Source organism: Bacillus sp. JJ1533 (genome assembly GCF_036965045.1).
In the GTDB taxonomy this organism is placed as follows: domain Bacteria; phylum Bacillota; class Bacilli; order Bacillales; family Bacillaceae_L; genus Ferdinandcohnia.
Genome location: NZ_JBALOV010000026.1, coordinates 116,961 through 174,631, shown reverse-complemented (window position 1 = coordinate 174,631; position 57,671 = coordinate 116,961). Strand labels below are relative to the sequence as shown.

54 protein-coding genes (1 of these 54 only partly in view) are annotated in these 57,671 nt (G+C 37.4%); 20 read left to right on the top strand and 34 right to left on the bottom strand.

Annotation, left to right across the window (positions count from 1 at the left end; all coding sequences use genetic code 11):
• Positions 1-1,292, top strand: the 3' portion of a protein-coding gene (locus V7138_RS14130; protein WP_335398389.1) for a helix-turn-helix domain-containing protein. It extends 1,012 nt beyond the left edge of the window; only the last 1,292 of its 2,304 coding nucleotides appear in the window; its start codon lies beyond the left edge, outside the window; the stop codon is at positions 1,290-1,292.
• Positions 1,293-1,326: 34 nt separating this feature from the next.
• Positions 1,327-2,226, top strand: a complete 900-nt coding sequence (locus tag V7138_RS14125) for a pectinesterase family protein (protein ID WP_335398387.1) — start codon at positions 1,327-1,329, stop codon at positions 2,224-2,226.
• Between the two features lie 30 nt (positions 2,227-2,256).
• Here V7138_RS14125 and V7138_RS14120 read toward each other — a convergent pair whose 3' ends face one another.
• The 12 genes from V7138_RS14120 to V7138_RS14065 form a co-directional block, all read right to left on the bottom strand.
• Positions 2,257-3,810 (bottom strand): glycoside hydrolase family 43 protein, encoded by a 1,554-nt coding sequence (locus V7138_RS14120; protein WP_335398386.1) that lies wholly within the window; start codon positions 3,808-3,810, stop codon positions 2,257-2,259.
• A 15-nt stretch (positions 3,811-3,825) separates the two neighbouring features.
• Positions 3,826-4,845: an alpha/beta hydrolase family protein gene (locus V7138_RS14115; RefSeq protein WP_335398384.1), complete on the bottom strand. Its 1,020-nt coding sequence runs from the start codon at positions 4,843-4,845 to the stop codon at positions 3,826-3,828.
• Between the two features lie 38 nt (positions 4,846-4,883).
• Positions 4,884-6,401: a glycoside hydrolase family 28 protein gene (locus V7138_RS14110; protein ID WP_335398382.1), complete on the bottom strand. Its 1,518-nt coding sequence runs from the start codon at positions 6,399-6,401 to the stop codon at positions 4,884-4,886.
• 27 nt (positions 6,402-6,428) lie between these two features.
• On the bottom strand, positions 6,429-7,541 hold the full coding sequence (locus V7138_RS14105) for a hypothetical protein (RefSeq protein ID WP_335398380.1): 1,113 nt from the start codon (positions 7,539-7,541) through the stop codon (positions 6,429-6,431).
• 23 nt (positions 7,542-7,564) lie between these two features.
• Positions 7,565-8,440: a carbohydrate ABC transporter permease gene (locus tag V7138_RS14100; RefSeq protein WP_335398378.1), complete on the bottom strand. Its 876-nt coding sequence runs from the start codon at positions 8,438-8,440 to the stop codon at positions 7,565-7,567.
• Between the two features lie 23 nt (positions 8,441-8,463).
• A complete protein-coding gene (locus V7138_RS14095) occupies positions 8,464-9,468 on the bottom strand; it encodes an ABC transporter permease (RefSeq protein WP_335398376.1) in 1,005 nt (334 codons plus the stop codon).
• Between the two features lie 193 nt (positions 9,469-9,661).
• Entirely contained in the window at positions 9,662-10,906 is a 1,245-nt protein-coding gene (locus V7138_RS14090; protein WP_335398375.1) for an MFS transporter, read from the bottom strand.
• 110 nt (positions 10,907-11,016) lie between these two features.
• Positions 11,017-12,501 carry an extracellular solute-binding protein gene (locus V7138_RS14085; protein ID WP_335398513.1) on the bottom strand — a complete coding sequence of 495 codons (1,485 nt, stop codon included), beginning with the start codon at positions 12,499-12,501 and terminating at the stop codon, positions 11,017-11,019.
• Between the two features lie 280 nt (positions 12,502-12,781).
• On the bottom strand, positions 12,782-14,245 hold the full coding sequence (locus V7138_RS14080; RefSeq protein ID WP_335398512.1) for an extracellular solute-binding protein: 1,464 nt from the start codon (positions 14,243-14,245) through the stop codon (positions 12,782-12,784).
• 290 nt (positions 14,246-14,535) lie between these two features.
• A complete protein-coding gene (locus V7138_RS14075; protein ID WP_335398373.1) occupies positions 14,536-15,693 on the bottom strand; it encodes an acyl-CoA dehydrogenase family protein in 1,158 nt (385 codons plus the stop codon).
• Between the two features lie 151 nt (positions 15,694-15,844).
• Positions 15,845-16,180 (bottom strand): YckD family protein, encoded by a 336-nt coding sequence (locus V7138_RS14070; protein ID WP_335398371.1) that lies wholly within the window; start codon positions 16,178-16,180, stop codon positions 15,845-15,847.
• Positions 16,181-16,290: 110 nt separating this feature from the next.
• Positions 16,291-16,983 (bottom strand): TerC family protein, encoded by a 693-nt coding sequence (locus V7138_RS14065; RefSeq protein ID WP_335398369.1) that lies wholly within the window; start codon positions 16,981-16,983, stop codon positions 16,291-16,293.
• 177 nt (positions 16,984-17,160) lie between these two features.
• Here V7138_RS14065 and V7138_RS14060 point away from each other — a divergent pair, with 177 nt between their 5' ends.
• Both V7138_RS14060 and V7138_RS14055 read left to right on the top strand, forming a co-directional pair.
• Complete coding sequence (locus V7138_RS14060) at positions 17,161-19,293, top strand: GDYXXLXY domain-containing protein (protein WP_335398367.1); 2,133 nt, start codon at positions 17,161-17,163, stop codon at positions 19,291-19,293.
• A 95-nt stretch (positions 19,294-19,388) separates the two neighbouring features.
• Positions 19,389-20,588, top strand: a complete 1,200-nt coding sequence (locus V7138_RS14055; RefSeq protein ID WP_335398366.1) for a M20 family metallopeptidase — start codon at positions 19,389-19,391, stop codon at positions 20,586-20,588.
• Between the two features lie 44 nt (positions 20,589-20,632).
• Here the strand turns inward: V7138_RS14055 and V7138_RS14050 are convergent, their stop codons facing one another.
• The 3 genes from V7138_RS14050 to V7138_RS14040 form a co-directional block, all read right to left on the bottom strand.
• On the bottom strand, positions 20,633-21,343 hold the full coding sequence (locus tag V7138_RS14050; RefSeq protein ID WP_335398364.1) for an EcsC family protein: 711 nt from the start codon (positions 21,341-21,343) through the stop codon (positions 20,633-20,635).
• A gap of 62 nt (positions 21,344-21,405) precedes the next feature.
• Positions 21,406-22,635: an ABC transporter permease gene (locus V7138_RS14045; protein ID WP_335398362.1), complete on the bottom strand. Its 1,230-nt coding sequence runs from the start codon at positions 22,633-22,635 to the stop codon at positions 21,406-21,408.
• Complete coding sequence (locus V7138_RS14040; RefSeq protein WP_335398360.1) at positions 22,628-23,368, bottom strand: ABC transporter ATP-binding protein; 741 nt, start codon at positions 23,366-23,368, stop codon at positions 22,628-22,630. The genes V7138_RS14045 and V7138_RS14040 overlap by 8 nt, the downstream gene beginning before the upstream one ends.
• Positions 23,369-23,979: 611 nt before the next feature.
• On the opposite strand from V7138_RS14040, the gene V7138_RS14035 reads away from it, so the two are divergent.
• From V7138_RS14035 to V7138_RS14020, 4 genes are all read left to right on the top strand, one after another.
• Positions 23,980-24,405 (top strand): HIT family protein, encoded by a 426-nt coding sequence (locus tag V7138_RS14035; protein ID WP_335398359.1) that lies wholly within the window; start codon positions 23,980-23,982, stop codon positions 24,403-24,405.
• Positions 24,406-24,564: 159 nt separating this feature from the next.
• Positions 24,565-25,647 (top strand): 3-phosphoserine/phosphohydroxythreonine transaminase, encoded by a 1,083-nt coding sequence (gene serC / locus V7138_RS14030; RefSeq protein WP_335398357.1) that lies wholly within the window; start codon positions 24,565-24,567, stop codon positions 25,645-25,647.
• A 360-nt stretch (positions 25,648-26,007) separates the two neighbouring features.
• Complete coding sequence (locus tag V7138_RS14025) at positions 26,008-26,526, top strand: tryptophan transporter (protein WP_335398355.1); 519 nt, start codon at positions 26,008-26,010, stop codon at positions 26,524-26,526.
• Positions 26,527-26,766: 240 nt separating this feature from the next.
• Positions 26,767-26,964: a sporulation YhaL family protein gene (locus tag V7138_RS14020; RefSeq protein ID WP_335398353.1), complete on the top strand. Its 198-nt coding sequence runs from the start codon at positions 26,767-26,769 to the stop codon at positions 26,962-26,964.
• 64 nt (positions 26,965-27,028) lie between these two features.
• Here the strand turns inward: V7138_RS14020 and V7138_RS14015 are convergent, their stop codons facing one another.
• The gene (locus V7138_RS14015; protein ID WP_335398351.1) at positions 27,029-27,904 is read right to left on the bottom strand and encodes a peptidylprolyl isomerase; all 876 of its coding nucleotides are present in this window, start codon (positions 27,902-27,904) and stop codon (positions 27,029-27,031) included.
• 306 nt (positions 27,905-28,210) lie between these two features.
• On the opposite strand from V7138_RS14015, the gene V7138_RS14010 reads away from it, so the two are divergent.
• Positions 28,211-28,294, top strand: a complete 84-nt coding sequence (locus V7138_RS14010; RefSeq protein WP_335398510.1) for a YjcZ family sporulation protein — start codon at positions 28,211-28,213, stop codon at positions 28,292-28,294.
• Positions 28,295-28,391: 97 nt separating this feature from the next.
• Here the strand turns inward: V7138_RS14010 and V7138_RS14005 are convergent, their stop codons facing one another.
• Both V7138_RS14005 and V7138_RS14000 read right to left on the bottom strand, forming a co-directional pair.
• On the bottom strand, positions 28,392-28,586 hold the full coding sequence (locus V7138_RS14005) for a hypothetical protein (protein ID WP_438824359.1): 195 nt from the start codon (positions 28,584-28,586) through the stop codon (positions 28,392-28,394).
• A gap of 64 nt (positions 28,587-28,650) precedes the next feature.
• Positions 28,651-29,190 (bottom strand): DUF3267 domain-containing protein, encoded by a 540-nt coding sequence (locus tag V7138_RS14000; protein WP_335398348.1) that lies wholly within the window; start codon positions 29,188-29,190, stop codon positions 28,651-28,653.
• A gap of 236 nt (positions 29,191-29,426) precedes the next feature.
• Between V7138_RS14000 and V7138_RS13995 the strand changes: the two genes are divergently transcribed.
• On the top strand, positions 29,427-29,768 hold the full coding sequence (locus tag V7138_RS13995) for a DUF1878 family protein (RefSeq protein ID WP_335398346.1): 342 nt from the start codon (positions 29,427-29,429) through the stop codon (positions 29,766-29,768).
• A gap of 7 nt (positions 29,769-29,775) precedes the next feature.
• Here the strand turns inward: V7138_RS13995 and V7138_RS13990 are convergent, their stop codons facing one another.
• The 8 genes from V7138_RS13990 to V7138_RS13955 form a co-directional block, all read right to left on the bottom strand.
• Entirely contained in the window at positions 29,776-30,354 is a 579-nt protein-coding gene (locus tag V7138_RS13990; RefSeq protein ID WP_335398343.1) for an HTH-type transcriptional regulator Hpr, read from the bottom strand.
• A gap of 109 nt (positions 30,355-30,463) precedes the next feature.
• Positions 30,464-30,823, bottom strand: coding sequence for a YtxH domain-containing protein (locus V7138_RS13985; RefSeq protein ID WP_335398342.1), 360 nt, complete (start codon positions 30,821-30,823; stop codon positions 30,464-30,466).
• Positions 30,824-30,907: 84 nt separating this feature from the next.
• A complete protein-coding gene (locus V7138_RS13980; RefSeq protein ID WP_335398340.1) occupies positions 30,908-31,750 on the bottom strand; it encodes a hypothetical protein in 843 nt (280 codons plus the stop codon).
• Between the two features lie 98 nt (positions 31,751-31,848).
• Complete coding sequence (yhaM, locus tag V7138_RS13975) at positions 31,849-32,793, bottom strand: 3'-5' exoribonuclease YhaM (RefSeq protein ID WP_335398337.1); 945 nt, start codon at positions 32,791-32,793, stop codon at positions 31,849-31,851.
• 72 nt (positions 32,794-32,865) lie between these two features.
• On the bottom strand, positions 32,866-35,883 hold the full coding sequence (locus tag V7138_RS13970; protein ID WP_335398335.1) for an AAA family ATPase: 3,018 nt from the start codon (positions 35,881-35,883) through the stop codon (positions 32,866-32,868).
• A gap of 9 nt (positions 35,884-35,892) precedes the next feature.
• Positions 35,893-37,119 carry a metallophosphoesterase family protein gene (locus V7138_RS13965; RefSeq protein WP_335398333.1) on the bottom strand — a complete coding sequence of 409 codons (1,227 nt, stop codon included), beginning with the start codon at positions 37,117-37,119 and terminating at the stop codon, positions 35,893-35,895.
• 145 nt (positions 37,120-37,264) lie between these two features.
• Positions 37,265-38,524, bottom strand: a complete 1,260-nt coding sequence (locus tag V7138_RS13960; RefSeq protein WP_335398332.1) for an ABC transporter permease — start codon at positions 38,522-38,524, stop codon at positions 37,265-37,267.
• On the bottom strand, positions 38,517-39,416 hold the full coding sequence (locus V7138_RS13955; RefSeq protein WP_335398330.1) for an ABC transporter ATP-binding protein: 900 nt from the start codon (positions 39,414-39,416) through the stop codon (positions 38,517-38,519). Before V7138_RS13955 ends, V7138_RS13960 begins: the two co-directional genes overlap by 8 nt.
• 160 nt (positions 39,417-39,576) lie before the next feature.
• On the opposite strand from V7138_RS13955, the gene V7138_RS13950 reads away from it, so the two are divergent.
• The gene (locus tag V7138_RS13950) at positions 39,577-39,759 is read left to right on the top strand and encodes a YhzD family protein (protein ID WP_335398329.1); all 183 of its coding nucleotides are present in this window, start codon (positions 39,577-39,579) and stop codon (positions 39,757-39,759) included.
• A 63-nt stretch (positions 39,760-39,822) separates the two neighbouring features.
• Here V7138_RS13950 and V7138_RS13945 read toward each other — a convergent pair whose 3' ends face one another.
• The 7 genes from V7138_RS13945 to V7138_RS13915 form a co-directional block, all read right to left on the bottom strand.
• The gene (locus tag V7138_RS13945) at positions 39,823-40,611 is read right to left on the bottom strand and encodes an enoyl-CoA hydratase (protein ID WP_335398327.1); all 789 of its coding nucleotides are present in this window, start codon (positions 40,609-40,611) and stop codon (positions 39,823-39,825) included.
• 551 nt (positions 40,612-41,162) lie between these two features.
• Positions 41,163-42,782: a long-chain fatty acid--CoA ligase gene (locus tag V7138_RS13940; RefSeq protein ID WP_335398325.1), complete on the bottom strand. Its 1,620-nt coding sequence runs from the start codon at positions 42,780-42,782 to the stop codon at positions 41,163-41,165.
• 33 nt (positions 42,783-42,815) lie between these two features.
• The gene (locus V7138_RS13935) at positions 42,816-43,955 is read right to left on the bottom strand and encodes an acyl-CoA dehydrogenase family protein (protein ID WP_335398323.1); all 1,140 of its coding nucleotides are present in this window, start codon (positions 43,953-43,955) and stop codon (positions 42,816-42,818) included.
• Positions 43,956-44,143: 188 nt separating this feature from the next.
• A complete protein-coding gene (locus V7138_RS13930) occupies positions 44,144-45,658 on the bottom strand; it encodes a coproporphyrinogen III oxidase (protein WP_335398321.1) in 1,515 nt (504 codons plus the stop codon).
• A gap of 213 nt (positions 45,659-45,871) precedes the next feature.
• Positions 45,872-46,735 carry a Cof-type HAD-IIB family hydrolase gene (locus tag V7138_RS13925; RefSeq protein WP_335398319.1) on the bottom strand — a complete coding sequence of 288 codons (864 nt, stop codon included), beginning with the start codon at positions 46,733-46,735 and terminating at the stop codon, positions 45,872-45,874.
• A 136-nt stretch (positions 46,736-46,871) separates the two neighbouring features.
• Complete coding sequence (locus V7138_RS13920; RefSeq protein WP_335398317.1) at positions 46,872-47,228, bottom strand: YlbF family regulator; 357 nt, start codon at positions 47,226-47,228, stop codon at positions 46,872-46,874.
• 144 nt (positions 47,229-47,372) lie between these two features.
• Positions 47,373-48,506, bottom strand: a complete 1,134-nt coding sequence (locus V7138_RS13915; RefSeq protein WP_335398315.1) for a DUF445 domain-containing protein — start codon at positions 48,504-48,506, stop codon at positions 47,373-47,375.
• Positions 48,507-48,678: 172 nt separating this feature from the next.
• On the opposite strand from V7138_RS13915, the gene V7138_RS13910 reads away from it, so the two are divergent.
• The 8 genes from V7138_RS13910 to V7138_RS13875 all read left to right on the top strand — a co-directional run bounded on the left by V7138_RS13910 (position 48,679) and on the right by V7138_RS13875 (position 56,657).
• Positions 48,679-50,037: a YheC/YheD family endospore coat-associated protein gene (locus tag V7138_RS13910; protein WP_335398313.1), complete on the top strand. Its 1,359-nt coding sequence runs from the start codon at positions 48,679-48,681 to the stop codon at positions 50,035-50,037.
• Between the two features lie 16 nt (positions 50,038-50,053).
• Complete coding sequence (locus V7138_RS13905; RefSeq protein ID WP_335398311.1) at positions 50,054-51,118, top strand: YheC/YheD family endospore coat-associated protein; 1,065 nt, start codon at positions 50,054-50,056, stop codon at positions 51,116-51,118.
• Between the two features lie 21 nt (positions 51,119-51,139).
• Positions 51,140-52,498: a YheC/YheD family endospore coat-associated protein gene (locus V7138_RS13900; RefSeq protein ID WP_335398309.1), complete on the top strand. Its 1,359-nt coding sequence runs from the start codon at positions 51,140-51,142 to the stop codon at positions 52,496-52,498.
• Positions 52,495-53,676, top strand: a complete 1,182-nt coding sequence (locus V7138_RS13895) for a YheC/YheD family endospore coat-associated protein (RefSeq protein ID WP_335398307.1) — start codon at positions 52,495-52,497, stop codon at positions 53,674-53,676. The genes V7138_RS13900 and V7138_RS13895 overlap by 4 nt, the downstream gene beginning before the upstream one ends.
• 327 nt (positions 53,677-54,003) lie before the next feature.
• A complete protein-coding gene (locus V7138_RS13890; RefSeq protein WP_335398305.1) occupies positions 54,004-54,213 on the top strand; it encodes a YheE family protein in 210 nt (69 codons plus the stop codon).
• A 51-nt stretch (positions 54,214-54,264) separates the two neighbouring features.
• Positions 54,265-54,450: a hypothetical protein gene (locus V7138_RS13885; protein WP_335398303.1), complete on the top strand. Its 186-nt coding sequence runs from the start codon at positions 54,265-54,267 to the stop codon at positions 54,448-54,450.
• 71 nt (positions 54,451-54,521) lie between these two features.
• Positions 54,522-55,421, top strand: coding sequence for a PucR family transcriptional regulator (locus V7138_RS13880; protein ID WP_335398301.1), 900 nt, complete (start codon positions 54,522-54,524; stop codon positions 55,419-55,421).
• Between the two features lie 138 nt (positions 55,422-55,559).
• Positions 55,560-56,657, top strand: a complete 1,098-nt coding sequence (locus tag V7138_RS13875; RefSeq protein ID WP_335398299.1) for an ABC transporter ATP-binding protein — start codon at positions 55,560-55,562, stop codon at positions 56,655-56,657.
• A gap of 312 nt (positions 56,658-56,969) precedes the next feature.
• Here V7138_RS13875 and V7138_RS13870 read toward each other — a convergent pair whose 3' ends face one another.
• Entirely contained in the window at positions 56,970-57,212 is a 243-nt protein-coding gene (locus V7138_RS13870) for a hypothetical protein (protein WP_335398297.1), read from the bottom strand.
• 285 nt (positions 57,213-57,497) lie between these two features.
• Here V7138_RS13870 and V7138_RS13865 point away from each other — a divergent pair.
• The coding region (locus tag V7138_RS13865; RefSeq protein WP_335398508.1) for an alpha/beta-type small acid-soluble spore protein at positions 57,498-57,671 on the top strand (174 nt) is incomplete at its 3' end.

Below are 57,671 nucleotides of genomic sequence, written 5' to 3'. Positions count from 1 at the left end.
TCACTCATAAAGAAGACGGCAAAGATAGGAATGAATTCGACTTTATAGAAAATCATGTCAAAGACATGATGAAGCAAAATGATATCTTGGAAAAATCATTACAAAACCAGATTAATCAGCTCAAACAATTTTTTATGCATCGTCTATTAACGGGTAAGGTTATCGAGGACGAGCTAAAAGGCAGAATGGAATATTACGGATACAACTTAGATTTTAAGTGGCTTAGTGTGTTAACCGTTCAAATTGATAGTCTTGAGGGAACTTCTTACAAATCAAAGGAAGAGGACGTATTGTTATTTGTTATCAATGGTCTCGTCGAAGAACTGATTCCAAGTGATGAACGAATGAAGCCAATTGTTAATAAACAATACCAGGTCACCCTTTTATTAAGTAATATCGAATCCAAAACGGAGTTTAATCAATATGTAAATACAATCGCAGAGAAAATCCAGAAAAAAGTAAGAGAAGAATACAGTGTTCCTGTCAGTATTGGGGTCAGTGAACCATTTAAAGATGTTCTCGAGACAAGAACCGCGTATAAAGAAAGTCTTGAGGCACTAAAATATACACTTAAATATGGCACTGAATCCATTATCTTTTTTGAAAACCTTGAAATCGGAAAGGGTTTATACACCTATTTCCCTAAACGAATCGAAAATGAATTATTCGATTCAATAAAGGTAAACGACAAAAAGAAAGTATACGTCTTACTGAACGAGTTAATTGATGAAATCTTCTCAGAAGATTTAAATCATGTTCAATACCAAATTTCATTAGTTCGATTTTTAAGTGATTTAATTGAGTTAATGCATACATTAGCGATAAATATTTTAGATTTAGAAGATAATCGTTCCATTTTTGAAACAGTCTATGAATTGAAATCTCGAGAAGAGGTGAAGGAATGGTTTATCACAGTGGTAATCGATCCCCTTCTTCAAAAAATTGAAGATCGTTCTGAATCACAATATAAGACCATTTCGGAAAACATTGTTCATATCATTCACGAAGAATTTGAATCGAACATTACTTTGGATATGATTGCGAATCGACTCCATTATAATCCAAATTATTTGAGTAGTATTTTCAGAAAGGAAATGAACATTTCATTCAGTGAATATTTATCTATGTATCGGATCAATATGGCGAAAAAATGGCTTGCTGAAACTGACATCTCTGTCAAAGATATTTCAGACAAACTGAACTTTAACAACTCCCAGAACTTTATTCGTTCCTTTAAGAAAATCGAAGGAACGACACCAGGTAAATACCGTGAATCAGTTAGGGCAAATTAAAGAAGCAATAGAATCTCGAAAAGGGGCAATACTCATGCAAAAACTAGTAGTCTCGCAAAATGGAGATGGGGATTTTTCAACGATTCAAGCCGCAATTGACGCGGTACGGGTCTTTCCATTAGAACCAGTGAGGATTGAGGTTAAAGAGGGTATCTACGAGGAGATTATTACTGTCCCTGAAAACAAACCGAATATTACCATCATTGGTGCTGGGGAAAACAAAACGATTATTTCGGGAAAGAAATATGCCCGCATGAAAAATTTAAATGGTACGGAAATCGGGACATTTGAAACAGCTGTTTTTCACGCATTTGCAGATCTCTTTCAATTGGAACACCTAACAATTCAAAATGTTGCAGGTTTCGGTGATGAAATTGGCCAAGCACTAGCATTATATGTAGCCGGCGACAAATGTATATTTAAGCAAGTACGGTTACTAGGAAATCAAGACACTCTTTACACCTCAAAGGGGCGACATTTTTTCTCAAATTGTTATATAGAAGGTCATGTTGATTTCATCTTTGGTTCAGGTATCGCTGTTTTTGAAGATTGTACGATTCATAGCTTACGCGAAGGCTATATTACCGCGGCCTCTACACCAGAGGAAAACGAGTTTGGCTTTTACTTTAAAAACTGCAAGCTAACGGGTGACAAGCAAGCCGCTGGAGTATACCTAGGTCGTCCATGGCGACCCTATGCGCATACCGTATTTATCAATACATGGATGGGAGAGCATATTCATCCACATGGGTGGGATAATTGGCGAAGCGAAGAAAATGAAAAAACAGCTCGGTACTTTGAATTTGCTAGCAATGGACCTGGGGGTGAATCCTTAGCAAGAGTGGGATGGGCAAAACAACTAACAGAAGAGCAAACGTCTGAGTACACGTTAGAAAAAATATTCCATCTAAAAGATAAATGGATACCAAAATAAGCTCCCAAACTGGGAGCTTATTTTTTTAGTCTAATCTAAACCAAGATATTCAAAGTAATCAAAATCAGCATAATTTGATGTCTCTCTGCCATTTGAACTTCCATACATGCCGATATATGCGCCTGTGAATCCGCCAGCAACATCCGTACTTAAAATTCTTCCATCTACCTCTTCTTTTAGGATTTTCCACTCTTCTGAGACTTGAGCAAAATAAAAATGATATGACTGTTCATATGCTTCTATCTTAAAAAAGACCTCTTGATGCCGATATGGCTGCACAGCAAGAGTTTCTTCTTGACCTGCTTCTCTTTTTACTAAACGGATTTCAGATTGTGTATATTCAACACGGTAGTGGAAATCAGAATTTTGGAGTAATACAATACCCGCAATTTCGTGCTTATTATTTGGTGTAAATTCCATTTTTGTTCGAGCAGCAAAATTAATATGACATTGTCTGCGTCCAATAAAAGCAGGATTAACAGCTTCTGTTATCGTCTCAGCCTTTACACGTATTCGCAAATGACCTGGGCGATCCTTTAATGACCAAAACTCCCCTCTTGGTGTACGAATAAAATTCCATGGCATCCGTAGTTCCGGCAAATCAAAATGATCACAAGCAGGCTCTGTTGGCCATCTTTTCTCCTCTAAATAAGGTTTGGCCCCTTCCATTTCAACAATGCCTTTTCCTGGGTTGACAACTGGCCAGCCATCTTCCCATTTAACTGGAGCTAGAAAGGATTCCCTCCCTAGATTACGATATTGGCCACCATATGGACGCGACCCCAAACAAACCAGCCACCACTCGCCATTGCTTGTTTCAATAAGATCCCCATGCCCTACGTTCGATATCGGATATTCTCTTCCCAAATGACGATGTGTCAAAATGGGATTTGTTTTGGCACCCTCATAAGGACCAATGATTGATTCACTGCGGGCAACAGTAATTGAATGGGTAAAGCCTGTGCCTCCCTCCGCAATCAGTAAATAATACATGCCATCCACTTTATAAATATGTGGTGCTTCCTGTGCATGAATATACTTTAATGCCCCGTCCCAAAGACTATATTTTTTTCCTATTAATTGCTTCGTCTCTAAGTCCAGCTCTTGCAGCCAAATTTCCATATGCTTTGGATACAGCTGGCCACCTGGAGGCCGTCGATTTGCAGTCACATATACTTTCCCGTCATCGTCAAAAAATAAAGAAGTATCTATACCCGGACAGTCATCCAACCAATAGGGATCAGACCAAGGACCATCAGGGTTCTCTGATGTTACAAAGAAGTTTCTTCTGGCACCCGTTTGACTCTCCACAAAGGTTGTAATAACATAAAAAATTCCTTTATCATATCGAATGGTTGCAGCGTAAATTCCTTTTGAATTCGGTGTTCTATCAAGATTCAATTGGCTTGGCCTCGTTAGTACATGGCCGATTTGTCTCCAGTTTACTAAATCCTTGCTATGAAAAATCGGAATACCAGGAAAATATTCAAAAGTGGATGTCACTAAATAATAATCGTCTCCGACCCGACATATCGACGGATCCGGATAAAATCCCGGTATAATCGGATTTTTAAAAGTAGCCATAAGATTCTCCCCCCTTTACAGCTTTTTAGCATTCAAAGTTGAACACAACCACTCGAAAGATTGTTCACCACCTATTTCATGACCACCTTCAAATAGTTTCCAATTTACAAGGTGACCAACATTACGCTCCGAATAGATGCTTTTGATTTGTTGAATTGCTTTCTCTGTTTCTTTCACAGGAAAAAGGTGGTCCTTTTTTCCCGACTCAATAAACAATGGCCGCGGAACCATTAAAGCAATTAACTCAGGCATCTCTGCATATTGCAGGATTCCTGGTACGTAATTGTCTAAACAATGCCTTCTATTCATAATGCTTCCTTTGAATGTGTTGGTATAGCCGGATACAACCGTTGCCTGAATACGTTTATCAAGAACGGATGTATACGCGGCCACAAGTCCTCCCCCTGAAATTCCCATACAACCAATTCGAGAAGAATCGATCTCCTCATATTCTTCCATAAAATCTAAGACTTTTTGACATTCAAAAACACGAAGTCCCGCAAGCGTCTTACCATAAAGGAGTAATTGGGTTGCGAGCGAATAACACGAATTATCTGATGGGGAATGACTCATATCATCGGAATAGGTACGGTCTCCAAACCCAATTAACTCTGGGGCCATGACAATAAATCCACGTTTGACTAGTTCTATTGCAAAATCTTTATGTAAACCTGGGTCGCCTTTTCGGTCATTGCCATCAGGGTCTAGACCTACGATATCTTTGTTTCCATATCCATGACCATGCAAGGCGAGAATGGCTGGTGCTTTTTTACCCCCAAGATGGTTCGGAACAAGTACATACATTTGCAATCTAAGACTTGGTAAAGTCGAAATCTCAATACTGTACCTTGTATAATGCTCATAGCCTTTTTGCTCTACGATTTTCGGTTGAAGCGGTGCATCATTCTTATAGGTTCCGAGTAAATCTTGAAATTTTGAAGTTAATAGTGATTGCCATTTTTCATCATGATTCTTCGTACGGCTAACATTTGCATCTAGGTACAATTCCTCCATAAATTGATGGATGACCCACATATGAATCCCTCCGTATTTTTATAACAAACTCAAAGGTTTTAAACAATTTTCGGTTCTTCCATTAGTAAATAATTTTGGCTTGCCAATTGCGTTGCATTGGCATCGATATTTTTATTGTCGACGTTTTTTAAGATTACAACTGGTGTGGAATCGTGTTGGTTTCTCATTGAGAAATGGTCAATATTGACTTGCTCACTATTCTCAATTTGCAGTCCTGCACCTTGACGTGTTTCTACCCGAACATGATGAATATCTAGATTTGATATATACTTTCCGAAGATACCCGCTCCAGCCATTACTAATTCTTCCTGAACCATATCTGGCTCTCCACCCTTTTCATTTGGGTCAACTGTCATTTCGATTGTAGAATGGTGGATGGAAATATCTTGAATCGGACTTTCTGGAAGCCCATAAATAAAACCTGCAGCTGCTCGACAATTTCTCGCTATGATATTACTTATTTGGATATGTTGTATTTCTGGTGTTTTTTCGGTGATTGGCTGTGGCTCAAGGCTATTCACTGCCGGGTCTTTCTCATTCACACCATGACGGTAAAAAGAATTTATCGCAATTGGACATAAGACATCTTCCATATAAATATTGTTTACGAGGATATTTTTCACGTAGCCACCACGTTCACGGTTTGTTTTAATCCGTACGCCTCGGTCTGTTCCGATGAATGTACAGTTGGAAATGGTGACATTTTTAATTCCGCCAGACATTTCACTTCCAAGTACGATACCGCCATGCCCATGGTGCATTGTACAGTTTGTTACGACTACATTTTCTGTTGCTTTACCGACTCTTCGTCCATCTTCATTAATCCCTGACTTTAAGACAAGACAGTCATCCCCAACCGCGAAGTGGCAGTCTGAAACACGTACATTCGAACAAGAATCAATATCAAAACCATCACCATTTGGTGTATCTGCCGGATTTTCGAAGGTTACATTATGAACAGTAACATGTTCACAATAAACGAGATGTGTATTCCAAAATGGAGAATTTTTCAGTGTAACACCTTCAATTGTGACATGCTTACAATTCATTAATTGTAGTAATGGCGGACGTAAAAATTGTGAATCCCATTCTACTAGATTCGTTTCAAGCGGTTCCATAAAATCTTGATTTAGCCTGCCAATTCTTTCGGTCATTTTTGAAGAGTATGCTGTACTATTTTTCCGAAGCTCTCTATTAACCAACCACCAAGCTTTTCCTTGCCCATCAAAGGAGCCTTCCCCTTTTATTGTTACATTGTGTAGATTTTCACCAAAAATGAGTGGCGAATACCCATAACACTCATACCCAGACCAACGCGTTTTAACAGGTTGATAGCGATCAAACTCATCATAAAAACGAATTGTTGCACCTGCTTCTAAATAAAGGGTTATATTACTTTTAAGGACAAGGGGTCCTGTCAAATACGTACCAGCAGGTACAAAAACAGTTCCTCCTCCACTTTCGGCAACCTGATTAATTGCTTGAGCAAAAATCTCCGTATGATCCCTATTCTTATCTCCAGATGCTTTTAATTGTGTAATGTCTAAAAAGGCCATTCTATACCCTCCAACCATTATTTTTTATTATGCTTGTAATCTACTTTTAACGAGTTCATAAAACCTCTCGGAACCCTTAATCGGAGTTGCCGTTCTCCCAGCTAATTTATGTAATTGCAAACGAATCAAGGTTGCTTGGGTACCGGCGTTCATGTCCCCTTCATATAATCCTTTACCTAAATGAACTGCAACAGGCATATCTGGATAAAACTCATCAGATTTCACCTGTGCAACATTCGGTGCAGTCGGTGAATGGTCAATTTCTCTTGAAAAACCGCCATCAGGACGTTTTAGTTTTTCGATATTATCAACCGTTATTTGAATAATCTCTTCAAGTTCATGTTTCGGAATTTCTAGATTGATATAAGATAATAAATCGATTGGATTTCGGATGTAGCACATATCCTTAGCTATTTCCGTTCGTAAGCAGTGAAGTATGCTCCGATACATCTTATCCACTCTTGGCATGGGTAGTCCGAACTTATGATAGAACGTATGAAGCTTAAACGTTCCAGAGATTCTGACATATAAGCTGCCTTCTCCCCAAAGACCTGTTTCTGGATCCTGGATGCTCTCTAGGTAGTTCTCAGCAATTTGGAGCATTTTTTCCTGTTTCTTTTGATCCATCTGCCCAATATACATGCATGATGACGCTAATAAATCACAGCCACGCCAACTATTCACTAAACTAATACTTTTCCATTTCTTTCTATATTCTTCTTCTGATTTCACATAATGTGGCGCGGTATTTAGTTCAACAGGTGATGGAAAGAAAGGCGAGCCACCTAGACGATTGATGGAGTTTACTGAATAATTGAAAGCTCTACTCACCATAACTTCATCATGTTTCATATATGGGTTTTCATCTAGAAAAAATCCGGTTTCAGGGTCTTGTTTGTATTGGAAAAAGGAAACAAATTTTGCCCGTAATTCTACGGGCATTTTAGTAAATAATCCATTTCGCGATAAAATATTTAAAGCTTGGGCAGTTGATTCAATATCAGGTGTGAAGGAGCTATCAGATACTGAGCTTTTTGCATAATAGAACCCACCTGTTATTGGATCATATTGGCCAGCCAGCCATTCAAAAAAAACATCAAATAGAGAATCTAATTTCTCAAAGGAATTCCTTATATTCATCTGCAGCTCCCTTTCATGTCAAATTACTCCTTCATTGAGCCAAGCATAGCTCCTTTTGTGAAATACTTTTGAAGGAATGGATATACCATTAAGACAGGTATCGTAGCAACAACGATTACGGCCATCTTGATTGTGATGTCTGGCGGTGGAATATTGGTGAATTCGGAGCTATCGTAGCTCAGTCCACTCGCAAGAACCACGATTTGCCTTAATAAGACTTGAATTGGCCATTTTGCTGCATCGTTGATATACAGGATGGCATGCATGTATGTGTTCCAATATGCAACTGCATAAAATAAAGAGACTGTTGCTAACGCTGGCTTTGAAATTGGCATGACAATTCTAAATAGGACGCCAAAGTCGTTACAGCCATCAATTTTCGCTGATTCGATTAGTCCTTCTGGTAATCCCATGATGAAGCTTCGCAATATAATCATGTTAAATACGTTGATCGTGACTGGCACGATTAAGGCTGCATAGCTATCAAGTAAACCCGTATTTTTCACAATTAAGAACGTTGGAATCATTCCACCACTAAATAACATGGTGAATACAAATAAGAACAAGATTTGTCTTCTGCCAATTAAGTCCTTACGTGATAATCCATAAGCAGTTAATAATGAAATGAACATGCTCCATAATGTTCCGACGAGTGTAACACCAATCGAAACGAATAATGCCTTAAAAATGGTATTTGTTGAGAAAATATATTTATAGGCATCTAAACTAAATACAGTTGGAAATAAGACAAAACGTTTATCTGCTAACTCTGCACTCGTAGTGAACGAGGCTGCGATAACATGTATAAATGGCAACACCATTGTCAGTGCTATTATAATTAGTAATAAGTTATTTCCTAAACGAAAGATGCGACTTCCGAACTGTTTTTCTCCAACCATACTCTCACTCCCTTTCTAATGTCTTAATAGATACCTTCTTCACCAAATTTCTTAGCCATTCTGTTTGCAAAGACAACAAGGATTAAACCAACAAGCCCTTTAAATAAACCTACTGCTGTACTGTAGCTGTATTGGCCCTGCAATAACCCGGTTACATATACATACGTATCAAAAATTTCAGCAACGCTGCGGTTGGATGCGTTTAGTAATAGATAGACATGCTCGAAACCAAGTTCCAAAACATCTCCAATTTTTAGGATAAGAAGAACAATGATTACGGGTCGAATCGCTGGTAATGTAATATGCCAAATTTGACGTAATTTACTTGCTCCGTCCATTTTCGCAGCCTCATATAATCCAGGGTCCACACCGGAGATAGCTGCTAAGTAAATGATTGTTCCCCAACCAGCACTTTGCCACACTACTTGTGTAATATAAATGGGTCTAAACCAATCTGAGTTCATTAAGAAGTTAATCTTATCCATTCCTAGACTCACTAATAATTCATTGATCAATCCACCGTCCATTGTTAATAGAACAAAGCTGATTGAAACGATAATGACCCAACTCATGAAGTGCGGGATATAGATAAGAGATTGAATCGTTCTTTTAAAGAAAAGATTTTTTACTTCATTAAGCATCAATGCTAAGATAATCGGAATCGGAAACGCGATAAAAATATGCAATCCAAAAAGGATCAGTGTATTACGAAAAATCATCCAAAAGTCGGAATCTGTAAAAAGGCGTGTAAAGTGTTCAAAACCTACCCAATCACTACCTAAAATACCTTGGTATGGTTTGTAATCCTGGAAGGAGATTACGAGACCAAACATAGGGACGTATTTGTAAATAAGCAAGTACAGCAAACCTGGGAGGATCATCAAATATAATAATTTATTTTTGAATATGCGCCTTTTAATTTCGGCTTTAAAGCTTTGTTGCAAATCATGACTTCTTACAGCTGTTTTTTGTTTCGCTAGTTCTGTTTGGCTGCTCTGTTCAATAACTGTTTCTGACTTCACCCTCATCTTCCTTTCATTTCTAATTTGTTCACTTTTACGTATTTGCTATAACGGTTCGGTAAGCAAATACAGATAGGAGTTGTAAATGTTACCTATAAAAAAACCTTATACCTGTATTTTGTAAATCTTTTTACATATCGTAAATAATCAAAGTTTCATATACTCGGTAGATTGCAGTAGAATACTAGACTTTGACAGCTTATCTTAGATTATGATTATATCGACCACTACTTTTTTTCGTACTCAATGAATGTTTATTTGCTACCAAATACGGGATGAACCATTGCACAATGGCTATTGCAAAAAGCACAAATGGAATACTGTCAGCTTCGATGCCATTTACAAATGTTAAGAAAATGATTATCCCAAAACCTCTGCCCAAATTAATGATCGTTTCTCGCAACACAACTGCTTCTGTCCTGAAATTCGATTTTAATGGAAGCTTTCCGATCATGTTATAGTAAAAAGCTTCATATGAATTGCCCTGTAAAGGCTTAAAAATAGAATAAATAGACATAAACAAAATGACCGTTAAAGCAGATAAATCTGTGAGTAAAAAAACACTTGATAATGTAAAGCCAGCAGCTGATAGTAGCAAGTACTTAACAGTCCCTTCTGACTGCGCAAACCTTGAAATAAAATAGCTTGATATAATTGATAACGACAAGAATAAAATATTTAAATTAGCCACTGTCTGTTCTTTTAGAAAGATTTCATATAATAAAATAGATGGAATAAACGATAAGATTCCGTGTGGAAATCCTAAAATGAACCATCCAAATAATGATCTCTTAAACTCTGGTTCCTTTTTTATCATTAAAGGGAGATACTTCATATAATAGGATGTATGGTGGTTCACCTCTTTCTTTAGCTTCATGCTTCCTACTGCTGCGATTGCAAACATCACGAAAGCTGCACCAAAGACAATCATATATCCTTGAAAACCCGAGTATAATCCGATGATAAAACCAGCAATTGCCGGTCCTGAAAGATTTGTGCCATTCATGACAATCGTATTTAACCCTAGGACACGAAGACGGTTTTGATCGGTCGATACTTCATGGACGATTGTAAAATAGCCTAACCAATAGAGTGCTTGCGAAAAGCCTTTCATGATTGCAAAGATAAGATAGAATGTCACAATTTCTTCTTGGGCTATTAAAATAAAAAGATAAAAGAAGGCCGTTATAAAGATACCTAACCGATATGCGAGCAGCTTTCCTTTCCGTTTTGCGAATTTACCAATCGAGAATGTTGTGACAGCTTGGGCAAGGAGCGCTACTAAATTGAAGACAGCATTTATCAATAAGCTATTTGTTAATCGCCATAGATAGATATTAAGAAAAATGAGTGACATTGAATTTCCGAATTGGTATATGGCATGGTTTATAAGGGAAATGACGGCTTGCTGATTTAATCTTCTCGCCTTGTCTACACGGAGCATAAGTACACATCCCTGAATGAAAGATTAGTAGTTCTAAAAATTCTAACGATATGAATAAAATAAAAGGCTGTCTGAAACAGCCTTTTATTCTACCTTTAAGAGTTCGATGATTACTTAGGCTTTTTATATGACTCATTAAATTCCTTGATTACATCGTCCCCTCCAGACTTCTTCCAATCATTAATCGCTTTTTCAAAGCCTGCTTTATCAAGATCTCCTAAGATATATTGATAAGTTGCATCCGTAATTTTTTGATTCAGAAGTTCGCCTTTCTCTGCAAATGTCTCTGAGTCAAGTGCAACGGTTGGGTCATGAATTAAGTAATTTTCATTATCAAGTATTAAGTTTTCTGCTTTTTCCTTAGCAGGCAATGTAAATACCCCTTCATATCTTCCGTTTGTCTTAGGTTCTCCAATTTCAAGCGCTTGATAAGGCTTCACGTCACGGTTTGTTAGATCTTGGTCCTCAGATGCTAGCGCTCTTCCATCTTGTACTTCATAGTGCTCTCCTTCTATACCCCAGAAAATGAGGTTCGAAATTTCAGGAGTCATTAATTTATCAAAGAAACCTAGGATTCCTTTTAACTGTGCCTCATCTTTAACAGCAGATTTAGGGAATAAAACAACGTTACCGTACCCAGGGATTGCCCATACTCCAAACTCACCATTCGGTCCCTTAATGTTGTTATGAACATCGTACTCAATGTCAGGATTTAATTGAACTGCATCCTTGTGCAAGCTTACAACGTCAGCCATTGATCCGATATACATTCCAGCTGTACCATTTTTAAAGAATGCTTGTTGATCTTCTTTACTTGTTACTGGGAAGTCTTGGTTAATATATCCGTTATCACGCAGCTCTTTAAAGTAATCCATTGTTTCGAAAAATTCATCGAACATAAATCTTGGTAGTAATTCTCCGTCTTTTTCTCCCCATCCATTAGGAGAGCCAAACCATGATGCTACCGTATCAAATGCACCATAAGCTAAATCGGCGCGATCAGTAAGACCAAATGTATCATCTTTTCCATTTCCATCTGGATCTTGTTCTGTAAATGCTTTAGCCATTGCGTAAACATCTTCCGTCGTTTCTGGTGTACTTAAACCTAATTTATCCGCCCAATCTTTTCTATAGATTAAACCTTGGCGAGATAAAGGTCTTCCTTGATAAATCGAATAAATTTTTCCATCTACTGCCGTATTTTGAAGGATTTGTTCATTCAATTTACTTAAGTTTGGAAACTCGTCTAAATAAGGTCCGATTTCCCAGAACTGTCCATCGCGGATTGCTTCTTTAAATTGAATAAAAGTTGTTTGGTTTTTCAAGAATACGGCTTCTGGTAAAGTTTCTGTTGCAAATGCCGTGTTCAGTTTTTCCTCATAGCTTGTATCCGGTGTCCACTGAATGGTTAGATCAACACCCGTTTTTTCTTCCAACAGCTTTTCAACCTTGTCCGATGGAACTTCAGGTGTGTGAAGGTTAGCCATAATCGTAAAGCTAACTTTCTCCTCCTTTTGATTTTTTGGCTTGTCAGAACTTTTATCTCCTGAAGCGCTTTCATTTGAACAAGCAGCCAGCCCACCTACCCCTAACATCAAAGCAAGGGATAAGCCTAAAAACTTCTTCTTACTTTTCTTCAAAGTAATTCCCCCTATTTATTTTTTTGGTGCAACTTAAATTTATCTATTGGATAGAATGATGTGAATAATCAAATTCTCACATATCCTTTGAACACTGCGTTTGAAAGCACTTTCATAGATGGTTATAAGAAAATGATTATCCCATTTACCAAAGGTTTTGAACATTCGAATAAACGTAATCAATCAAAAAGGTGAAGGCAAGTTTTATGCCTCCACCCATCTATAAGAATCTAATTTAGTTTAGATTTTGATACGCCTCATTAAATTCTTTAATAACGTCATCTCCACCAGACTTCTTCCAATCTTCAATTACTTTCGCGAATCCAGCCTTGTCAAGATCGCCAAGAATATATTGATAGGTTGCATCATTTATTTTCTGATTTAAGAGCTCTCCTCTTTCTGCAAAGGTTGCAGAATCAAGGGGAACAGTCGGATCATGGATTAAGTAGTTTTCATTGTCTTCTATTAGCGTTTCAGCCTTTTCTTTAGCTGGCAATGTGAATAAACCTTCATATCTCCCGTTTGTCTTAGGTTCTCCTATTTCTAATGATTGATATGGTTTTACTTCCCTAGTTGTTAAATCAGTATCTTCTGACGCAAGTGCCCTACCCTCTTGAATCGTATAATGTTCGCCTTCAATTCCCCAGAAAATTAAATTCGCGATTTCTGGCGTTGCAAGTTTGTCAAAGAAACCGAGGATTTCTTTTAACTGTACTTCGGATTTAACAGCAGATTTAGGGAATAATACGACATTTCCATAACCAGGGATCGCCCAAATTCCATATTCACCATTCGGCCCAACGATTTTATTTTGAACATCAAACTCGATATCTGGGTTGAGTGTTACCGCATCTTTATGAAGACTTACCACATCAGCCATTGAGCCAATATACATCCCGGCAGTTCCATTTTTAAAGAATGCTTGCTGGTCCTCTTTGCTTGTTACCGGGAAGTCCTGATTGATAAAGCCTTTATCACGCAGCTTTTTCATGTAATCCATTGTGTCTATATACTCTTCAAACATAAACTCCGGAAGAAGTTGTCCGTCTTTTTCCCCCCAACCGTTTGGAGTTCCAAACCATGATGCTACTGTTTTGAAAGCCCCATAGGCAAGATCTGCACGATCAGTAATTCCAAATGTGTCATCATTGCCGTTTCCATCTGGGTCATCCTCTGTAAATGCTCTTGCCATTTCATAAACATCATCAATTGATTTTGGTGCTTCCAACCCTAAATGATCTGCCCAATCTTTCCGATAAATTAACCCTTGGCGGGATAAAGGTCGACCTTGATATAAAGCATAAATTTTGCCGTCGACAGCAGTGTTCTCTAAAATTTGTTCATTTAACTTACTTAGGTTCGGAAATTCACTTAAATAGGGACCGATTTCCCAGAACTGATCATCACGTATTGCCTCTTTAAATTGAATAAAGGTTGTTTGGTTCTTTAAGAATACTGCCTCCGGTAAGGTTTCTGTGGCAAATGCTGTATTTAATTTTTCCTCGTAGCTCGTGTCTGGCGTCCATTGAATTGTTAGATCAACGCCTGTTTTTTTCTCAAGTAGCTTTTCAATTTTATCAGCAGGAACCTCCGGAGTATAAAGATTTGCCATAATCGTAAAACCCTTTTTCCCATTTGATTCTATGTTTTTGGATGCATCAGAGCTTGCACAGCCAGCGAGTCCACCAACACCAAGCATGAGCGCAAGCGAAATTCCTATGAGTTTCTTTTTACTATTCTTCAAAACTATGTACCTCCTAATGATATTCTTTTATTACCTCCTAATCTAGTTAACTTTCAAAGTTCCGTAAATAATCAAAATCTTAGCTACTCTTATTATACAAGGGTTTATCAACGTTTACGAGATGGGATTATAAGAATTTGATTATCTAGTTATTGGCAGAAAATATTATTCTAAACTAGATATTTCATTTTTAAAGCAGAAAAAAAGTAGCCAAAATCAAAAGCATTGTGACTACTTTCCTCTTCCTATTCCATTTCTTTAAACGCTAAATCTGCCAGCTTTGCAATTGTCATATCATCCATTGGTGGATTATGAAGCCCAGCTCTCACATCACGATAATAACGTTGTAGTGGGTTTGATTTCTGCAGACTCTTCGCACCGACAACTCTCATCGCTTTATCAACAACAGAAATAGCACTATTCGTAGCAATATATTTGGCAAGACCTAATTCTGGTCCAAGCTGACTGCGGTCAGCAGAGCGATCCCATTTGCCCGCAATTGAGTAAAGAACATGACGGGCCTGCAGCAGTTCAGCTTCCATTTCCCCAACTACACGTTGTACATTAGGTATCGTTCTAATCGGCCCTTTGATACTATTAGGTGAGTATTCATTTGCGAACTTTATTGCGTAGTTTCTGGCTGCAATTGCAATTCCTAAGTAACATGCTGGGATATGGAGCATCCATCCACTCGGCTTTGCTTTTAATTCAGGTGTTAATATCTCAACCAAGTCATCCTCTTCAAGTTCTACATTAGCTAGAACCAAATCATGACTTCCTGTTCCTCTCATCGAAATAGTGTTCCAAGTTTCTTCTATTGTCACTCCGGCTTTTGAGCGATCAACCAGAAACTCCGCTATTTGATCTGTTCCCTCTATAGAAGCAATCACACCAATATAATCTAGGACAGGAACCATCGTTGTAAACGATTTTCTCCCTGAAAGAATCCATTTGTTTCCTTCTTTTTTGGCAGTTGTTTGAGGCTTTCCTCCACGAGTCGGACTGCCTGTTTGAGGTTCTGTTGCAGCACGGTTGTATAATGCACCTTCTAGAACGTGTTTTGCATAAAGAGATAATTTTTCTTTATTCCAACGCTGCTTTTCAAATAAATCCATGGTTGCACCAAGATGCCAACCGATTGATAACGCTGTTGAGCCATCTCCGATTGCAAGTGTCTCTTGTAACAAGACAAAGTCATACAAGGATAGTCCTTCTTTCCCTCCAAACTCCTTTGGTACAGAAAGGCTTGTATAGCCCGATTTTTTCAAATCCTCAATATTTAATAAAGGGAATTCACCTGTTTCATCATATTCCTGAGCTCTCTCGTGGAATTTGTCCGCTAGTTCTTTTGCTAACTTATATAAATATTGCTGCTTCTCTGTTTTTATAAACGATATGGGCATTTTCACCTCTCCTTTTTAAATATCCTAAAATTATTCAATAATCATATTATACTATTCCTATTTGAATTAATAAAAATTGATGCCCAACATGTTCTTAAGACAAAAAGAAAAAAGCTAGACAAAACAGTTTCTGTTTCATCTAGCTCATCGACTAATCATTGTCATTTTTATCATCATCATCTTTGTCCTTTTTATGATGATACATTGGAATGTATCCATGTTCTTTTATTTTTTTGTAATGGTCATCTAACCAGTTAAGCTTTTTATCCGCTTTCTCTTTTGGAAGAACACCAAATTCAACGTACTTGTTAATAATCACTTTCTTCGTTTCAAGGAGTTCAAGATATAGCTTATCAAGCTCTTGCTTTTGTTGGTTAGTAAGCTCCACTTTTGGCCTTTCGTTATCTTTTTCCATTTCGGCATTTGCTTGGATAGCTCCAAAAAGAACAAAACTAAACAGCAACACCCATCCTGCCATTCTTTTCATGAGAATACTTCCTTTCCTCGTTATGTACAAATTTTCGTTTTTAGTATCCATTATTATCCATGTTTTATACATCTATATTAAAAAGGTGACCTTGTTTGGCCACCTTTTATCTAAGAAGCTTTTTGTTTTTCTTTTATTGACTGTGCTTTTGTTTTCTTCATCTTTGTTCCAATTAGCAAAACAGCGATGATGACTAGCGCTTCGAATGTATATCTGAACCAAGGATTATCAAAGAAATCCTGCAGGAATGGTTCACCTACAATCATTTTCGCTGCTGTCCAGGCAAGAATGGCTGCACCGATTGTAACAATGAATGGAAAACGGTCAATTAATTTAATGAACAGCGTGCTTCCCCAAACCATGATAGGTACCGAGATGATTAACCCGATGATAACTAATAAAAAGCTACCATGAGCAGCACCGGCAACTCCAAGAACATTATCAAGTCCCATTAATGCATCAGCAACAATAATTGTTCTAATTGCTGCACCAAAGGACCCTTTTGCTTCTATTTCATGGTCATCTTGTTCATCTGTGAGGAGCTTGTACGCAATCCATATGAGGAGAATTCCCCCAATAAGATGTAGTCCAGGGAGCTCAAGAAGCCATACAACAGCTAATGTTGCAGCTGCACGAATGATAATAGCTCCAACCGTACCCCAGATGATCGCACGTTTTTGCTGTTCCTTTGGTAAATTTCTTGCGGCTAAACCGATTACTATCGCATTATCGCCCGCTAAGACGAGATCAATTACTACAATTGCGAGTAGAGCTGAAAAAAACTCTCCTGAAAACAATTCCATAAGTAATTCACCTCAGAAATAGGTTTCCCCAAATCAGATTTATCTTGTCTAGAATTGTTCATTAAATATTGGTATCATAATTGGAAAAATATATTATAATCATTACAACGAACCGTCACCATAACATATACTAGTAAAAGAGGTTTATTTTTCCTAGGGGAAATGGGGAATATAAAAATGAAGAAGCTGATTCCTTTTGGTTACTTTGCTTCGATTGTTTTAATTTTATCTGGTGTACTTTACTTTTTTGCTGCGAATTGGCCAGCATTTACACGTTTTGAAAAAGTAACTCTTGCAGTAGCTGCAATGCTTTTATTTTATTTGTTATCAGTCCTTTCCACTAAAATCCTTTCGCATCAACTATTTTTAGGGAAATGGCTATTGGTGGCAGGTGCAATTTCTTTTGGGTTATGTGTGGCATTGATTGGGCAAATTTACAATTCTCATGCAGACAGTTATGTACTTTTTCTTGTATGGCTCATACCTGTGTTATTACTTGCAATAAGCACCCGTTATGCACCTATGTCTATTTTGAGCTTTGTGCTCTTTCATCTAGCCTATTGGTTCTATATGAATCCCTCATCATACTTCATCGTTCGAACAAATTTTCAGGAGTGGCTCATATACCTTGTAATTGCAGTCATTAATCTCATCCTATTTTTACTTACTTTTACTCATTTTTTAGCAAATAGAGCAATCCGTTATATGTCCTACACAATGGCACATGTAATGTTAATCGTGATGAGTATTTTTGAGTTGTATGAACCCTATAGTGGTTGGACGAATGTATTATATCTTGGATTTGCTTCGATTTCTTATTTCTATTTGGTGACAAAGAAAATTGATAAGTATATTTCAATCATTTTATTCACAATGGTTAGTATGTACGTTTGTACGAAAATCATAGAAATTCCGTTTTTGTTCGGAGATGCAATCGGTTATCTTGGATTGCAAATAATAGGTTCAATAACTTCGATTGCCCTAATTATTGGTGGCGTTCTGCTCGCAAGACATTTATCATCAAAGCAAACAGAATCACCAATCGGTCAAACGATTAAAGGCATTTTAATTGTGATTGTTACACTTATAGGTTCATTCATGTTTTCCATTAGCTTCGGCGGAGTCCTTTTCCTGCTCTTTTCGAGTTATTATCCGACTGTCATTTTAAGTATATTATTTATTTGCGTAGGCTTATTTGTGAAAAAGCTTGGACCCTATGTTCGAAATACATTGTTGTTTATCGGCTTTTTCTCAGGTCTGCTTGAGGCATTTTTCCTATCGACGTCTATCACGATTTTCTTTTTAATCATATCGGTTATCGTTACCATCGTCATGAAGGATGGGATGATTCGATTTATAAGCTATACAACCGTCATTGGTTGTTTATTGAATCTTATCTTAGATGAATTGGGCCTATGGTTACATTTGGAGTTTGTATTTATAGGTTTTTCCCTACTGAACGCCATTATTTATTATGTTCGAAAAGAAGCTAACTTAAAAAGGATCAGTTCCTTCTTTGCCCTAGTCTTCTTCTTTGCCCTGACCTTTTTAGATAATCTAGTATGGCAGGAAATTTTATATAGTCTGGTGTTTTTCATCATTACAACAGCACTAGTCCTGTACTTCTCACGAAATGACGATGTGTTTATGTTCCGGAAGACGCTTATCTTTTGGATTGCGTTATTTATTTCAACTTATTATGATCTTGTTTGGTCACTTGTACACAAATCCCTTTCACTTCTGATTATCGGACTTCTCTTCTTTGTAATTACCCAACTTTTAGATCGAAAGTCGGGAGTTAGAGTGATTGACAATGAGAAATTCTTTACGAAGAAACAATGGAGTCTCATTGGACTCATACTTCTTCTCCAATTAGGACTCCTCGCATACCAAATTGGTACCAATGAAGCCCTTCTGAAAAATGGAAAAGAAATTACACTTGAATTGGCTCCTGTTGATCCACGTTCCATGCTTCAAGGGGATTATGTTGTCTTACGTTATGAAATTGCCGAAGTTGATGAACTAACAAATGTTCATTCCGGCAATCGGGTTTACATCTTAGCTAAAAAAGATCTGGATGGAGTTTATAAACGTGAAAAGATCCTTACCTCGATTGACCCTAAAAAATATTCACTTGCTGGGGATGAGGTTTTAATTGCTGGTAAGTACAATGGTTATGACGGAATCATCCTTGGAATAGAAAGCTATTTTGTAAAAGAAGGAACTGGTTTAGATCTTCAACGAGACGCCAAACATGCAAAAGTAAGAGTTGCGAAAAACGGAAATGCCCTGGTAGAAACCATCTATTAAGGAGGCCAAGCGGTCTCCTTTTTTTACGAAAAGCAATAAAAATCTAAATAGTCATGATATAATTTATTCGTACTATAAAGAGGGGAGAATCGGGAATGTTACATAAACTATATAATGCTTTAGATCAAAAATATGCTGAAATGGTTGATGTCCGCCGTTATTTACATCAACATCCAGAAGTTTCTTTTAAAGAATATAAGACTGCTGAATACATTGCAAATTACTATAAAAGCATTGGTGTAGATGTTCGCACAAATGTGGGCGGTAATGGAGTTGTTGCAAAAATCCACGGTGATAAGCCAGGTCCTACAGTTGCATTAAGGGCCGATTTTGATGCCCTTCCAATACAGGACGAAAAAGATGTCCCTTATAAATCTACAGTACCCGGTGTCATGCATGCTTGTGGTCATGATGGACATACCGCTACATTGCTGGTACTAGCGAAAGCACTTCATGAAATGAAGGGTCAACTTGCAGGATCTGTTGTCCTCATTCACCAGCATGCTGAGGAATTCGCTCCAGGTGGTGCAATTACGATGATTGAAGACGGCTGTCTCGAAGGAGTTGACGTCATTTTTGGAACACATTTATGGGCAACAACACCTACTGGCACAATTGAATACCGTGTGGGTCCTATTATGGCAGCAGCTGATCGATTTGAAATTAAGGTTCAGGGTTCTGGTGGACACGGGGCACATCCACATACAACAAAGGATGCCATCGTGATTGGATCTCAGCTTGTGATGAATTTACAGCAAATTGTGAGTAGACGAGTTGATCCAATTGAATCTGCAGTTGTAACTCTTGGCTCGTTCGTTGCAGAAAATCCATTTAATGTAATTGCAGATACGGCTAAGCTTGAAGGAACCGTACGAACATTTAGTGAAGATGTACGAACTCAAATTGAATTAGAAATTGAGCGAATTGTAAAAGGAACCTGTATTGCATCAGATACTTCTTACACATATGCTTTCCACCGAGGCTACCCTGCTGTTGTCAATCATAAAGAACAAACTGATTTTCTTGTGGAAGCAGCAGAGAATGTACCAGATGTTGTCGAAGTAAAAGAAACGGCACCTCAAATGGGGGGCGAGGATTTCGCTTATTATTTACAGCATGTTCCAGGAACCTTTTTCTTTACAGGTGCAATGCCAGTGAATGAAACAGCTGCATATCCACATCACCATCCTAAATTTGACATTGATGAAAAATCGATGCTTATTGCTGCTAAGACATTGGGTACGGCAACTTTAAAATACCTAGCAATTGAGACAGCAGAGGAAGCTACCGTATAAAAAAGAAATGCAGGGACAGCTGTTATACATTGTCCCTGCATTTTTTATTTTACTATTCGTAATCGATAACAATTTTTTGCGGTTTCACCTAAATGATCCAGAAGATTATAGTTTGCATAAGCACCTACGACAGCTCCGATACCCGGGAGTAGTTGAAGCATTTTTACGAAATCAATATAATCTCGATACTCTTGCTGGAATACTCGCCAATCCAGTTCCACCAGCCGATGCTTTTCTTCCTCCCAATTCTCGATTACTTGTAAGGTTCTCTTTTTATGCTCATCACTTGAGAAAGCAAGCTGAAACACTTGCAACAGAAATAGTCGTTCCTCATAGTTTTTTGTATCAAATCCATGAATCGCCGCCACTTCAAATAAGAACTTCATTTTTATCGTTAACAGCAATGGAAAATCAGCCAATGATAAAAGAAACCCTCCTGCTCCCGTGCCGGCTCCTTCTGCCGCAGCGGTACGACGATAAACTGTGAGTTTTTCTTCAATCAGCTTTTCTCTAACCTGTAATGTCATTCCTTGAGGATAATTTCCCTTCGTTGTATATTCCGAACCCACCAAGGTCGCCTGTACCATTTTTTTAATACTTTCTGTGATGACCGTATGCGCTTTTTCGGGTATCAGTCCATTCACTTTTGTTTGTGCTTTTTTCGATACACGTTGAAGCATATTTGACTTTTTAATCAGCTTTTTTCGCCATTGAAATAATTCCTCTTCTACTGTTAACAAATACGAATCGCTCATGCATCTCTACCCTTCTTTTCATTTAGTATTTCTACGTGTGAATAAAGAAAAGGTTTCATTTTTCATCCATACATTCGGTCTAACTTACGTACCTTCCCTTTCGTATACACAAATACAAATAGATATACAAATACCAGCCCTGCTACTAATAATATGATTGATGTCATAACTTTTGCCGACAGGAACAAGATTAAGGTAAATAAAACCGATTGGAAAACAAGTAGTTGAAATATCAGCTGTAAATAGGATGATAGCTTTGCCGCCTCACTTACTGGGTACAAACGAACCCAAATTTTCAGGTTATGATGTCTCCATAAGGTGATTAACTGGTAGCCAGTCAAATATAGAAATAAAAGCATGACAAAGGCTTTTCCATATTCGAATGGGACAAAATAAATAATCAATCCCCCAATAATCGTAAGCCTTATGTACATCCCTAAATAATCACTAGTCCGCAGGAAGGTTCGCGTATAAAGGTAACGAAACGTATTTTTCTTTGAGTAGGAAATAAACCCTGTAACCCAGTTGAGCCATGCCCTCTTTTTCACTTGCTCCTTCAGCTTCGGTACATCCGTGAACAAATTCGCGATCCGGTAGAAGGTTAGCATGCGCTTCGATTCTAACTCAATTAATGTATTCCATTTTAATCCCTTATTTTCAACTGCCTTATTGAAATAAAGGAGCAACCCGATCATGATGATAACTATGCTAGCAATATAAAGAATCGCTGCACCTGAAAATAATAAATACATGAGCACGATGTTTAATAAAAGCCGAATAGCTATGTCTATGTAATAAGTTGAGCTTTCCGTGTAATGCTGGGTAAACCAAGTCAGCAGAAGGTTCCATGCTTTGCACAACAACACAATCACAAAAATCGCTGCTAATGACGAAAAAGTTTTATCTGTAACCGCAAGATACAGTGGTGCTGCTACTGCAAACATAATCAACAATAAATAAATTTGTGAGACCAAACTGTACCAAAATGCTTTTTGAAAATAAGGCGTTAGCTTCTTTTCAACCGGTAATAGAAAAACAAGGTCAGGTTCTTTTACCAAGGTTTGAATACGACTATTGGTTAAAATGAATCCTAAAACAAGGGCAATAATAAGGGCATATGGAAAATCCTTTGGAACATCCTGTAACCAATAATTATAATAGTATGCTCCGCCCCCGCCTAAAAAGAGAAGAGCAATCAATAAATGGTCATTTAACATATAACGTAAATAACGACTTATTTCCTTAAAATGTTGAGTTTGACGCTTCCTCCATAATTCATTAATATCAATCATGTTCTTCTTCCTTTGTCAGGCTGATATAAATATCATCAAGTGTGGCGTTCTTCATCTTAAATTGCTGCCTAAGGTCCTCTAGGGTTCCAGAAGCCTTTACCTTTCCGTTATGCAGAATAATAAAAGAATCGCAATACCTTTCAGCGGTTGCCAAAATATGAGTTGACATTAAAATGCCTGCACCTTGATTTTTCATGTTGTTCAGCAATTCTAATAAGGATTGAATACCAAGAGGATCTAATCCAACAAATGGCTCATCAATAATGTAAAGGTCGGGTTCCACAAGAAAGGCACACATAATCATCACCTTTTGCTTCATTCCCTTTGAGAAATTGGAAGGAAAAAACTTCACCTTCTTATTCATTCGAAATTCTTTTAATAATGGTTGTACTCTTTCTTCAAACACTTTCTTATCTAACCCATAGGCCATAGCGGTTAATTCCAGATGTTCATAAAGGGTTAATTCATCATATAGAATCGGTGTTTCAGGAATAAAACTAAACATGGACCGGTATGCCTCCATGTCCTCTTGAATGGTTTTTCCATTGATTTGGATAGAACCTTTTTTCGGCTCCATTAGTCCAATAATATGTTTAATGGTCGTACTTTTCCCCGCACCGTTTAGTCCAATTAAACCGACAATCTCATTTTGTTTGACTTGGAAGGAAACATCCTTTAATACTGGATTTTGTGTGTATCCACCGGTTAGATTTTTTATCTCTAATAGTGCCATGTAAAGCTCCCTTCTAACTCTCTTTTATTTCTTATTATCATATCAAAATTTGCCATTTTAACATAGTTAAAAAGTTTGCATATCTTTATTTGAAACAGCCATACTAATTTTTGAAGAGGGCAAGAAAAAAGCCTTGATGTTAATCATCTACCTGGAATGAGGTGTTTGTTAAAGACAATATCCTTATTTTAGACGACAGCTTTTTAGACATGTTATAAGGGGATGGTTACTTTGGGAAATGTGAGAGATAGTGAGTTCGAAACAAATTACCACTGACAACAAAATATCATTATTTTGTAAATGAGGTGTTTGTTAAAGGCTACCTAGTCGAAATATAAGTCGTAAAAAAACTTATATACAAAAGACAAGGGGATGGTCCGCTTGAACCACGGAATTGACTCACACCACTAGATAAAGACTTTCATTCCTAAAAAAATGAGGTGTTTATCAAAGATACCGTAAACCTTTTAACTTAAGCCTTCTTCGAGAACAGGATGCATCCTTTGCGATTGCATCCTGTTTTTCATTGATCATAACTGAAAATTTTTACATCTTTGGAACCTATGATAAAATACTATATATTAAGTGAAATTTGAAAGGAATGGACATAAATGAGTGATTGTATTTTCTGTAAAATTATCAATGGTGAGATTCCTAGTGCCAAAGTATTCGAAAATGAACACGTCTATGCCTTCTTAGACATAAGTCAAGTTGCAAAAGGACATACGCTTGTTATCCCAAAGGTACATAAAGAAAACGTATTTGAACTAACACCAGAAATAGCCCAACACATCTTTGAAGCCGTACCATCCATTGCAAATGCAATCAAAAAAGAATTCAATCCTATCGGAATGAACCTTTTACAAAACAATGGTGAACAAGCTGGACAATCTGTCTTCCACTTCCACCTCCACCTCATTCCACGTTATGGAAAAGGCGATGGATTTGGCATTGTATGGAAGTCACATGAAAATCAATATACAGGCGAGGATTTACAAAATATCGCATCAACTATATCAAAAGCAATTCAAAATTAATCTTTACGGACAGGACTTCTAGGTCTTGTCTTTTTTTATAACTTGTAAACGTTATCTTTACTTTTTTCAAAAAAATTCACTCATTTTTCCACAAAATCGTGATAAGATAGCTTTATTCAACTAAAGCAACTAAACACTCAATAACAGGAGGTATCAACGATGCAACGAGCTTACAATTTTAATGCTGGTCCATCTGCACTGCCATTTGAAGTATTACAACGTGCACAAGCCGAGTTGCTCAATTTTAAAGGAACTGGCATGTCTGTAATGGAATTAAGCCATCGTAGCAAGGAATATGACGAAGTTCATCAACAAGCTATTTCTGATCTACGCACCTTATTACACATTCCAAATGATTACCAGGTGCTGTTTTTGCAAGGAGGAGCTAGCCTTCAATTCTCCATGATTCCAATGAATTTTTTAACACCAGGTAAGACAGCTGACTACATCTTAACAGGTTCTTGGTCTCAAAAAGCACTTGAGGAAGCAAATAAGCTGGGTAAGACAAATGTAATTGCATCAAGTAAAGAAGAAAAATACAACTATATCCCTGAAGTAAATGCAGACAACCATTCAGCTAACTCTGCATATGTTCACATTACTTCTAACAACACGATTTATGGAACACAATGGGAGAAATACCCAACATACACAGACGTGCCTTTAATTGCAGATATGTCTAGTGACATTTTATGTAGAGAAACCAATGTGGAACAATTTGGAATGATCTATGCGGGTGCTCAAAAAAACCTGGGGCCTTCTGGGGTAACGGTTGCAATTATTAAGGGTTCCCTATTAAAACAAAGCAATAGCAATCTACCAACCATGTTGGATTACAATACACATGTGAAGTCAAATTCTCTTTATAATACACCACCTACTTTTTCGATTTACATGCTATCACTTGTACTTGATTGGGTAAAGGAACAAGGGGGAGTGCCCACAGTCGAAGCAAAAAACAAGAAAAAAGCAGCACTCTTATATCAAACCATTGACGAATCTGATGGTTTCTACAAAGCTCACGCCAAGGAAGGTAGTCGTTCGATTATGAATGTGTCTTACACACTTCCAAGTGATGAACTTACGAAAAAGTTCTTAGCCCTAGCAAAGGAAAAAGGCTTTGTTGGGTTAAATGGACATCGCTCCATCGGTGGCTGCCGTGCTTCCATCTACAATGCGGTACCATATGAATCCGTTGAAGCACTTGCTTCGTTTATGAATGACTTTAAATCAGAAAATTAATCAAATACCCCTTGCGTATTTGCACCCAGATTTTTTAGGCCCACACGAGGTGGGTCACAAAGACGTTGCCACAGGATGTGGCGTTCTTAGTCTTTGAACTTAGGCGCGAAAAATTCCCTTTGAAAATCGCATGTCTCTGCCGAAGGCTATAACTTTATTCAGGAATAGACCCATTATTGAATAGTATACTTATGCAATCAACTCAAACTTTTTGAATAATGAGATTTTTGTCGAATAAAGTTATACAAAATAGTTAGATAGTCTGATATAATGAAAGATAAGATTTTCGCAATAGGCAATGAGTGCACTATTGGGGAATCCAAAAAAATATAGCTTAGAAAAGTTGAGGAGAGATGAGAAATGAATACAAAGGTTTTAGTACTATTATCATTATTAATTGGAATGGGCGCTGTTCTGCATGCGGTAATGCCACCGATTTACCTTGGAATGAAACCTGACTTATTGTTGGTCATGATGTTTTTAGGGATTATCCTATTTCCTGAAAAGAAATACGTATTGCTTGTTGCACTTGTAGCTGGTGTAATTTCAGCTTTGACAACTGGTTTCCCAGGTGGTCAAATTGCTAGCCCTTTCGACAAGGTCGTTTCAGCATTCGTATTCTATGGCATCTTCATTGCTGCAAGAAAGTATACCAAGTCAATAGTAATGATATGTGCGGTAACTGCTGTAGGAATTCTAGTTTCTGGAATTGTTTTCTTAAATGTTGCACTTATCGTCGCTGGTCTTCCTGGAACATTCATCGGATTGTTCCTAAGTGTAGTCCTTCCAACAACTGTAATGGGTATTATTGCAATGGCTATTATTTATCCAATTGCACAACAAATAATAAAACGTACAAATTTTACAGTAAGTGCATAATCAGATTTTTTATGGGGTGTCCAACTAGGTTGGGCACCCTTTTTCTGTTCCTAGAATAATCGAAATATGTTAATAGAATTACACAAAAGGCAAACGTCGATAGACTGTTATTTTCCCTGATAGAGCGGATTTATCGCCGCCAGGGTACCTCTCTCCTCCAAAAATCTATGAATTTTAGTGATATCTAGTTCATTTCCATCATATAGTAGAAGTAAAAAGTGGGACAAGGAGTGGATAGTGATGTTATCAGTACCTTGGTTTGTATATGTAGCATTATTTGGAGTGCTTTTTAGTGCGTATATGGTGATTCGAACAACTAGAGAGGAAAGAAAGATTGAAGACTCCTATATAGAGCAGGAAGGCCATGTTTACATCGAACGTATGAACGAGGAAAAAGAAAAACGAGCTAAACGAATAAATAAACCAGAAGCAATGTGAAAAATGTATATAAAAAGGACCGTTTCGTTCAAAAACGGTCCTTTTGCTATATTTGGACAACTACTTATTCTGCAGCAGCATCCGTGTTAAATAGATCTTTAAATTGTTTATCCTTCACCTTAACGTCAGCATCCTTAACTGCCTTGTCTAAAGCCGTTTGAAGGGTAGCTCCTGTTTGATCTGCTTGAAGGAGAGCTTTACGGATTTCGTCTTTCTTCTCTTTATCCATCTTATCAAAGTCTTCAACAGTTCCAGTTACCTTAATGATATGATAACCGTATTGTGACTCGATAATTTCACTAGTTTCGCCTTCTTTAAGTGCAAAAGCAGCTTCTTCGAATTCTGGAACCATTCGTCCTTTTTGGAACCAGCCTAGGTCACCACCATTTTGAGCACTGCCATCATCAGAGAATTCCTTAGCTACATCTTCAAACTTTTCGCCGCTATCAAGCTTGGCCTTTGCTTCTTCAATTTTCTTTTTAGCTTCTGCTTTTTGTTCTTCAGTTACTTCTTCAGTTGGATTAGCAGAAAATTTTGCTAAAATATGACTCGCTTTGATGACCTCGCCATTTTTCACTTCAACTTCTTCGATTGCCGCTTTTTCCTTAAGCATGTCCGACTTTAAAAGTTCACGTACAAAATCTTCGCCGTTTTGCTCAACGATTGCATCAAATTGAGCACCAAGAGCCGCTTGCATTTCATCATATTTTGCATCTATTTCTTTATCAGTAACTTCATATTTCTCAGATAGCACTTTTGTATAAACTAAATCTTTAAGGATTACAGCACCTGCTTGATCCTTCATTGCATTATATAATTCTTCTTTCGTTACGTTCCCTGCTTTTGTTTCGACAAGCACTGCTGAGTCATCAGCATTATTACATGCACTTAATCCAAAAATACCTACTGCCGCTGTAAGGGCAATTATTGATTTTTTCATTATACACACTCCCACTATATACGTTTTTTATGTACGGTTTGTCCAAGGCTACAAAAATTACTATAACATACTTTTAAAAAAGAAAGAAAACATTTTCTAAAAAGTTATCCAAAAAAATGGGACATTCGCACAGTCACATAGGCTTTTTGGGAATAGGATGTAGTGAACTGAATAAAGGCACTAGCCTTGAAAGGTTCAAAACTTTAGATAATTGTGAAAAAGAATTCCTAAAGGCAAGACAAATGCCTATTCGTTCACAAATGATTTCGCATAAAATGCCTTATAAAGAAAAATGGAGGTGATATTATGAGTCGTGGATACGCAGGTGGATTTGCGCTAATCGTAGTGTTATTCATCCTATTAATCATTGTTGGTGCTGCATGGTTCTAAACAATGCTTCGAAAGAAAAGCATAAAAGGTAAACATTAAAACATGTTTACCTCAAATGAAAAAGGATGACCTAAATCGGTCATCCTTTTTCTAATTCTTACGTAAACAAGACCTCTACATAAGATGAAATAAGTAAAATGGTAATTAAAATATTGATTGTTCGATATACTTTTGGCTGGCGGTCATCAGGAATTTCTTTTTGCTCACAAAGCCGGAAAGTCATTTGATTAATATAAAACAGAATAAAAGCAGCAAATGGAATATAAAATATGATCACTCCTAATCCCCCCATCTTCAAATACACCTGGCGTAAAAATCTTAATACACTTATTTTAGCACCCCTTGTAAAGAAAAGCTTATTTGTGAATTAAGATATCATAGCCGTCCTCTATTTCTTCGACCGTACAAGATTTTGGCGCCTTAATAAACTGTCCCAAATAGATTAAGTCGGGAACACATAAACCGAAATTGATTGCTGCAACAATTGAAAAATAATGAATATAGCCCGGAAATACAACACAAGCCCCAAGCAAAAATGCTGTAATGAATAAAAATGGTGTACCCATTACAAAAATAATAAACGGTTTAGAAAGCGAAAGCTTTGAACGCGTTGAAACAATTGGAATGATTCCATACATCCACTTAAACGTTACCGATAGCTTCTTACCCGTAATCCAGAATGGTAAAACATGCAAGGTCGCATGTATTGGATAAATCAATAATAAAGCTAATAAAAAATATATTGCTCCATCTTCTTTAAGTCGGGTAGAAGAATACATGAGTGTCATTGGCAAATAAAAAAGAATAAATGCAATGAGCATTGATATCATGGATATCAAAATAATACGATGGAATCCATAATCCTTTGAAAGATTAATGGTTTTCCAACAAGTCATACTAAATCACCATCCGCAATCATAAGAAGTAAAATAAGTAGAAATCAATATCCAAATTAAATGTCTAATTTAAGATTCTCTAAACTTACTAAATTACTTTACTGTGTTTCTAAAAAAAATGCAATAGGTATCCAAAAGAACGATAAAATACATGATTTTTCGACTTTTTTCGTGTTTTTTGGGTAAATTAAATATGAGATTGAGGTGATGTTTGATCTTAAACAGGAGTGTTGATCATGGAGTCCATTGAAGAACGTATAGCACGACTTGAGTATTATCAGTCTTTAATCCTGCCTCTTTTAGATGATAAGTTACCCCCATTTTATAGGTTAATCATGGATGCTGGTTTAACACAGACAGATGTTGAAGCATTGTTAAATGCATGTGAACAATTGAGCATAGATTATAAAAAACAAAAAGCGGAGGGATTCATTGGCTTCACACCGCTTTTAACTCAATTTGTAGGGATGCTTCATCCCCGGTTAGACCCAGAAGCAACCATTGATGTCTTGGCAAAGGAAAGAAAATTTGCTCCTTTAATGCACGAACTTAAAGGGATTATTGATGCAATCAAATAATCGTTATTTACATTTCTAATTTTTCCTCAACTCGTTTGTAAAGCTTGCCATCTACCTCGATAAAGTCATCCTCGAAATTTTTAAAAGACTTTTCGAAGATTTCCATATAATCATCTCCGTATATATTGCGGACAATACTCATTACTTCAACAATTTCCGGAAACTTGCCATAAAGTTTTTTAAGTGGAATTGCCCCTTCTAATACTCCATTTTTAGTAGGATTATAGGCTTCAACAATTTTTAAAAATATTTCTTCTCCTTCTGGAGTTAACTCGATATACGTATTCCTCTTATCATTTTCCTTTTTTGAAAATTGTAGTAATCCACGTTCCTCTAACTTTTTAGAAAAGTTAAATGCAGTCGAAACATGCATAACTCCAAACTTAGCAATCTCTGAAATAGAAGCACCTTTCAAATGATACGCAATCCAAATAATATGATGTTCATTAATATTCAAGTCATAAGGCTTGATCCATTGCTGCCAGTCCTTTTCAATAGACTTCCATAATGCCTTACTAAGCTGTGCAATTCTCTGACTAAAAAGGAGCGCTTCTTTGATGGAGGCCATTTTTTCTTCATGTTTCATAGATTCACCCACTTTTCTATTTTCTCTTATTACTATTATGCCAATAAAATAAAAATTAATAAAGATGTAAATTTACAAAATTTTTAAATTAGGTGAAAAAATTTTGATTTCACTGGGTTGTAACCGCTTTTTCCAGTTTTTCTAAAGCGCTTTCTATTTCTGAAAGCTCTTTTTGTATATTTTTTTGATTCCCTTCTATTTCTTTTTTCCATTGATTGAACGAAGTCTTCAACTCACCAGAAACTTCACTTATCGTACTTACCGCTTGTTTAGTTGTTTTAGAAATCTGGTCAGTTAGTGACTTCCCTTCTAAAACTACGTGCGACAAGTTTTGAGTCATATATTTTTGATTATTTTTCAAGGATCTTCTAAATTCTTTACCAGAAGTGGGCGTACTTAAAAGCACGGACACACCACCGATTACACTGCCAATTAACAATCCATAAAATAGAGATTTAGTTGATGTCATCGTAATCACTCCTCATTGAAACCATTATTTACAGAATTCTACAAAATCTGAAAAAATCCTTTTTTATTTCTTATTTTTAACAAATTACAGATCCTTTAATAACTCGCTTTGCTGGATATACCAACGATCAATGATACTATCTCGAACCAAAATGAAAACAACTTGTTTTCGTTCCTTTTCTTGATTATCTCGGTAAATTTCAACCTCTGTAGGGATTTCCATACTTAAAAGTCCTTTTAAGTCACTCAATGGTAAGTAAGACATATTTGTTATTGAAAATATAGTAATTTGATTCAATTTCTTGTACAGCTTTTTACTTTTTGAAGTTGGGAGTAGTGTTTGCTCAATAATTTTCCGGTCTGTTTGATTAATTCCTGTAGCGAATATTTCAATAAGATGATACGGGTCAGCGTTGCTTATGTATTCATCTAGCTTTCCACCCGCCTTAAGCAGCATGAGCTTATGAGCGATATCAGGCTCGTTTGAACGGTGTGTGGTACTCCCTAGGAAATGAACACAAAAATGACCAGGAAAACCGTTTTTTAATGCACCTGCCCCATGTGGCATCCCATGCATAGAAGCTGCAATCATTTGGTCACCATACTTCACAATAATCGCTCTTCGTTTCCAGCTCCATTTCCCATTATAGATTTTTTTCATGATTTTCGTATCCTCAATCGTAAGTGGTTGAACATCGGCATGCCTGCTTCCTGCCCTTCTTTGCACACGAAATTGAAGCCCTGTCTCAACATCAATGATTGTAAAAAAGGATTTTCGAGGAAGTATTTCATTCACCATATCCCATGGTACCATTTCTACTTTAAAGCTTAATGGGCTGTCCTTTTCATCATATTCAGAAGTTGCAACGACTGTATGAATTTGGGTTGAATAGAAAAAAAGAAAAAAGAAAAGAATCACTTTTACCATCTTTTACGTACCTCTTTTTTTTACATAGCTTTCCATGAAATACAAAATTCTATTAAAAAAACTCGACTCTTTGGCATTTGAGTCGAGTTTTTCACTGTTTATTTATGAAAGGTTGGCTTATAAAAGCTACGATTATCTAATGCAAAAACGCGATCTGAGAATTCGCCTGGTTTTACTCGTTCTAAGGCACGATCTAACATATTCATTTTTGCATCGAGATTATCAATATAATGTAGAATCTCCGCCTCTTTAATCATAGGAGGCTTAGGGCTTCCCCATTCAGCCTTTCCATGGTGACTGAGAATGATATGCTGAAGTACGGTCACTTCTTCTCCTTCAATACCGAGTTCTTTTGCTGCCTGTCCAATTTCATTGACCATGATAGAAATATGCCCTAATAAATTTCCTTCAATTGTATAGGTTGTTGAAATTGGGCCGGACAACTCAGTTACTTTACCTAAATCATGTAGGATGATACCACTGTATAATAAATCGGTATCAAGTGATGGATACAAGCTTGCAATTGATTTTGCCAAATCAAGCATGGAAACAACATGATAGGCTAAACCTGACACAAATTCATGGTGATTCTTAGTTGCGGCAGGATATTCATAAAATGCAGCCTGATGTTTTTTTAATAGATGTCTTGTGATTCTTTGGATATTAGAATTCTTCATTTCAAAAATATATTGTGTAATTTTTGAAGCCATTTCATCCTGTGGTACGGGTGCTACCTCAAGAAAATCTGAAATTGTAACACCATCTAAATCTGTTGCAGGGCGGATGTTTCGGATTTTTAGCTGATTTCGACCACGATAGCTATTAATTTCCCCTGCAAGTCTTACTATTTTTTGTGCTGCATAATGCACTTCATCTTCAGGAGTTGCGTCCCAAAGCTTTGCTTCAATTTCTCCGCTTTTATCCTGAAATATTAACGTTAGGAAAGGTTTTCCGTTACTCGCAATCCCTTTTGTCGATGATTTAATAAATAAAAATACGTCAACCTGCTGCCCCACATCATAATGAACAATGCCCTTTACCATATATTCTCCCCCTGCTTTTTTATCTAAAGTTCATTCTTCCAATAGCATTTAGCATTCTATTTTCTAACAAAATTATAGCATATTTTTTTGGTTTTCCTTGATTTCTTCAGTATCTAATTTGATAGAATCGACTCCTCCAAATCCTTCCAAAACATGTTGATGACATGTAAATAAAAGGATTTGATTGTCCTGTGACAGCTCTTTGATAAGCGAGATTGCACTAGTTAAACGATAAGAATCAAAATTAACAAAACTATCATCAATTATAAAAGGATACGATTGGTTTGGATGCATCGTATTTGCTAGTGAAAATCGAAGCGCAATATATAATTGCTCTGAGGTTGCTTGGCTAAGTTCACCTGGTTTAAAACGAAGTCCATTTATATCCTCAACAATAAATCCATCGATATCTTGATCTAAATAGATTTTCTTATATTTTTGATCTGTTAATATCGAAAAATAACGCTCAGCCTTTTCAATCACCTTTGGAAGCCGTAGTTTTCGATACTGGTCAACTGTTTTAGACAGAATATCCTTCGCAACGGCAAGTGCTGCCCATTTCTTCGCATGATCCTTAACTAAGGATTTACTTGCCTCATAAGAATGAAGAATATCCGCATAGGTTCCACCTTCTTCAAGTTCCTGGACACGATGATGGATAGCAGACAACTGACGCTGCTTCTCCTTTTCAAGTTCATTAAGCTGAGTGATGTCAGCTGATAATCCTTCAATTCGATTTTCATAATCTGTTTCAACACTGCAGTTGTTCACAAGGTCTCCATACCGTTCTAACTGAGATTTTAGAAGATTCATTCGTTCTTTCACTTGTTTAGACTTAACATTCGCTTGTCCCTTTGCTCGGAACTCTTCTTCGTTTGAAACTTCAGCCATGTTCCACAAAACATGACATTCCTTTTGAAGGTGGTCCATTTCCAACGTTAGTTCTTCTAGCTGGTCAGTTGTATCTTTTAATTTTGCTTCATTCTGTAAAAGTTGGTCATATTTCCGTTTTTCTTTCTGTAATTGGCTTGCCAATTCATCTATCTTGATAACATCTTGATTTGGTATCTTTAACTGCTTTCCAACGAAATCTATTTTTTCTTTGAAACTAGAAATTTCTTTTTGCAGTTCATTTCGTTGTTCCAAAAGCTTACGTTTCCTTAAGGCCTGATCTCGAATTGCTTCAAGAATTTGAAAAGCATCCAACAAGCGCTCATTCGATATATGCTGTGGAAGCCCGTATGTTTTCTTGATGTTTGCCACTCTTTCTTCAATTGAAAAACCCGCTTTCTCCCATTCTTCAAATCCAACAAGCACCTTATCATATGCACGTTCATGTTGATGGAGAGAAGCATTTTCAATTTGAATTTCCTGTCTAACCTGCTGGTCACGAAGAAGTCTTGTTGTAATTTCTTCATCATCTGAAAGATTTTGGCTTTTAAGCTTTTCTTTGATGGCATCGAGCTTTTTCAGAAGACTTTCTTTGTCAATCTTAAGCTCATGAATAATGGAAGAAGACATCTGTGACGTGACCCTTTTTCCTATTGGTAGCATGAGAAGAGCTAAAATGGTTAAGATTCCACCTGTTATCCATTCTTGTGAGATATAAAAATAGACGGATGAGAGAAGCAATGCTAAACCAATGCCATTGAACACACGGGCTAACTTAGTCTTATTCTCCGTTTCTTTTGCTGTCGCTCTTTCGATTTGGTGAGTAATTCTATCGATTTCATCTTCAATTAAGGCCTTTTCTTTCTCTATGCTTTCTTTTGCAGTATATTGACTTTTCTTCTTTTCAAGGGTTGTTCTCTCCTCAGTAGAAAGGATTTGCTGCTTGAGTTCCTTGAGCTTTTGTTCACTGTTTTCTAGTACATCCTTGGCTCTAGTGAAATTTTCGTCTAAAAATTGTTTCTGCTGTTTATGACGGGCTGTATCAGAAACAATTTCTGAAAATAAATCTTTTGCAGCTATACTGAGATCGAGTTCCTGAACTTTTTCTTCTGAGATAGATAGATTGATTCTGTTTTTTAGTAGCCGTGTTTCTTCTTCAAGCTGTTGAAGCTCTTTCGTGACTAGCTGAAGTCTGTTCTGTTTTTCAACAAACAGGCTTCTATTTTCGACCAATTCTACAATTGGCTGTTCATTCTCAAGTAGTTGCGGGGATACTTGGATTGAACTTTTTTCCTTATCTAATTCTAGCAATTTTGTTTGTAATGTTTTGAGTTGTGCTTCATATGGTTTTATCAGTGCCTGAAGTTGTTCGAAACGCTTCAATCCATCTTCTGGGTAGGGCTCATATACGGGTAAACCTGTCAATTGATATTCCAGAGTTTGATATTCTGCTACGATGGGCTGAATCGATTGTAGTTTTTCTGACTCCTGAATTTGTCCCTTAAGGAATTGTTTACTAGCTTCTAGATTTTTTAGTTCACTTTCAATCTTATGCCGTTCTTCAAGCAATCCCTCGTATTCATTGTTTTTTTCCTGCCACTTCGAAATTTTTGCATGTTCCTCTTTAAGCCGATTCAGTTCCATATTAAGGGGAGGATTCTTACCTTTAGGTTTATATAAATGATCCATGTCCTTTGTTAATTTGTTCTGTAATTCAAGCAAGGCATCTGTTCCAACAGTTCCAGCAGAAAATAAAAATCTTCCTATATCCTCACTCTTTAAGTTATGTACTCCTTGAAGCCCATGGATATTGAAGGAATAGATATTTTGGTAAAGGGTTTTATCCATTCCTTGGAACAGTTCAGAAATAAAGTCCTCTCCCTTAACCGTTCCATCCGGTAAATAGACGGTTACATCTCCTGCAGCTTTCCCTGGAAGTCTTTCAATCATAACCGTTCCATGTTCATCTGTTTCGATTATTAGCTTTCCACCGTATTTAGTTCCCATTTTCGGAATATAGCGTTGATCAGTCTGTTGTTTGGTTGGGAATCCAAATAGAATGCTATGGATAAAAGACATAAGAGTAGATTTGCCAGCTTCATTTTGGCCATAAAAGACTTGAAGATTAGGTGATAGATTTCCAAGTTCTACATTTTCCAGTTTTCCATATCCATAAATCTGAATGCCTATGATTCTCATATCATCACCTCAATCTGAATGATACAGTTCCCGAAGGATCATGTTTTCCGCATCTTTTAGAATTTCCTCTAGTTCTTCGTTTGTAAAAGTGTCGATATATCTGCGAAAACTTTGGTGGTTCCGTAAAGGAAGGAGTGCCTGATTAAAATCTTGATAGGACTCTATGTTTTCTACTAAATCTCCGATAAAATGAGAGTCTTGCCTCATTTTATCTCGATTGAATTCCAATTGTGTTTTTTGTTTTATTTCCACAACATAAACAAAATCCTTTGTTGTTATGTCATCATTTAAAAGCGACAGTAAATCTTCTTGCATTCCTTTTTCCTGAAGTTGATTATGGAGTGGGCCCACTCCTGTGTATTCAATCGTTAAAAATACACCTTGATTTTCTTTATGAAAATCCTCTAAGCAGGAAAGTGTTAAATCTACAAGTTGATCAAAACTTGCAATCGCTGAAATATCGATGGCTGTATTTTCCCAAATGAGGTCAGATGCAGGGAGAAATGAATAGTCTGCGCCCTTCTTCGAAAGCTCTACAAGATAACCGCCTTTTTCACCGATTTCTTTTTTATGTCTTCCTTGAATATTGCCGGGATAGATAATCGGTGGATCCTCAGAAAGAATCTCCCTTGTGTGAATATGTCCAAGAGCCCAGTAATCAAATCCTTTCCGCTGGAGATCTGACAGTAAGAATGGCGCATATCGGCTATGAGCACTTTCTCCTTCCCTGCTTCCATGTAACATTCCAATATGAAATGGTGCATTTTCTTTTTTCTCGTAGGATGAGGTTTTGTTTTCTAGAACGGCTTTCTTTGTATAGCTAAAGCCGTGAATGTTTGCAAGTGTTTCCCCATTTTTGATAAAGGGTTTGATTTCGACATTTTCATTTTGAAACACATGAACATTGCTTGGCCATTCAAAATGTGGCCAACTTCCTCCCAGATGGTCATGATTTCCGTGGATAATGAAGGCTTCAATTTCATGATCCTTTAGGCGTTCCATTTCTTTTCGAAATCGGGACTGTGCACGAAGGCTTCGATCTTCTCCGTCAAATAAATCACCAGCAATCAAAACAAAATCTACCTTTTCCCCTATCGCCATATCGATTAATCTCGTTAAGGATGTAAATGTACTTTCTTGAACACGTTTAAATAATTCTGAAGGTAGATTAGCTAGCCCTGAAAATGGGCTGTCCAAATGCAAATCCGCGATATGTAAAAAAGTAATCGAATTCATCTTAGGCGCCCCCTTTGCTCTGTTACATATATTCTATCACCTCCAGGATACGAATGCACGTTCTTATTTTATGCATTTTATGTGCGATTTTTCATACCAAAAAACCGAAGGAAAATATTCCTCCGGTTCCAAATGATAGGGTTCCTTATTTATCATTTTTTGTTAGCTGTAGTGCTTTTTTAATGTCCTTGAAGGAGGATGATTTGCCGTACATGAGAACTCCCCCACGGTAAACTCTTGCACCGAAAATCGCTAATAAAGTAATGGTTAGTACAAGTATTCCGATTGATAAGGCGATTTCCCATGCTGGTAGTGTTAGCATTCCAACACGAAGGAACATAATCATAGGAGCAAAAAACGGAATAAATGATGTAATGGTAATCACGGATGATTCTGGTTTTGTTAGACCAAACATGGCAATCATAAATGCAGCTACAATTAATAAGGTCATCGGGGTAATCATTTGTTGAACATCTTCAATACGACTCACCAATGATCCTAGGAAGGCTGCAAGTGTTGCAAATAGGAAGTAACCTAATATAAAGAAGATTCCAGCATAAACAAATGTTGAAATCGGCAGGTCGCCAAAGCCGAACACTTCAAAAAAGCCACCTTCCATACCACTCATACTTTGTTTTAAGGAAGCATACCCGACTCCTAAGATGACCGCAAATTGGGTTAAGCTTAGAAGTGCAATACCAAGAATCTTCCCGAACATTTGCTTAATCGGGGACACACTTGAAATGAGTATTTCCATTACTCGAGATGATTTTTCAGTCGCAACCTCCATTGCGATCATATTTGCATACATGATCACGGCAAAGTAGATGACAAATAAAAGGACATATACTAAACCACGTGCCTGATTAAGTTCTTCCTCAGATTTTGCATTTTCTTCAAGTGCTTGTTTCTCAAAATGAACAGGTGCATATAGTTCATTAATCTGCTCAGACGATAATCCCGCTTTTGTTGTAGCAATCGTTACCTTCAATTGTTGAAGAGCTTGTTCCAATTGCCCAGTAATTTCTGAATCCGTAATCGAAGGTGCTTTATATAGCCCTTGTGGAAGTCCCTCAGGCGTCTCTGTCAAAAGGAGATATCCTGTAATTTCTTCAGCTTTAACCCGTTCTTTCGCTTTTTCTTCAGTTCCAGCCATTTTTTCGAGGACAATCTCACTAGACATTGTCATTGCAGATAATGTCTGCTCATAAGCCTGAAAAAGACCATCTGACTCCGTTAGAACAGCAATATGATTTGTTTCATCTTCATCAAATTTTTCGATGATGGTTTGAATGTTTGCTAAACCCACAATAATGAGTGCGGTTATTAGTGTCGTAATAATAAATGATTTTGTCTTTAATTTACTGACATATGTGTGAAAGAGAATAATCCAAAATTTACTCATAGGAAGCACCTACCTTTTCAATAAAGATATCGTTTAAGGAAGGTTCTTCTAAAACAAACTTTCGAACAAAACCTTTTCCAGCAATTGAATCAAGGATTTTTTGTGAAATCTCTTCACTTTCAACCTGTAAATGAAGTCCCTCCGCTGTTTCCTTTGCCTTTGTAACACCGGCTAATGTTTTTAAATGGGTAATATCAAAATCAGCATGAACAATGACGTTCTTCTTTCCAAACGAGCGCTTGATGTCCTTTAATGTTCCATGCACAACCGGTTTACCATGGTGCATGATGCATAGGTGCTCACATAATTCCTCCACATGCTCCATACGGTGGCTTGAAAATACAATTGAGGTTCCTGCATTTTTCAAATCCACAACTGCTTCTTTCAAAAGCTCAACATTCACTGGGTCAAGCCCACTGAATGGCTCATCAAGAATTAGAAGCTTTGGTTTATGAATGACAGAAGCGATAAACTGGATTTTTTGCTGGTTTCCTTTTGATAATTCCTCAACCTTTTTTGTTGCATATTCAGGAACCTTAAATCGCTCTAGCCAGTAATCTATTTGTTTTAAAATATCTTGTTTCTGCATCCCGCGTAGTCTTGCTAAATAGACAAGCTGGTCACGTACCTTCATTTTCGGATATAGACCTCTTTCCTCTGGCAGATATCCGATCATATGGCTTGTATCATAATTAATTTTTTTCCCATCCCAACTAATTTTTCCTTCACTGACATCTAATAATCCTAAAATCATTCGGAATGTTGTTGTTTTTCCAGCTCCATTTGCACCTAAAAATCCAAACATTTCACTCTCTGGAATTTCGATTGATAAGTTGTCAACAGCCGTGAAGCTACCGAATCGTTTTGTTACATTTTCAAGTTGTAATGCCATCAGTATTCCTCCTTTTCCAGTAGTTTCTACGATTAAGTTATAAAAAAGTTTCACCGAATAATGATACCACACTGTTCACCTGATTAATTGTTGCGAGAAGATTAGCAATCTACTACACTTTAAGTATCAGAATTTTCACTTTTGGGAAGGGGTATCTGGCATGAATTATGTATTAACTGTATTTGATAAAACGGGGGAAAAACTTCTAGAGGAATCATTTGAAGCAGCTACTGAAAAAGAAGCGAAGGAACGTGGAGAAAAGATCCTAAAAGAAAAAAACTATCTAGAAACAACCCACCGCTGCACAAGCTCCGCTGGAAAATTAGTGTTGTTTCATCGATAGGTGATTACTCTTATTGGAGTGCACTAAAAAAAGCCCCGCCATATTTCAGCGGGACTTTCCTTATTATTCACCGGTAAATATCGGTTTTCGTTTTTCTAAAAAGGCTTGAATGCCCTCACGGTGGTCTTTTGTATTTCGCATGGCTTGCTGACCTTGTTTTTCCAATTCTAAAATTTTCTCTAGTTCTGGTAAATGCATTTGATTGTAAATGGATTTGGTTTGAAGCATTGCAAGCACGGGTTTCTTTTTCCACTTTTTGAGCTTGTGAATAACAGCCGTTTGCAGTTCTTCTTCTGCAACCTCGTCAATTAACCCCAAGTGCAACGCTTCCCCTGGTGACAATTGCTTTCCTTCCCAAATCAAATGCTTAGCTTTTGCTTCTCCAAGTCTTTTTTCAAGGAAGAAATGTGCTCCTCCATCTGGAATCAGACCAATACGGATGAAATTCATGGCAATAGTTGATAGTCGATCTGCAATAATATAGTCAGCAGCTAGTGCCAGGCTTAATCCAAGTCCTGCAGCTGGTCCATGAATTGCACTGATTACTAGTTTCGGCAACAGATAGAGCGTTTTCGTTATTTCAGAGATAAGTTCCATTACCGGTTCAAATTCACTATCATCTATTGAGCTCAGCATTGTTTTAATGTCACCACCTGCTGAAAAACCAGTTCCGCTTCCTGCCAATACGAGGATATCCACTTGATCATTGGCAGCTACCTCTTTTAAACTATGTAAAATTTGATTTAACATTTCAACATCCATTGCATTTAGTGACTTAGGGCGATTAAGAGTAAGATACGCTACTCGATCATCCATATAAAGTAACACTTTTTCTACTTGTTCAATTGCCATTATTAAGCCCCCTTAAGTGGTGTTACTAATATTATACAATTATATTAATATAAAAGAAACCGTTTTCAAAAATAATACCATCCAAAGTTTTCGGATGGTATTTAAAGGTTTACTGTTATAATCAGGTGTGAGACTCTTTTCGGAAATTGCAGGTTAGTTATCTCTTGATTTTACCAATTGTTGGACTCTTTACAGGGTTTACAAGCTAACATTCCCCTAGATTTTTCCAACCGAAAGCCTCTTTACAGGGTTTCCTAGCTAATATTCTCCTGATTATTTCCAACCTTAAGTCTCTTTACAGAGTTCACTGGCTTACATTCTCCTAAGTTTCTCCAACTCGAAGCCTCTTTACAGGGTTCACAAGCTAACATTCTCCTATCCTTTTCCAAACGAGAGCCTCTTTACAGGGTTCGCCAGCTAGCTTTCTCCTATTTTTATCCAAAAAGGAGCCTCTTTCTTATCAATGTTCCGAGTCTCTACTTCCTATTTATCTCCAACCACGTACCTCATTTCGGCATTTACAATTCCTAACCAATTGAGACGATGCATGTTTATTTTACCTGTGATATATGGTCTTTCAATTGCTCGCGCAGTGCTCTCTTCAAAAACTTTCCTACCGAAGTTTTTGGAATTTCATCCATGAAGATGATATCATCTGGTAGCCACCATTTTGCAAATTGTGGCTTTAGAAACTCAATCAACTCTTCTTTTGTGATTTGCCCTTTTGCAGCATCCTTTAACACAACACATGCCACTGGTCGTTCCTGCCATCTTTCATGGGGAACTGCAATCACAGCGGCTTCAAAAACGGCTTCATGGGCCATGAGTGCATTTTCGATATCAACAGAGGAAATCCATTCCCCACCGCTTTTGATTAAATCCTTTGTTCGGTCGACAATCTTCACAACCCCTTCTTCATCTACGGTGACAACATCCCCAGTATGGAGCCATCCATCACGGAACGCTTCATTGGTCCGCTCATCCTTGTAATACTTATCTGCAATCCAATTACCTCTTAACAAAAGTTCCCCCATTTCTTTTCCGTCATTGGCCACCTCCCCGTTTGCACCAATAACCTTCATTTCTACTAGCGGTACGAGTGCCCCTTGTTTCGAGCGTATTTCTAATTTTTCCTCATCAGTAAGATCATTTTGGTAGCTTTTTAAACGAGACAATACTACAAGTGGTGTGGTTTCTGTCATCCCATATGCATGAATAAACGGAATTTTATATTTTGATTCAAAAGCCTTAATTAGTCCTTTTGGAGCAGCGGACCCACCACATAAAATACGAGTTAAACTACTTGTATCATAATTGCCTTGCTCTAATTCGTTAAGAAGTCCGAGCCAGATTGTTGGTACTCCTGCAGTCACAGTAACTTTCTCAGCATCAATTAATTCAGCAAGTACCTTTGGGGTAAAATATGGCCCCGGCATAACGAGGGTTGTTCCAAACCATACTGCTGCAAACGGTAATCCCCAGGCATTCACATGGAACATCGGAACAACCGGCATTGCAATGTCGCTTTCAGATAATCCTGTGTTATCAGCAAGCCCAAGTGCCATACTATGCAACACAATGCCACGGTTCGAATAAACGACCCCTTTTGGATTTCCTGTTGTTGCAGATGTATAACACATTCCTACCGGATCGTTTTCATCCAGATCTTTTTTAAATTCAAATGTAGGATTTCCTTCACTTACCATTTTTTCATAATGATAAAGAGGTTCTAAATTTGATTCAGGCAATTCATCCTTATCTGTCATGAGGACATAGGCTTCAACCGATGGTAATTGGTTCTTCACTTTTTCCAACAATGGCAGCAGGTCTTCATCAAAGATCAGTACCTTATCCTCAGCATGGTTGATAATATAGGTAATATGCGCTGGTGAAAGGCGAATATTAATGGTATGCAGTACGGCTCCAATTCCAGGTATCGCAAAATAAGCTTCGAGATGGCGATGATGATTCCATGCTAAGGTTCCAACACGATCTCCCTTCTTCACGCCTATTTTTTCGAGCGCACTTGAAAGTCTTCTTGTTCGCTCACCAATCTCTCTATAAGTATGGGTTACTACTCCTGTCGAAGTTCTCGACACAACCGTTTTCTTAGGAAAAAACTTTTCTGCGCGCTCGAGCATTGAAGAAACAAGTAATGGTACATTCATCATAATGATTCCCCCACTCCACTATTTTTTAAAAAATCATAGCCCCATGTTTTTCACAATAATTGATTTCATAATTTCATTTGTTCCAGCGTAAATAGCGGACACTGGAATATCACGATACCTTCTAGCAATCTCGTATTCCTCCATATATCCATAGCCACCATGGAGATGCATACATTCAGCTGCTACCTTTTTTGCCATATCAGTTAACCACCATTTCGCCATTGAAACCTTTGTCACCACATCCTTTCCTGAAATATGTTGTTCAATTAAATCATCCAAAAACGTTCTGCCAATCTCAATTTCGGTCGCCAGTTCAGCAAGTCTAAATTGAATATGTTGGAATTTACTTATCGATTTTCCAAAGGCCTCGCGATCTTTTACATATTTTAAAGTTAGCTTTAACATTGTTTCTGCTGCGATTTGAGCAGAAATGGCGACAATTAGCCGTTCCTGCTGAAGCTGTTGCATTAAATAATAAAAGCCTTTTCCTTCTATTCCAATGAGGTTTTCAGCCGGAACTTTGGCATCTTCAAAAATAAGTTCAGACGTATCCTGGGCATGAAGCCCTACTTTATCAAGCTTCCTTCCTCTTGAAAATCCGGGGGTATCTCTTTCAATTGCTAGTAAACTAATTCCTTTATGTTTTTCTTTCGGATCTGTTTTACACACAACAATAACCAAATCAGCATGAATGCCATTTGTGATAAATGTCTTCTGACCATTAACAATATAATGGTCTCCTTCTTTTATAGCCGTTGTTTTAATCCCAGCTAAATCAGATCCAGCACCTGGTTCTGTCATCGCAATCGCTGTTATGATTTCACCTGAGATACATGGTGGGAGCCATTTTTGTTTTTGTTCTTCTGTTCCATATTCGTTCAAATATGGAACCACGATATCGCTATGAAGGCCGATTCCAATCATGCTTGCCCCCACCCGTTCAAGCTCTTCATTTATGACGACTGAATAGGCAAAATCAGCGTTAAATCCCCCGTATTTTTCATCGACCCATGGACAAAGGAAGCCGTTCTCTCCCATTTTTGTCCAAAAAGAACGTGGTATCATCCTATCTTTTTCCCAATCGTTATAAAAAGGGTAAGCTTCTTTTTCAAGGAACTTCCGAAAGGCATCCCGGAAAATCTGATGCTCATCTTGCAAATAACGTGCAGTCATTGTTATCCCTCCTAATTTAAGGGTTTACTCATAAAATCGACAGGTACTCGGAGTCTAAAAAATAATGCGGAAAGCGTTTACATTTTAAAAAAAGGAGTCTGTTAATCTTTATGAGGTCCAATACTTGAATAATTCCTCATTAACTAGAAAAATCCTCTTTTTTCCCAAAAAAGAAGAGGTATAGTTTCCTATACCCCTTTTGCCACTCGAAATAGCTCGTCTAAAATATTGATTTTTTTATTCGTATATTCTAAAAAATTGTCATTGTAGGATTTTGGATCCTTTGGGTTTGCGAATTGTGTGATTTTACCTGTTACTGGATCAACAAATTTACTTGCTGCCCCACAACCTAGCCCAATAATTGTTTGGACTTCTTCCATAATCATGATATTGTAGATGCTTTCTTGCCCTCGCAAAGAGTAACCGACATTTTCTAGGTTTCCAAGTATGTTCTTCATTCGATATAAATAATAAGGTACATAGCCATGTTTGTTAGTCCATGTAGAAGCATTGTTCATCATTTCTGTGATTTCCTCACGGCCGGCAACCTTATATTTTTTCTTATTTCGTGTCATTTCCGATGCACGCTTAAAGGACAAGGTATGAACGGTTAATGACTCAGGCATCAGCTTTTCTGTCTCAGAAAGAGTATAGTTGAATTCTTCCACTCCTTCACCAGGCAGGCCAATGATTAAGTCCATATTAATATTGTTCATTCCCATGCTTCGGGCTAGATGGAATTTTTCAATCGTTTCCTCCACTGTGTGATGACGCCCTATCGCTTTTAATGTCTCTTGAATATAGGACTGTGGATTAATACTGATTCTGTCAATATTCCACTTTTTAAGAACGTCCAGTTTTTCCGGTGTAATCGTGTCCGGTCTACCAGCTTCAACAGTGATTTCTCGAATATGTTGAACATCTGGGAAGGACTGATTCATTTCTTCATAAAGCATGTCCATCTCTTCAGCTGTAATACTTGTTGGGGTACCACCACCGTAATAGACGGTTGTAATTTTTATATTATTCTCTTTTAACCAGCGTCCTATCTCGCGCATCTCGTAATGGAGACCACCAAGAAAGGAATTGACCGAGCCTTGTCGTCCATTGATTGCATAAGCCGGGAATGTACAATACGCACATTTCGTTGGGCAGAAAGGAATTCCAATATATATACTCACTTCATTTTGCAGTTGATATAAATCAGGAACCATTGTGAGTTGGCGGTCGACAATTTGGCGCATTAATTCAAGTTTTTCATCGGTAATCAAATAGTCTTCTTTTAATTGTTTGTGAGCTGCCTCTGGAGACACACCTTCTCGGTTCTTTTTGTGTAAAAGCTTTGTTGGGCGGATACCAGTAAGCATTCCCCAGGGCTGGATAATCTTTGTAAAGTCTTGCATTACAGTTACATACACATGTGAAACAGCATTTTTTATCTTTTTAAATTGTTCTTTTTCATTCTCAAACGGCGGAAATTCTTTACTATAGCTTGCCTCGTAGTCAGTACCTGACTTCATATCAGTAAGTGTGGCCTTTGAAGTTATGATTGAATAATTAGATTCGTAATGAAAGTCTATTACTAGCTCAGGATTTTCTAGTTCTGTAATGGAAATTTCACTTTCCTCGAAAAATAGATTTGTGATGAGCTGTAGAGGCCGAATAAACCGCTCATCCTCAAGCCCTTTGAACAAAATACGCATAGTTTGTATCACCTTTTCAATAAAATAAGCTTTCTTAAGTGTACAGAATGTCCGTTTTTTAATCAATATGAGAAATTTGGTTGGTTTTTTGAGTTGGCATTACGCTTTAATCGGAAATAATTCGTTCCAATCGGTTTTATTTTTGATCTATCGATTTTAGAAGTTTTTAACCATATAAAAAACCCCCACAACCTGTGGAGGCAAAAGCTAACTTTATTTTTCAATCTTAATTTGTTTTAAAAAGTCAATTCTTTGCTGTTTTCGGAAATGCTCTTTGATCATATAGGATACGCCATTCATATTATTTGAACGGGTCACCCAGTCAGCTGCAAATTTAACTTCCTTCGGTGCATTCCACATTGCAACCCCTAACCCGGCAGATTGAATGATTTCAATATCGTCTGTTGAATCACCGATGACCACAGTTTCGTGTAAAGGGATATCTAAATGTTTGGCTAAAGCTTGTAAACCGTTAAGCTTGGAAACTCCTAAAGGTGTAATTTCTAGCCTATGTGGTTCAGTTAAATCGACTTGGACATCCAGGAAATGCTCATTGATTGTTTCTTTGATTATTCCCAGTTCATCTTCACTTTGTGAATAGACCTCAATTTTCGGCGGGTCAACAGGATTGTCTGTTAAATAGTCACCTAGTGAATCAACAAATTGCATTGGATAAAAGAGTGGGTCACCTGAGCCAAACATCGCTTTTGCGATGAGGTTACCAGGAAATCTCATCCGGTTACCAATTGAGAACTTTTCATGCTGGAGTCGAATACTACATTTAAAGTTTTCTAATACCTGGACGATATTAAAAGTTTTCTCTTCCGATATTCGTTTTACATAGATTGGGTTATTTAGATCATGGCTAATAAATCCTCCATTATGTGTAATTAGCAATGAGTCTAGCTTTAATGCTTTGGCTATTTTTTTAGTCGATGCGAAAGGACGTCTTGTTATGAGAGTCACATAAACTTCCTTCGCTCGAACGTAGTCAATGGCTTCCTTTGTTCCGCTTTGAAGCCGACCATTCGGACGCAGTAATGTTCCATCAACATTTATTGCTAGTAACCTATACATATGCAGGTCCTCCTTCTCGGTGTTGCTGTCCCTATATATATGGTTATGAAAAAATGAAGTTGATTAGAACAGTAGGTTTTACATGATTAGGAAACAAAAAGAACCCCCGCCATTTCGCGTAGGGTTCATCCATACCTTATTGTTGGTCCATGCTGCCATAAAGTTCTTCAAGTGGCTTTAGCATGATTTGATTTAGTTCACCGATGACAACGCTCATGCGTTGCTCAGCTTCCATTAGCATTGCAATTGTGCCATGTTGTTGAACAAGTGCAACTTGTCTCTGAGCTTGCTCTACTTCTGCTTGTGAAATATCTTCACCCATCATTTGTTTTTGCTGAAGGGATAATTGTATGTTTCGGAAGCTTTCGAATAACCTCTTTGCACCTTCGTCATTGTTGACTTGATCGTATAGTTGCTTTAGTTGCTTAAATTCATTACTTTCACGAATCGCCTTTTCAACTCCATACGCAACATCATATAAATTCACACCCATTTTACCTACCTCCTTTTCCAGATTTAATCTGCGGAAAATGGTTCTTACCCACTATAACAAACATTTCCACATAATTCATCCTATGACAGAAATCTGAGTCATGATTTTAACATATTCCCATAAAGGTCCGTTTGTTCAAACCTTTTAAAAAAATTGTGCAATAATCCCTTGAAAAATACCGATGATTCCACCAAGCAATGCCCCTAAATACGTAATCATCTTGAATTCTCGTTTAGAAATACCTAATACCATTTCCTCCAAGCGTTCCACTGAAAATGTTCCGACCTGATCCTTTACAATTTCCTCTAGCTTTAGGCTTTTCATCATTATCTCAACACGGTTCGCGATGAAATCACTAGCCGCTGCAATTCCTTTAGGAACTAGAGTCTCTAGGATTCGGTCTTTATAAGGTAGTAATACCACATTTGCGGGTGTTGCAAGATATTTCTTTACAGGGAAGATATGTAATGTCTGTTCCTTTAAGAACGAAAGAATTTTTTCTGAGCCTACTTGTTCAACCATCCGATTAACTTCCAAGGCTTTTACCTTATCCCACTCTTTTTCAATTAAAGAATGTAAAAGTTCCTTTGTTCCTGGGCTTCTCAGGAATTTTATGATTTCAGGCTGAATCTTATCCACTAAACTTGTATTCCCTAAGAACATCTGCACCATATTCCCAAGCATACCTCGGGTCGACAGAAAATCATCCAACATTTTTTTCAGACGATATTTTCCTTCCTCACTTTCAAAATACTCAATGCCTTTTTCTGTGATATATTCTGCTATTTCAGGAATCTTCATTTTTATTGTTGAAAGGAGTTCCTCAGGAATAATCTGTCCAATTTCCTTCGTTCCCAGTTCGTCTAGAAGACTTTCGTACTTCTTTTCAATCAATTGAATTAGTTTTTCCTCGACCATTTCATCAAGATTGTGTATTCCCACATACCCCGCAAGTTCATTAATCTTTTTTTCGGTATCAAGTAATTTACCAACCTCTTCCTTCGCCCATCCGTTCATTGTGTTGACAAAACTTTCATCCTTTAGTTTGCTTTTTAGACTCTCGGGCGTTAAAAGATGCTCGACCACAGTTCTTCCCATCTGCCTTGCCAGTTCTTCCCTTCGTTTCGGGATTAATCCCGGCGTAAAAGGAAGTCGCTTTCCACCGATATAAATAGGTTTATATGGTCGAAACAGCATCTTGATTGCCAGATGATTCGTTACTCCCCCAATAATGGCACCGACCACCATCATGAATACAATCATTAAAAATACATTCATACAATCACCTTCTAAATTAACTTTAACCAAGTCACAGGTTTACCTGCTTTTTCATACGATACGTTATGAGACATTTGCCTATATTTTAGGCTGAAAGAATTTCTCCCGATTGAAGTATCACTTTATCAATTATAGTGTTTGAACGTCAAGTTACGCAAATGGGGTTATCAAGATGACGAAAAAAATTCTAATCGAGGTGATTCCTGTTTCCAATGAGCAGGTTTCCTCTTTGCAAATAAAAATGAGTGACAACATCATCAAGGAGTTTGGCTTACAAAATCAACAAAACATTGAATTATGGTGCAGCAGGAATAGTGTCACCGTTGAAATCGTATCTATTAATGAGAGCGAGCCTGTGATTCAATGTAATGATTTCATCTTAAAGGAATTGCAGCTTCCAACTGAAAATTTTTCAATTACCCTTTTCAAAAAATCGGATCATTCCCTTGAAATTGGCCCAGTCGTCGGATTATTAACCGAGATAAACGAAAAAAACACTCCTGTCTCACTTGGTTCAATCGATGATTTTTGCGGGGAAATTTCTTTATATGCAAATGAAATCGGGGCATTTTTTTATGTATTCTCCTTACATTCATTTTATAACCATTATGGATACATCTATATAGATGGGATGTGGAAAAAATCACCTGTTCCTTACCCACAGGTGGTTCACAATCGGATCCACTCACGAAAACGGGAACAATCCAAAAGGTTTATCGATTTCACAAATGAGTTGCAAATGAGAAATGTTCCCTATTTTAATGATCATTTTTTAAATAAATGGGAAGTACATGAATTGTTGAAGGAAAATGAGCATCTCCATTCATATATCCCTGACACCGAGCTGTTAACTCATAAAGATATTCTATTTCATATGCTCGAGAAATACGAGTGTGTTTTTATAAAGCCAGTCCATGGCAGTCAAGGAAGAAATATTTTTCGAATTCATAAAACGGATGAAGGCAAATATTTATTAGATTACACAACCTTCTCAGGTGACATCGAGAAAATCCATCACAGCTTTGCATCCCTTTTTCAATCTTTGTTCTCAAGACTAAAACAACATACATTTATTGTGCAGCAATGTATTCCACTTCTCTTATATAACGAAAAACCATTGGATTTTCGTGCTCTATGCCAAAAGCAATCTAGTGATAAATGGCAGTTAACTTCAATTGTTGCACGGGTTTCGTCAAAAGATCAATTTGTTTCGAACCTTGCAAGAGGTGGTGAAATTCAAAAGCTCCATAAAGTACTGAGCGAAAATTTTGATGGAAAACAATTTCCTCATATTAAAAGGTTAATGAAAGAGTTAGCACTGGAGGTTGCCGCGATAATCGACGGAACAGACGACGGAATTTTTGCGGAGTTAGGAATCGATTTAGCGCTTGAAGAAAATGGAAAACCAATGATTCTTGAGGTTAACACAAAGCCATCGAAAAACCAAGAACAGGATCAATTTTCACCTAAAATTCGTCCAAGTGCTAAAGCAATTTTACAGCATTGTGTCTTTCTAGCCAATTTAGAGTGAGAAAGGAGAGGGTCTAATGATTTCACTGGGTTTTATTACACTTTACCCGAATCAGGAAAGAAACTATGCAACGGAACTTGCCAAACGTGCTCCTGAATTAGGAATACAGCTTTACCGCTTTACTCCAACATCGATTGAACCTACTTCTGAATGGGTTCGTGGAGAAAAGTATAATCATCGGACAAATACGTGGGAACAAAGCATGTTTGAAATTCCAATGTTTCTATATGACCGATGTTTTTATTCAAATGATGAAATCTCAAAAAAAAGTCAGCCCATTATGAACTGGTTAAAGTTGCGTCCAGCAAATGCTTTTCTAGGGCACGGTCTTCCAAACAAATGGGAGATTTACAACACCCTGCGCCAAGATAAAGAATTATCACCTTATATCCCTTCTACTGACCAGGCTCTCTCCGCTTCTGCTATCCTACGAACTTTAATGAAGCAGCATCAAATCATCCTAAAGCCAGAGAAAGGATCAATGGGTAAAGGAATAATTGGTCTTTTTCTTCACCGTAATCATGTTGAGGTCATCTATAAGGATAAACACCTTCTAAAAAAGAATCAATTCACGACTAGAGGGGATTTAAAAAGGTGGATTGACTCCGTTATTACCAGTCAACCGTATTTATCACAACCCTATTTGCCATTACATGATGAAGAGAACCGCCCATTTGACATTCGAATCTTACTTCAAAAGGATGGCCAAGGAAAATGGGTTGAACAAGGTCGCGGGATTCGTCTCGGATTGCCAAATCATCTCATTTCAAATTTGGGTGGTGGCGGTGAAACCCAATCATTTGAAAAATGGACAGAAACGATGACTTTTCTTCAAAAGCAATTACTTTCGGATAATATTCATACAATTATTAATAGGTTACCAGATGTGTTAGAAGTGCATTTTGAACCATTATTCGAAATAGGAGTTGACTTAGGTCTTACAAAAGACGGTGCCATCTGGATATTAGATACGAATTCAAAGCCTGGTAGAAAGGTTATTTTGGAAACGAACCAATCAAAAGAAGATGTGCTGTACAAAACACCATTACAATACTGCCTCCATCTTCATTCGAAAAATTGAATTAAAAAGGAGTTGAAAGAAATGCGAACACCGCTTCCGCTTAAGATGACACAGAAAGAAAACGGAAAAGTGTATATCCCTAGTACCTACCAATTAAAAACACCTATCAAGCAAATTCTTTTTGGAACATCCTCGATTGAATGTGAGGTAATCCAAGTTGATAAACAGGAAATCAAACTATCAGAGGATCTTTTCTCGTCCCTAAAGATTCCGTATACAAGCACAACACAGATTTTTATCCATGGTGACCATCTTTACGTTGGACCGCTAATCGGAATTTTCACAGCAGGCTTTAGTGAATCGATGATCCGCCCAATTGGAGAGCGAACCTTATTCTTTGCAAAACTTTTGGCCCAGGAGAAAGCAGTAGGTGCCTATGTTTTTGTATTTGGTGCGAAGCATATTGATTGGGAAAAAGGGACCATTCTTGGACTTTTTCATAATGAAAATGGCTGGGAAACAATTGAAGTTCCGTTTCCTAATGTGGTCTATGACCGCCTACCAAACCGCCGTACCGAAAAACATAAAACCTTACGGGAAATCAAACAACGTTTGCATCATGAGTACTTAATACCGTGGTTTAATCCTGGATTTTTTGATAAATGGGAAATTCACCAATTGTTAGAGGGCGATCACCGTGTAAATACGTATTTACCAGAAACCCATAAAAATCCAACCTTTACGTTAATCGAGCGTATGCTAACTAAATATCAGCACGTGTACATTAAGCCTGCCAACGGTAGCCTCGGCTTAGGCATTTATCAAGTTTTATTTGACAGAGATTCCGGAGAGTATTATTGTCGCTTTCGTGACCAGGAGGGAAACAATCGTCTTCAGCGTTTTTCTTCTATTGAATTATTTATTAACACCCATTTCCGCGACAAACGATTAGAACATTATATCGTCCAACAAGGCATTCATTTACTCCGAAGCGATCACAAAACGATTGATTTTAGGATTCATACGAATAAAGATGAAAATGGGAATTGGCAGATCAGTGTGATGGCTGGTAAAATCGCGGGACGTGGCAGTGTGACTACACATCTAAACAACGGGGGTGTCGTTCGAACACTCTCAGAAATTTTTCCTGATGTCGCCGAATGTAAGAAAATAACAGACTCCCTTAAACAGGCAGCACTTTCATTAAGTGAAGTAATTGATTTGAGACAAAAAGGACATATTGGGGAACTTGGCTTTGATTTAGGTGTTGATAAAAATGGCAGTGTATGGTTGTTCGAGGCAAACTCCAAGCCAGGTCGATCGATTTTTTCACATCCAAAACTAAGAAAATATGATAAACTCTCAAGCAGGCTTCCTTTGCAATATGCTGTCTATTTAACAGAAACCACCATTAAAAAACCTGAGGAAGTTTTCAAATGATCACCATTTATTATCACATTGAAAAAAAGAAGTGGGTTCAATGTGAGGAAGCAAATGGACTTTACTTTGGAAAAACGAAAACAATCATTTCTTATGTAGGGAGCAGCCCAGAGCAATCGCTCCCTTTTCCTGTTAAAAAAGATGGAAAAAAGATAGGTCCTATCGTTGCCATTCTTACAGGTTTCTCAAAAGACAATACTTTTATAGGAAATCTCAAAGTATTGAAAAAAACTCTATTATCCTTGCAGGAAAACGGTGCATTAGGAATCATTATTACCCCGAAGTCAATTCAGGAACAGTCCGTTGAGGCTTTTACTTTTTATCAACCCTTACAAAAATGGATTAAATTACGAACTCCTCTTCCGGATGTTGTGTATAATCGGATTCCATATCGTCACATGGAAGAGGGGCTGGCTTTTACCAAAGTTGTTACTTTTTTAAAAATGAAGGAAATCCCGTTTTTTAATCCATCTTTTTTTTCAAAATGGGAGATTTATCAAATTTTAAAAAATAATGATTTTGTTCATCGATTTCTTCCTGATACCACTCTTATTAAAGACAAAAGCGATATCGAAGAAATGCTAGCAAAACATCCCATCCTCTATTTGAAAAGCTCCACCGGACATAAAGGTATCAATCTTTACAGACTAAAAACCGTTCATAATGAAATAATTGTAGAATCACCTCACGAAAAACAAAGCTATCCAACACTCATACCCTTTTGGAAGAAGTTTATGGATGACTTTAGTGTAAACGATTATTTATTACAGGAAGCCATTCGAGCGGATACGTATGATGGAAAACAGTATGATTTAAGGCTTTTATGTCATTATTATGAAAAGAAACATATCATTAGCGGTATCGGAGTCAGGGTTGCTGGTAAAAATGGAGTGACTACACATGTTCCAAATGGTGGGTCAATTATCCCCTATGAATTGGTTCGCTCTCGCTTTGATGAAGTTCTTTTAAAAAAGCTTGTGAATGAAGTTGGCAAAGTACTTTTGGACGAAACAGGTGAGTTTATCGGAGAGTTCTCGATTGACCTTGGTCGATCAGTGGATGGAAGGATGTATATTTATGAAATCAATTCAAAACCAATGGTGTTTGATGAAGACCAAATTCAACAAAAAGGACTTGAAAATTTAACCAAACTACTTATAATGAAATCAAATGCTTAAGCGCCTCTAAAAAGGATCATCGACTAAAAACTGCCACCTCCTGTGGCAAACGTCGATGTCAGCACTTCCTCGAAAATGCTATGCATTTTCTTCGTGCGATGATTATGCCACGAAGCATTCCTTGTCCTGTGCAAGTCCGACAAGCACAAGACGAGCCAGCATGAAGGTTGCTCTTTAACCTTCTTGATGGATTGGCTTGTGACCTCGAGCTGCTCAAAGCTGAGCTTTTCGCAAGATACTCACTGAAATCTATTCAAGTTGAAAACTGGCTAGGCGTTTAAGCTGGACGGCAAACACAAACGTAAATAGAAGCTAGGGGAGCTTATCATGATTTCACATTTTCAATGGAAGCCTTTATATAAAAGTAGCAAAATTCCTGGTTGGAGCTTTTCCTTTTACTTCCAAGGAACAAAATACAATGGAATTTATAATAAGGATGGAAGCATCGATTGGCACGGCAATCATCCCAATCTGAAAGTTTTGAATGACATTACAAAACAAATTCATGAATTAATGCTTTTCCATGTGTATGACTAAGAATGATTTCTTTGCCTCCTTCACAAACTAAGTGCAAAGGAGGTTTTTTTTATGGCGAAGCAAGGAAAAGAGCGTAAAGACCTTCAACATGAAGGTAAAGATGAAGTATTTATGGATGTGGACCGTTTCATAAATGAAGGAATGGCTGGTGGAAGTGTCTACCGTTATCATGATCAAACGAATATCGAGGAAGCTCGGGATTTTGAGAAAGAGGAACCACCGAATGTAATTGAATAATCAGTTAGCGACTAGGTCTCCTTCTGTTATAATAGAAGGAGATTTTTTGATTGAAATGAAGGAGTTTTTACATGATTGAAAATTTGATGAAGCATTATCAGGATGCTCTTATAACAGCAGAATCACCCTACAAAACAGATTTGTATTCGTGGTTTTTAACGGATACAGGAGCTTTTTTCGGAATTAAAAAGGATCGTCTTTCTACAAAAGAGGCCTCTCTTTTATCTTCCCTTTTTACACCATATGGTACTCATGTCAACGATATGAACGATACCCAGGCGTTTTGGTATAACCTTTTGTTTTTACAACAAGGCAGTGTTTCACCTGATCAACTTCCTTTTACACACTGCCGGTTTATTCAATTTTATGCTGACCAACCGATTACCGACCATCTTGAGTTCCAGGAGGCCATTCAGGCACTTTTGCCAAGAGATACCATCTTTCTCTGGGAAAATGATTCACGTGGGGTTCTCATTGAAACGAGAAACGAGGAAATGATTGAGGATGTCTTCTATGATGAAATCACTGTTACGTTAACAAGTGATTTTTATACGGACATGCGTTTATTTATTGGACAAACCCACCCCCTTACTAACAATCTTAGCTCTCTTTTTAAAACAGAAAAAGATTGGTTCCAAAAAGGGATACAATTTTTGCATAAACAAAAGGTTTATCGATTACATGATATATTGCCATTTCTATTAATTGAAGGGATGGACTCAGATTTTCGTAACCAACTTAAAAATGTGATTCCAGAAGAGCTACAAGGTGACCACGAATTACTTGAAACAATCAAAGTTTTCTTTGAAAGTGATTTGAATGTATCAAATGCTGCGAAACGCCTATATATGCACCGAAATAGCCTACAATACCGGATTGAGAAATTCATAGAAAAGACAGGCATTGACATTAAGCATTTTCACGGTGCCGTGACAACCTATTTAGCCATTTTAGACCTCGAACATTTTTAACTTTACTCTTCGTATGTGATAAATAGTAAACTTGCACGAAAACCCTTTCAACAATTTGTGCAATTTACACATTTACGGTGTTGTCCTCTTTAAAGTAAACTTTAAGTATCGAAAACGTTTACACTAGGAGGAAAAATAATGGCTGAATTAGTTTTAGATCATATTTACAAAGTATACGACAATAAAGTAACGGCGGTAGAAGATTTTAATCTTCATATTAAAGATAAAGAATTCATCGTATTTGTAGGACCATCAGGTTGTGGTAAATCAACTACTTTACGTATGATTGCTGGATTAGAAGAAATTTCTCAAGGAGATTTCTATATTGATGATAAGCGTGTAAATGACGTTGCTCCAAAAGATCGTGACATCGCGATGGTATTCCAAAACTATGCACTATATCCACATATGAGTGTTTATGATAATATGGCATTCGGATTAAAGCTTCGTAAATTCCCTAAAGATGAAATTGATCGTCGAGTTAAAGACGCTGCAAAAATTCTTGGACTTGAAGAGTATTTAACTCGTAAGCCTAAAGCTTTATCAGGTGGTCAGCGCCAGCGTGTTGCATTAGGACGTGCAATCGTTCGTGACGCAAAAGTATTCTTGATGGACGAACCTTTATCAAACCTTGATGCTAAGCTTCGTGTACAAATGCGTGCTGAGATTTCTAAGCTTCACCAACGTCTACAAACAACTACAATTTACGTAACACATGACCAAACAGAAGCGATGACAATGGCTACTCGTCTTGTTGTTATGAAAGACGGTATTATCCAACAGGTTGGAGCACCAAAAGAGGTGTATGACAATCCGGAAAACGTATTCGTTGCTGGTTTCATTGGATCTCCTGCGATGAACTTCTTCCCTGGTAAATTACAGGACGGTACATTCACAATTGGTGATGTAAAAGTTGCTGTTCCAGAAGGAAAAATGAAGGTTCTTCGTGAACAAGGCTATGTAAACAAAGATATCATCCTAGGTGTTCGTCCAGAGGATATTCATGATGAGCCTGTATTCATTGAATCTGCTCAAGGATCTAAAATCACTGCACTTATTGAAGTATCCGAGTTAACTGGTGCTGAAACTATGCTCTATTCACAGCTTGCAGGTACAGACTTTGTGGCACGTGTTGATTCACGTACTCAAGCAAAACCAGGTGAAAAAATCGAACTTGCATTTGATATGAACAAATGCCATTTCTTCGACGCAGATAATGAAAAGAGAATTCGATAAAAAAGAAAAGCGCAAGCGCCTGAAGAAGAACGTCTACTAAAAACTGCCACGTCCTGTGGCAAACGTAGACGTCAGCACTTCCTGTGCAAGTCCGACAAGCACAAGACGAGCCAGCGAAGAAGGTTGCTCTTTGACCTTCTTGATGGATTGGCTTGTGACCTCGAGCTGCTCAAAGCAAAGCTTTTCGCAAGATACTCTTAGAAGCCTATTCAAGGTGAAAACTGGCTAGGCGCTGGAGCTAGACATCATAAATACAGTCAAAAGTCGCCCACTTTGTGGGGCGACTTTTTTGTTGGCCAAGAGGGACGTTCATTATTCTTTAATGGTCTTTACTTCTTGGGTATTGCAGCTTGTACAATAGAATAAATGAGCACATTCATTGTTTTGAAATGTAGTTTGGATGCCATCTATTTTTTTCAAGTCATCAATCTGCATATATGCACTGTAAGGACCAAAATAATCGATAATGCGTCCAGAATCCTCCAAAGAATTCCCACATTGTGCACATGAGAAGCTAGCTTTGTTAAAGCCATTACATAATGGACAAATTGGCATGCTCTTCTCTCCTACTCATTTTCGTATTTACTCACTATAGTTTTTGATGAAACAAAGCAGTTATGCTCCATGCCTCACAGGAATTAATTGGCAGAGTTATGTTCGAATATAATCTTGTATTCGTCACATAATACTTAGTACAAACACAGCAACACACAACTCACCAAGCAACACAGAAAAAAACTTATATACAACGGGTTAGCCTAGAGGCTAAGGAAACCCTTATATCTGGTGCAATTCCGGAGTAACCCACCAAAATAAATCAGTTTAAGGAGATGAAGGAAAATGGCAAACAACAATAGTAACCAATTATTAGTAGCAGGTGCTGAACAAGCTATCGACCAAATGAAGTATGAAATTGCTCAAGAATTTGGTGTTAACTTAGGTGCTGACACTACATCTCGCGCAAACGGATCAGTTGGTGGAGAAATTACAAAGCGTTTAGTATCTTTCGCTCAA

Bases quoted from the DNA above. Each gene is read 5' to 3' on its own strand.
- V7138_RS14010 (WP_335398510.1), top strand. From the start codon at position 28,211: ATGAGTCGTGGATACGCAGGTGGATTTGCGCTAATCGTAGTGTTATTC.
- V7138_RS14025 (WP_335398355.1), top strand. From the start codon at position 26,008: ATGAATACAAAGGTTTTAGTACTATTATCATTATTAATTGGAATGGGC.
- V7138_RS14110 (WP_335398382.1), bottom strand. From the start codon at position 6,401: ATGGCCTTTTTAGACATTACACAATTAAAAGCATCTGGAGATAAGAAT.
- yhaM (WP_335398337.1), bottom strand. From the start codon at position 32,793: ATGGTAAAGGGCATTGTTCATTATGATGTGGGGCAGCAGGTTGACGTA.
- V7138_RS13875 (WP_335398299.1), top strand. From the start codon at position 55,560: ATGGCTGAATTAGTTTTAGATCATATTTACAAAGTATACGACAATAAA.
- V7138_RS14070 (WP_335398371.1), bottom strand. From the start codon at position 16,180: ATGAAAAGAATGGCAGGATGGGTGTTGCTGTTTAGTTTTGTTCTTTTT.
- V7138_RS13965 (WP_335398333.1), bottom strand. From the start codon at position 37,119: ATGAATTCGATTACTTTTTTACATATCGCGGATTTGCATTTGGACAGC.
- V7138_RS13940 (WP_335398325.1), bottom strand. From the start codon at position 42,782: ATGATGAATGTACCATTACTTGTTTCTTCAATGCTCGAGCGCGCAGAA.
- V7138_RS13870 (WP_335398297.1), bottom strand. From the start codon at position 57,212: ATGCCAATTTGTCCATTATGTAATGGCTTTAACAAAGCTAGCTTCTCA.
- V7138_RS14120 (WP_335398386.1), bottom strand. From the start codon at position 3,810: ATGGCTACTTTTAAAAATCCGATTATACCGGGATTTTATCCGGATCCG.
- V7138_RS13905 (WP_335398311.1), top strand. From the start codon at position 50,054: ATGATTTCACTGGGTTTTATTACACTTTACCCGAATCAGGAAAGAAAC.
- V7138_RS13990 (WP_335398343.1), bottom strand. From the start codon at position 30,354: ATGAAACATGAAGAAAAAATGGCCTCCATCAAAGAAGCGCTCCTTTTT.
- V7138_RS14060 (WP_335398367.1), top strand. From the start codon at position 17,161: ATGAAGAAGCTGATTCCTTTTGGTTACTTTGCTTCGATTGTTTTAATT.
- V7138_RS14015 (WP_335398351.1), bottom strand. From the start codon at position 27,904: ATGAAAAAATCAATAATTGCCCTTACAGCGGCAGTAGGTATTTTTGGA.
- V7138_RS14045 (WP_335398362.1), bottom strand. From the start codon at position 22,635: ATGATTGATATTAATGAATTATGGAGGAAGCGTCAAACTCAACATTTT.
- V7138_RS13895 (WP_335398307.1), top strand. From the start codon at position 52,495: ATGATCACCATTTATTATCACATTGAAAAAAAGAAGTGGGTTCAATGT.
- V7138_RS13945 (WP_335398327.1), bottom strand. From the start codon at position 40,611: ATGGCAATTGAACAAGTAGAAAAAGTGTTACTTTATATGGATGATCGA.
- V7138_RS13900 (WP_335398309.1), top strand. From the start codon at position 51,140: ATGCGAACACCGCTTCCGCTTAAGATGACACAGAAAGAAAACGGAAAA.
- V7138_RS14050 (WP_335398364.1), bottom strand. From the start codon at position 21,343: ATGAGCGATTCGTATTTGTTAACAGTAGAAGAGGAATTATTTCAATGG.
- V7138_RS14080 (WP_335398512.1), bottom strand. From the start codon at position 14,245: ATGCTTGGTGTTGGTGGACTCGCTGGCTGTGCAAGCTCTGATGCATCC.
- V7138_RS14040 (WP_335398360.1), bottom strand. From the start codon at position 23,368: ATGGCACTATTAGAGATAAAAAATCTAACCGGTGGATACACACAAAAT.
- V7138_RS13980 (WP_335398340.1), bottom strand. From the start codon at position 31,750: ATGGTAAAAGTGATTCTTTTCTTTTTTCTTTTTTTCTATTCAACCCAA.
- V7138_RS13885 (WP_335398303.1), top strand. From the start codon at position 54,265: ATGGCGAAGCAAGGAAAAGAGCGTAAAGACCTTCAACATGAAGGTAAA.
- V7138_RS13960 (WP_335398332.1), bottom strand. From the start codon at position 38,524: ATGAGTAAATTTTGGATTATTCTCTTTCACACATATGTCAGTAAATTA.
- V7138_RS13995 (WP_335398346.1), top strand. From the start codon at position 29,427: ATGGAGTCCATTGAAGAACGTATAGCACGACTTGAGTATTATCAGTCT.
- V7138_RS13880 (WP_335398301.1), top strand. From the start codon at position 54,522: ATGATTGAAAATTTGATGAAGCATTATCAGGATGCTCTTATAACAGCA.
- V7138_RS14055 (WP_335398366.1), top strand. From the start codon at position 19,389: ATGTTACATAAACTATATAATGCTTTAGATCAAAAATATGCTGAAATG.
- serC (WP_335398357.1), top strand. From the start codon at position 24,565: ATGCAACGAGCTTACAATTTTAATGCTGGTCCATCTGCACTGCCATTT.
- V7138_RS14095 (WP_335398376.1), bottom strand. From the start codon at position 9,468: ATGAGGGTGAAGTCAGAAACAGTTATTGAACAGAGCAGCCAAACAGAA.
- V7138_RS14085 (WP_335398513.1), bottom strand. From the start codon at position 12,501: ATGTTAGGGGTAGGTGGGCTGGCTGCTTGTTCAAATGAAAGCGCTTCA.
- V7138_RS13910 (WP_335398313.1), top strand. From the start codon at position 48,679: ATGACGAAAAAAATTCTAATCGAGGTGATTCCTGTTTCCAATGAGCAG.
- V7138_RS13970 (WP_335398335.1), bottom strand. From the start codon at position 35,883: ATGAGAATCATAGGCATTCAGATTTATGGATATGGAAAACTGGAAAAT.
- V7138_RS13950 (WP_335398329.1), top strand. From the start codon at position 39,577: ATGAATTATGTATTAACTGTATTTGATAAAACGGGGGAAAAACTTCTA.
- V7138_RS14100 (WP_335398378.1), bottom strand. From the start codon at position 8,440: ATGGTTGGAGAAAAACAGTTCGGAAGTCGCATCTTTCGTTTAGGAAAT.
- V7138_RS14115 (WP_335398384.1), bottom strand. From the start codon at position 4,845: ATGTGGGTCATCCATCAATTTATGGAGGAATTGTACCTAGATGCAAAT.
- V7138_RS13920 (WP_335398317.1), bottom strand. From the start codon at position 47,228: ATGGGTGTGAATTTATATGATGTTGCGTATGGAGTTGAAAAGGCGATT.
- V7138_RS14005 (WP_438824359.1), bottom strand. From the start codon at position 28,586: ATGGGGGGATTAGGAGTGATCATATTTTATATTCCATTTGCTGCTTTT.
- V7138_RS14020 (WP_335398353.1), top strand. From the start codon at position 26,767: ATGTTATCAGTACCTTGGTTTGTATATGTAGCATTATTTGGAGTGCTT.
- V7138_RS13930 (WP_335398321.1), bottom strand. From the start codon at position 45,658: ATGCGTATTTTGTTCAAAGGGCTTGAGGATGAGCGGTTTATTCGGCCT.
- V7138_RS14125 (WP_335398387.1), top strand. From the start codon at position 1,327: ATGCAAAAACTAGTAGTCTCGCAAAATGGAGATGGGGATTTTTCAACG.
- V7138_RS13955 (WP_335398330.1), bottom strand. From the start codon at position 39,416: ATGGCATTACAACTTGAAAATGTAACAAAACGATTCGGTAGCTTCACG.
- V7138_RS14035 (WP_335398359.1), top strand. From the start codon at position 23,980: ATGAGTGATTGTATTTTCTGTAAAATTATCAATGGTGAGATTCCTAGT.
- V7138_RS13925 (WP_335398319.1), bottom strand. From the start codon at position 46,735: ATGTATAGGTTACTAGCAATAAATGTTGATGGAACATTACTGCGTCCG.
- V7138_RS13935 (WP_335398323.1), bottom strand. From the start codon at position 43,955: ATGACTGCACGTTATTTGCAAGATGAGCATCAGATTTTCCGGGATGCC.
- V7138_RS13915 (WP_335398315.1), bottom strand. From the start codon at position 48,506: ATGAATGTATTTTTAATGATTGTATTCATGATGGTGGTCGGTGCCATT.
- V7138_RS14090 (WP_335398375.1), bottom strand. From the start codon at position 10,906: ATGCTCCGTGTAGACAAGGCGAGAAGATTAAATCAGCAAGCCGTCATT.
- V7138_RS14105 (WP_335398380.1), bottom strand. From the start codon at position 7,541: ATGAATATAAGGAATTCCTTTGAGAAATTAGATTCTCTATTTGATGTT.
- V7138_RS13985 (WP_335398342.1), bottom strand. From the start codon at position 30,823: ATGACATCAACTAAATCTCTATTTTATGGATTGTTAATTGGCAGTGTA.
- V7138_RS14000 (WP_335398348.1), bottom strand. From the start codon at position 29,190: ATGACTTGTTGGAAAACCATTAATCTTTCAAAGGATTATGGATTCCAT.
- V7138_RS14075 (WP_335398373.1), bottom strand. From the start codon at position 15,693: ATGCCCATATCGTTTATAAAAACAGAGAAGCAGCAATATTTATATAAG.
- V7138_RS14065 (WP_335398369.1), bottom strand. From the start codon at position 16,983: ATGGAATTGTTTTCAGGAGAGTTTTTTTCAGCTCTACTCGCAATTGTA.
- V7138_RS13890 (WP_335398305.1), top strand. From the start codon at position 54,004: ATGATTTCACATTTTCAATGGAAGCCTTTATATAAAAGTAGCAAAATT.